45 protein-coding genes and 1 pseudogene (1 of these 46 cut by a window edge) are annotated in these 49,896 nt (G+C 64.9%); 26 read left to right on the top strand and 20 right to left on the bottom strand.

Annotation, left to right across the window (positions count from 1 at the left end; translation table 11 throughout):
* On the bottom strand, positions 1-99 hold the 5' portion of the coding sequence (locus IWX65_RS10975; protein WP_196882820.1) for an extracellular solute-binding protein. Its footprint begins 1,206 nt before the window's first position; the window shows 99 of its 1,305 coding nt (coding positions 1-99); its start codon is at positions 97-99; its stop codon lies off the left edge, out of view.
* Between the two features lie 163 nt (positions 100-262).
* Between IWX65_RS10975 and IWX65_RS10980 the strand changes: the two genes are divergently transcribed.
* The 3 genes from IWX65_RS10980 (at position 263) to IWX65_RS10990 (ending at position 3,502) form a co-directional block, all read left to right on the top strand.
* Positions 263-1,321, top strand: a complete 1,059-nt coding sequence (locus tag IWX65_RS10980) for a LacI family DNA-binding transcriptional regulator (protein WP_196882822.1) — start codon at positions 263-265, stop codon at positions 1,319-1,321.
* On the top strand, positions 1,321-2,226 hold the full coding sequence (locus tag IWX65_RS10985) for an aldose-1-epimerase (RefSeq protein WP_196882824.1): 906 nt from the start codon (positions 1,321-1,323) through the stop codon (positions 2,224-2,226). Before IWX65_RS10980 ends, IWX65_RS10985 begins: the two co-directional genes overlap by 1 nt.
* A gap of 124 nt (positions 2,227-2,350) precedes the next feature.
* On the top strand, positions 2,351-3,502 hold the full coding sequence (locus IWX65_RS10990; RefSeq protein ID WP_196882827.1) for an ROK family protein: 1,152 nt from the start codon (positions 2,351-2,353) through the stop codon (positions 3,500-3,502).
* 62 nt (positions 3,503-3,564) lie between these two features.
* Here the strand turns inward: IWX65_RS10990 and IWX65_RS10995 are convergent, their stop codons facing one another.
* Entirely contained in the window at positions 3,565-4,581 is a 1,017-nt protein-coding gene (locus IWX65_RS10995) for an adenosine deaminase (RefSeq protein ID WP_196882829.1), read from the bottom strand.
* 84 nt (positions 4,582-4,665) lie between these two features.
* Complete coding sequence (locus IWX65_RS11000) at positions 4,666-5,769, bottom strand: oxidoreductase (protein ID WP_196882831.1); 1,104 nt, start codon at positions 5,767-5,769, stop codon at positions 4,666-4,668.
* Between the two features lie 367 nt (positions 5,770-6,136).
* On the opposite strand from IWX65_RS11000, the gene IWX65_RS11005 reads away from it, so the two are divergent.
* From IWX65_RS11005 to egtD, 5 genes are read left to right on the top strand one after another with little or no spacing between them, the layout of a single operon-like run.
* Entirely contained in the window at positions 6,137-7,144 is a 1,008-nt protein-coding gene (locus IWX65_RS11005) for a glutamate-cysteine ligase family protein (RefSeq protein WP_334683817.1), read from the top strand.
* Complete coding sequence (locus IWX65_RS11010) at positions 7,135-7,425, top strand: hypothetical protein (protein ID WP_196882835.1); 291 nt, start codon at positions 7,135-7,137, stop codon at positions 7,423-7,425. Before IWX65_RS11005 ends, IWX65_RS11010 begins: the two co-directional genes overlap by 10 nt.
* The gene (egtB, locus tag IWX65_RS11015; RefSeq protein ID WP_196882837.1) at positions 7,422-8,753 is read left to right on the top strand and encodes an ergothioneine biosynthesis protein EgtB; all 1,332 of its coding nucleotides are present in this window, start codon (positions 7,422-7,424) and stop codon (positions 8,751-8,753) included. The genes IWX65_RS11010 and egtB overlap by 4 nt, the downstream gene beginning before the upstream one ends.
* Before the next feature lie 2 nt (positions 8,754-8,755).
* A complete protein-coding gene (egtC, locus tag IWX65_RS11020; protein ID WP_196882839.1) occupies positions 8,756-9,535 on the top strand; it encodes an ergothioneine biosynthesis protein EgtC in 780 nt (259 codons plus the stop codon).
* Entirely contained in the window at positions 9,532-10,518 is a 987-nt protein-coding gene (gene egtD / locus IWX65_RS11025; RefSeq protein WP_196882841.1) for an L-histidine N(alpha)-methyltransferase, read from the top strand. The genes egtC and egtD overlap by 4 nt, the downstream gene beginning before the upstream one ends.
* 151 nt (positions 10,519-10,669) lie before the next feature.
* On the opposite strand, the gene IWX65_RS11030 is transcribed toward egtD, so the two are convergent.
* Both IWX65_RS11030 and clpB read right to left on the bottom strand, forming a co-directional pair.
* Positions 10,670-10,909, bottom strand: a complete 240-nt coding sequence (locus tag IWX65_RS11030; RefSeq protein ID WP_026532710.1) for a DUF3073 domain-containing protein — start codon at positions 10,907-10,909, stop codon at positions 10,670-10,672.
* Positions 10,910-11,049: 140 nt separating this feature from the next.
* The gene (clpB, locus tag IWX65_RS11035; RefSeq protein WP_196882843.1) at positions 11,050-13,650 is read right to left on the bottom strand and encodes an ATP-dependent chaperone ClpB; all 2,601 of its coding nucleotides are present in this window, start codon (positions 13,648-13,650) and stop codon (positions 11,050-11,052) included.
* A gap of 310 nt (positions 13,651-13,960) precedes the next feature.
* Between clpB and betT the strand changes: the two genes are divergently transcribed.
* From betT to IWX65_RS11075, 8 genes are all read left to right on the top strand, one after another.
* On the top strand, positions 13,961-16,075 hold the full coding sequence (gene betT, locus IWX65_RS11040) for a choline BCCT transporter BetT (RefSeq protein ID WP_196882845.1): 2,115 nt from the start codon (positions 13,961-13,963) through the stop codon (positions 16,073-16,075).
* Positions 16,072-17,565, top strand: a complete 1,494-nt coding sequence (locus tag IWX65_RS11045; RefSeq protein WP_196882847.1) for an aldehyde dehydrogenase family protein — start codon at positions 16,072-16,074, stop codon at positions 17,563-17,565. The genes betT and IWX65_RS11045 overlap by 4 nt, the downstream gene beginning before the upstream one ends.
* Positions 17,562-19,187 carry a GMC family oxidoreductase gene (locus IWX65_RS11050; RefSeq protein ID WP_196882848.1) on the top strand — a complete coding sequence of 542 codons (1,626 nt, stop codon included), beginning with the start codon at positions 17,562-17,564 and terminating at the stop codon, positions 19,185-19,187. The genes IWX65_RS11045 and IWX65_RS11050 overlap by 4 nt, the downstream gene beginning before the upstream one ends.
* Positions 19,188-19,262: 75 nt before the next feature.
* A complete protein-coding gene (locus tag IWX65_RS11055; protein WP_196882849.1) occupies positions 19,263-21,206 on the top strand; it encodes a penicillin-binding transpeptidase domain-containing protein in 1,944 nt (647 codons plus the stop codon).
* 135 nt (positions 21,207-21,341) lie between these two features.
* Positions 21,342-22,862 (top strand): flotillin family protein, encoded by a 1,521-nt coding sequence (locus tag IWX65_RS11060; RefSeq protein ID WP_334683814.1) that lies wholly within the window; start codon positions 21,342-21,344, stop codon positions 22,860-22,862.
* Positions 22,863-23,088: 226 nt separating this feature from the next.
* Positions 23,089-23,382, top strand: a complete 294-nt coding sequence (locus tag IWX65_RS11065; RefSeq protein ID WP_196882850.1) for a hypothetical protein — start codon at positions 23,089-23,091, stop codon at positions 23,380-23,382.
* Between the two features lie 166 nt (positions 23,383-23,548).
* Positions 23,549-23,878: an ArsR/SmtB family transcription factor gene (locus IWX65_RS11070; protein WP_196882851.1), complete on the top strand. Its 330-nt coding sequence runs from the start codon at positions 23,549-23,551 to the stop codon at positions 23,876-23,878.
* On the top strand, positions 23,878-24,585 hold the full coding sequence (locus tag IWX65_RS11075) for a cation transporter (protein WP_196882852.1): 708 nt from the start codon (positions 23,878-23,880) through the stop codon (positions 24,583-24,585). The genes IWX65_RS11070 and IWX65_RS11075 overlap by 1 nt, the downstream gene beginning before the upstream one ends.
* 295 nt (positions 24,586-24,880) lie before the next feature.
* On the opposite strand, the gene IWX65_RS11080 is transcribed toward IWX65_RS11075, so the two are convergent.
* The 3 genes from IWX65_RS11080 to IWX65_RS11090 form a co-directional block, all read right to left on the bottom strand.
* Positions 24,881-25,282, bottom strand: a complete 402-nt coding sequence (locus IWX65_RS11080) for a YccF domain-containing protein (RefSeq protein WP_196882853.1) — start codon at positions 25,280-25,282, stop codon at positions 24,881-24,883.
* A 101-nt stretch (positions 25,283-25,383) separates the two neighbouring features.
* Positions 25,384-27,060 (bottom strand): DEAD/DEAH box helicase, encoded by a 1,677-nt coding sequence (locus IWX65_RS11085; protein ID WP_196882855.1) that lies wholly within the window; start codon positions 27,058-27,060, stop codon positions 25,384-25,386.
* A gap of 220 nt (positions 27,061-27,280) precedes the next feature.
* Positions 27,281-28,273: an MsnO8 family LLM class oxidoreductase gene (locus tag IWX65_RS11090; RefSeq protein ID WP_196882857.1), complete on the bottom strand. Its 993-nt coding sequence runs from the start codon at positions 28,271-28,273 to the stop codon at positions 27,281-27,283.
* A gap of 35 nt (positions 28,274-28,308) precedes the next feature.
* On the opposite strand from IWX65_RS11090, the gene IWX65_RS11095 reads away from it, so the two are divergent.
* A complete protein-coding gene (locus IWX65_RS11095; protein ID WP_196882904.1) occupies positions 28,309-29,214 on the top strand; it encodes an aldo/keto reductase in 906 nt (301 codons plus the stop codon).
* 53 nt (positions 29,215-29,267) lie between these two features.
* Here the strand turns inward: IWX65_RS11095 and ftsW are convergent, their stop codons facing one another.
* From ftsW to IWX65_RS11110, 3 genes are all read right to left on the bottom strand, one after another.
* Positions 29,268-30,419, bottom strand: a complete 1,152-nt coding sequence (gene ftsW, locus IWX65_RS11100; protein WP_196882859.1) for a putative lipid II flippase FtsW — start codon at positions 30,417-30,419, stop codon at positions 29,268-29,270.
* Between the two features lie 56 nt (positions 30,420-30,475).
* Positions 30,476-30,679 carry a helix-turn-helix domain-containing protein gene (locus IWX65_RS11105; protein WP_196882861.1) on the bottom strand — a complete coding sequence of 68 codons (204 nt, stop codon included), beginning with the start codon at positions 30,677-30,679 and terminating at the stop codon, positions 30,476-30,478.
* Between the two features lie 223 nt (positions 30,680-30,902).
* On the bottom strand, positions 30,903-31,760 hold the full coding sequence (locus IWX65_RS11110) for an SRPBCC family protein (protein WP_196882863.1): 858 nt from the start codon (positions 31,758-31,760) through the stop codon (positions 30,903-30,905).
* Positions 31,761-32,202: 442 nt separating this feature from the next.
* Between IWX65_RS11110 and IWX65_RS11115 the strand changes: the two are divergent.
* Positions 32,203-33,463: pseudogene (locus IWX65_RS11115) on the top strand (glutamate dehydrogenase).
* A 71-nt stretch (positions 33,464-33,534) separates the two neighbouring features.
* Positions 33,535-33,705: a hypothetical protein gene (locus tag IWX65_RS11120; protein ID WP_196882865.1), complete on the top strand. Its 171-nt coding sequence runs from the start codon at positions 33,535-33,537 to the stop codon at positions 33,703-33,705.
* Between the two features lie 24 nt (positions 33,706-33,729).
* Here IWX65_RS11120 and IWX65_RS11125 read toward each other — a convergent pair whose 3' ends face one another.
* The gene (locus tag IWX65_RS11125; protein WP_196882867.1) at positions 33,730-34,938 is read right to left on the bottom strand and encodes an MFS transporter; all 1,209 of its coding nucleotides are present in this window, start codon (positions 34,936-34,938) and stop codon (positions 33,730-33,732) included.
* 163 nt (positions 34,939-35,101) lie between these two features.
* Here IWX65_RS11125 and IWX65_RS11130 point away from each other — a divergent pair, with 163 nt between their 5' ends.
* The 3 genes from IWX65_RS11130 (at position 35,102) to IWX65_RS11140 (ending at position 37,512) form a co-directional block, all read left to right on the top strand.
* The gene (locus tag IWX65_RS11130) at positions 35,102-35,257 is read left to right on the top strand and encodes a hypothetical protein (RefSeq protein ID WP_196882869.1); all 156 of its coding nucleotides are present in this window, start codon (positions 35,102-35,104) and stop codon (positions 35,255-35,257) included.
* A gap of 82 nt (positions 35,258-35,339) precedes the next feature.
* Positions 35,340-36,260: a tRNA (guanosine(46)-N7)-methyltransferase TrmB gene (gene trmB / locus IWX65_RS11135; protein WP_196882871.1), complete on the top strand. Its 921-nt coding sequence runs from the start codon at positions 35,340-35,342 to the stop codon at positions 36,258-36,260.
* 19 nt (positions 36,261-36,279) lie between these two features.
* The gene (locus tag IWX65_RS11140; RefSeq protein ID WP_196882873.1) at positions 36,280-37,512 is read left to right on the top strand and encodes an MFS transporter; all 1,233 of its coding nucleotides are present in this window, start codon (positions 36,280-36,282) and stop codon (positions 37,510-37,512) included.
* A 19-nt stretch (positions 37,513-37,531) separates the two neighbouring features.
* On the opposite strand, the gene IWX65_RS11145 is transcribed toward IWX65_RS11140, so the two are convergent.
* On the bottom strand, positions 37,532-38,218 hold the full coding sequence (locus IWX65_RS11145; RefSeq protein ID WP_196882875.1) for an SDR family NAD(P)-dependent oxidoreductase: 687 nt from the start codon (positions 38,216-38,218) through the stop codon (positions 37,532-37,534).
* 133 nt (positions 38,219-38,351) lie between these two features.
* Between IWX65_RS11145 and IWX65_RS11150 the strand changes: the two genes are divergently transcribed.
* The 4 genes from IWX65_RS11150 to IWX65_RS11165 are packed head-to-tail and all read left to right on the top strand — an operon-like array spanning position 38,352 to position 41,325.
* Positions 38,352-39,125: a YsnF/AvaK domain-containing protein gene (locus tag IWX65_RS11150; RefSeq protein ID WP_196882877.1), complete on the top strand. Its 774-nt coding sequence runs from the start codon at positions 38,352-38,354 to the stop codon at positions 39,123-39,125.
* Entirely contained in the window at positions 39,109-39,918 is an 810-nt protein-coding gene (locus tag IWX65_RS11155; RefSeq protein WP_196882878.1) for a DUF2382 domain-containing protein, read from the top strand. Before IWX65_RS11150 ends, IWX65_RS11155 begins: the two co-directional genes overlap by 17 nt.
* Positions 39,919-39,965: 47 nt before the next feature.
* Entirely contained in the window at positions 39,966-40,703 is a 738-nt protein-coding gene (locus IWX65_RS11160) for a YsnF/AvaK domain-containing protein (protein WP_196882879.1), read from the top strand.
* A gap of 55 nt (positions 40,704-40,758) precedes the next feature.
* Positions 40,759-41,325: a DUF5655 domain-containing protein gene (locus IWX65_RS11165; RefSeq protein WP_196882880.1), complete on the top strand. Its 567-nt coding sequence runs from the start codon at positions 40,759-40,761 to the stop codon at positions 41,323-41,325.
* On the opposite strand, the gene IWX65_RS11170 is transcribed toward IWX65_RS11165, so the two are convergent.
* The 7 genes from IWX65_RS11170 to IWX65_RS11200 form a co-directional block, all read right to left on the bottom strand.
* Positions 41,300-41,998 (bottom strand): PspA/IM30 family protein, encoded by a 699-nt coding sequence (locus tag IWX65_RS11170; RefSeq protein WP_196882881.1) that lies wholly within the window; start codon positions 41,996-41,998, stop codon positions 41,300-41,302. The genes IWX65_RS11165 and IWX65_RS11170 overlap by 26 nt on opposite strands.
* A 9-nt stretch (positions 41,999-42,007) precedes the next feature.
* Positions 42,008-42,571 carry a hypothetical protein gene (locus tag IWX65_RS11175; protein WP_196882882.1) on the bottom strand — a complete coding sequence of 188 codons (564 nt, stop codon included), beginning with the start codon at positions 42,569-42,571 and terminating at the stop codon, positions 42,008-42,010.
* A 113-nt stretch (positions 42,572-42,684) separates the two neighbouring features.
* On the bottom strand, positions 42,685-43,125 hold the full coding sequence (locus IWX65_RS11180) for a heat shock protein transcriptional repressor HspR (protein WP_196882883.1): 441 nt from the start codon (positions 43,123-43,125) through the stop codon (positions 42,685-42,687).
* A gap of 79 nt (positions 43,126-43,204) precedes the next feature.
* Complete coding sequence (locus IWX65_RS11185; RefSeq protein ID WP_196882885.1) at positions 43,205-44,200, bottom strand: DnaJ C-terminal domain-containing protein; 996 nt, start codon at positions 44,198-44,200, stop codon at positions 43,205-43,207.
* 158 nt (positions 44,201-44,358) lie between these two features.
* Positions 44,359-45,066 carry a nucleotide exchange factor GrpE gene (locus tag IWX65_RS11190; RefSeq protein WP_196882887.1) on the bottom strand — a complete coding sequence of 236 codons (708 nt, stop codon included), beginning with the start codon at positions 45,064-45,066 and terminating at the stop codon, positions 44,359-44,361.
* Positions 45,067-45,068: 2 nt separating this feature from the next.
* On the bottom strand, positions 45,069-46,943 hold the full coding sequence (dnaK, locus tag IWX65_RS11195) for a molecular chaperone DnaK (protein WP_196882889.1): 1,875 nt from the start codon (positions 46,941-46,943) through the stop codon (positions 45,069-45,071).
* Between the two features lie 206 nt (positions 46,944-47,149).
* Positions 47,150-47,806 carry a TetR/AcrR family transcriptional regulator gene (locus IWX65_RS11200; protein WP_196882891.1) on the bottom strand — a complete coding sequence of 219 codons (657 nt, stop codon included), beginning with the start codon at positions 47,804-47,806 and terminating at the stop codon, positions 47,150-47,152.
* Positions 47,807-49,896 lie beyond the last annotated feature (2,090 nt).

Genomic DNA, 49,896 nt, shown 5'->3' on the forward strand with positions numbered 1-49,896 from the left:
GCTGCCCCCGCCGCCGCCGCCGCAACCCGTGAGTGTAAGCCCCAGCAGCAGGACGGAGCCGCCGGCGACGCCCCGCGAGATCCATGTTCGGTTGTTCATCATTGAACGCCTTTCGAAAGTTTCGATAATAGTATCGAAAGTTATGTGATGGCGTCAGTGTATGTAGGGAATGCGTCCGAGCGCAAGGTCGAAGGTGTCAGCCGTCACAGAGTGTCTTCCAGCACCCATTAGCACCCGCTGGTGCCGGAGGTAAGCTGAACCCATGTCGATCCCGGCGGATGAACCGCGCGTCACCCTGGCACAGCTCGCTACGGCTGCCAGCGTTTCCCTCTCCACCGTTTCCAAAGTCCTGAACGGGCGCACCGATGTTGCACCGAAAACCCGAGCGAAAGTTGAGGAGCTGCTCGAGGAACACGGCTACCGGCGGCGCCAGGTCTCGGCCACCAGGGCGGGCCTCGTGGAACTGGTCTTCCACGAGCTCGAAAGCGCCTGGGCCCTGGAGCTGATCCGCGGCGTCGAGAATGTCGCGCGTGAGCATGGAATGAGCGTCGTCCTCACGGAGACGGGCTCGCGACACGCCCCCGGACTCGAGTGGATCGAGGGAGTCATGGCGCGAAGGCCGGCCGGCGTCGTCCTGGTGTTCTCCGATCTTTCGCGGGACTTCCGCCAGAAGCTCGATGCCCGGGCCATCCCCTTCGTCATCATCGACCCCGCCGGTGACCCCGCGCCCGATGTGCCGTCGGTCGGTTCCGCCAATTGGGCCGGGGGCATGATGGCCACGCGCCACCTGATCGAGCTGGGGCACACGCGCATCGCCGCCATCAGCGGCCCCGCGGACATGATGTGCTCCTTGGCGCGCATCGACGGGTACCGGTCCGCCATGAACATGGCCTCGCTGCCCATCGACCCGGAGCTCATCCGCTACGGAAACTTCCACGTCGACGGCGGCCGCGACCACGCCTTCTCCCTGCTGCGCGGCCCCCGGCCCCCGACCGCCATCTTCGCCGGGAGCGACCTCCAGGCCCTGGGCGTACTCGACGCCGCCCGCCAGATCGGGATTCCCGTACCGGAGAAACTGTCCATCGTGGGGTACGACGACCTGCAGCTCGCCCAGTGGTCGAGCCCTGCGCTGACAACGGTCCACCAGCCGCTGATCCAGATGGCGGAGGAGGCAACCCGCATGGTTCTCCGCCTGCGGGAGGGAGAGCGCCCCAACAACCTGAAGCTCGACCTCGCCACGAGCCTCGTCGTACGGCAGAGCACCGCGCCGCCCCCTGCACCGGCTGATGCACCGCCCCGCAGCCTGCAGGAACAGCGCTGATGCGCGGCCCCAATGGGCGGCTCCTCCAGCTGGAAGCAGGCGCCTACCGTGCCGGCATCGCCACCGTAGGTGCCGGCCTCCAGAGCCTGACCTACAACGGCTTGGACATCGTCCTGCCGTTCGACATGGTTGAGATTCCGCCGGCCTACGCCGGGAAGACCCTTGCCCCGTGGCCCAACCGCGTCGCCGGCGGCGCCTACCGATTCGACGGCGCGGAGCATCAGCTCCCGGTGAACGAGACAGCGACTGGAAGCGCCCTCCACGGACTCGCACTCTGGAACGACTGGGCGATCCTCACTGCCGGGGACACCACCGTGGTCCTCGGTCATACCCTGCACGGCCAACCCGGTTACCCGTTCCAGCTGGAATTGGAGGCGACGTTCGACCTTCAGGCGGACACCGGACTCACCTACTCCCTGACAGCGCTCAATGCCGGATGCAGCGCAGCGCCCTACGGCGCATCCTCCCACCCCTTCCTCACGGCCGGGCCGGGAAGCATCGACGAGAGCACTCTGCAGTTTGCTCCTGCCTCGATTCTCCTCGTCGACGAAAAGGCCGTTCCCGTGGCCCTCGAACCGGTCGCCGGCACCCGCTGGGACTATGCGACGGCGCGGACGATCGGCAGCGACACCATCGACCATGCGTTCACCGGCTTCCCTGCCGGCCCCTGGCAGGTCACCCTCGAAAACCCCGGTGCCGGACTCTCGACCACCCTGCGCTCGACGACGGACTGCGCCCCCTGGGTGCAGGTGTATTCCGGGGAGCTGCGCGGCCGGCTCGGATTGGCCGTCGAACCGATGAGCTGCCCGCCCAACGCCTTCAATACGCTGCAGGACCTCGTCATCCTGCAACCAGGGGAACAACACTTGCTGCGTTATTTCCTGTCAGCGAGCTTCCTCGCCTGAGGTAGGACCGGAGGCGAGGAACATGGAACCGCGCTTCGGCCCGGCCTCCACTGACTAGGATGAGAAGGATCCGGGCCGCTACGGCTTCGGGTACCCTCGAGGAGACAACGGGACGGTGCGGTCTATGCCGGGTGCAACGAACGGCACCGAGAATCTTCGTACCCAGAATCTGTCCCAGATCCTCAAGATGGTGCACCAGCACGGCCCCCTGCCGCGCTCCGAACTGACCCGCCGCAGCGGCTTCAACCGGTCGACGGTCGGCGCCCTCGTCGCGGCGCTCAGCGACCGGGGCCTAGTGTATGAAACGGATCCCCCCGTCGCCGGGCGGGTGGGGCGCCCCAGCCCGATCGTGACCGCAAACGAGAAGGTCGCGGCCCTGTCGATCAATCCCGATATCGATGCCATGACCATCGGCCTGGTCGGGCTCGGCGGACATGTCCACCGCCGCATCCGACTGGAAGCCGCTGAAGTACCGAGCCTCGCCGAGGCCGTTCGCATGAGCGAATCCATCCGCGCGGAGCTGCAGCCGGACATCGAGACCATGGACCGCCTGCTCGGCATCGGAATCGCCCTGCCCGGCCTGGTGAATGTCGCGGCCGGCAGGGTACTGCTCGCTCCGCACCTCGGCTGGCGGGACGCCGACCTGACCGGCCCCTTCTCGGGTGCACTCGGCCTTCCTGCGAGGGCAGCCAACGACGCCGCCCTCGGATCCCTTGCGGAAAGCATTTTCGGCGCAGCCCTCGGGGTGGAGAACGTCCTCTATCTCAACGGCAGCGCCAGCGGCATCGGCGGCGGAGTGATCGCTGGTGGCGCGCAACTGCGGGGCGGGCTGGGCTATGCGGGTGAACTGGGCCATACCCTCGTGCAGACCGGAGGCGCGGGGTGCCACTGCGGACGGCAGGGCTGCCTCGACGCCGAGGTGCGGCTGGAACGGCTTCTCCGGGCCGGCGGACTGGATCGCGGCGGTACCGACCGCCTGGAGAACCTTCTGGCGGAACCCTCCTCCGACGCCCTCCGCATCGAGGTCCGGCGCCAGCTCGCCCTGCTGGCCGTGGCTCTCACGAACTTCGTGAACATCTTCGACCCCGAGGTGATCGTGCTTGGGGGTTTCCTCGGTTCGATCTTTGCCTACGACGACGACTGGCTCATCGGTACCGTCAACGACAGGGCACTCGTCGGCGGAGTCACCATCAGGCGGGCAGCCCTGGGTCCGGAGCTGCTCCTCGTCGGCGCCGCCGAGCTGGTCTTCGAACCACTGCTCTTGAACCCCGCCTGATGGAATCAGCCGGAGATCGGCCGCCGGCATGGCAGGAACAGTTGCCGCTCGCCGTCGGGCTCCTACGCCGACGCCCCACTCGCTCCGCGGGGCTGGGCGTCGAGCCAGGCAGCGATGGCCGCGAGGAGTTCCCGTCGTCGTGCATCGTCGAGGAAAGCGGACCGGACGGCATTGGACGCCAGCACGGCCAGTTGCCCGGCATCGAACCCGAACGTCTCCCGGACCTGGGCCACGTTCTCATCGAGATAGCCGCCGAAGTACGCCGGATCATCGGAATGGACGGAAACGTTCAGACCGCGCTCCAGCATGCGGGGCAGTGGGTGGTCCGCGAGGGTGTCGACGGCTCGCAGGCGCACGTTGGAAAGCGGGCACACGGTGAGCGGCACCTGCTCGTCGACCAGCCGCTGCACCAGCTCCTCGTCCTCCATGCAGCGGATCCCGTGATCGATCCGATCAACCTGTAGCAGGTCCAGCGCCTGCCGGATGTAGTCGGGAGGCCCTTCCTCGCCGGCATGGGCGATGCACTTCAGGTTTGCCCGCCGCGCCCGCTCGTACAGCGCCACGAAGTTGCGGGGCGGGTTTCCGGCCTCCGCTGAGTCGAGGCCGATCCCGATGATCGGCGCCTTCATCGCCAGCAGCTCCTCCAGCACGGTGAGCGCACCCTCGACGGGCTGGTCACGCAGGAACGCCGCGATCAGCCCCGTGCTGATCCCGAACTCCTCCTCGCTGTTCGCCAACGCCGAGGAAACACCGTCGACGCACGCCTTCAACGGCACGCCGCGGACCGTGTGCGCCTGGGGGTCCATCATGATCTCCGCGTGGCGTACGCCGGCCGCCGCGGCGCGTGACAGGTATGCGCGAGTCATGTCAGCGAAGTCCTGCTCCGTCTGCAGCACCGCCATATTGCTGTAGTAGAGGTCCAGGAAAGACTGCAGGTCCTGGAACTCGTACTGAGCGCGCAGGTCCGCGAGCGTGGCGTAGGGCAGCTCCATATTGTTCCGCGCGGCGAGTTCGAAGATCAACTCCGGTTCCAGCGTGCCCTCGATATGGAGGTGGAGTTCTACCTGGGGAAGCTGCATTCTGTGTCTCTCATCCGGCGGATACAGGGCTACTGCAATCTACTATGATGCCGGAACGCGCGCCGCGTCCCGGCCGGTGCAGCATCAGGCCGGCAGCTCCAGCTCCCAGTCCTTGACATCCGCTACCGGGGCGAAGAGGTTTCCGTCGAGCTCGTCCAGCGCCAGGTCGTTGCGCACCCGGTGCGGCCAATTCCGGGTGGCCAGGGCCGCCTTGCCAAGTGCGACGACGTCGGCCGCGCCTGTTTCCAGCAGTGACACGGCCGTTCCCGGCTCGTCCAGGCTGCCGTTGGCAATCACGGTCACTCCGGAATGCTGCTTGGCGAGGAGGGCCAGGGACTCTGCGCCGTCGTCGAACGCCGGTGCGGCGGCCCGGTATTCAGTGGTGTGGATGAAGTCGATGCCCGTGGCGCCCAGCGTGGCGAAAATGGTTTTCGCTTCCTCGGCGCCGCCGCTCCAACGATGGTGGTTGTCGCTGACCTTGGCCTGCGAGATGCGGATTCCCACCGTCAGGCCCGGCCCGACGGCCTCCCGCACTGCGCGGCAGATCTCAGCGGCGAACCGGATCCTGTTCTCTGGCGAACCACCGTAGGCGTCGGTTCTCTCGTTCAGGTAATCGGTGAGGAACTGGTCGAGCAGGTAGCCGTTCGCGCCGTGGATCTCGACGCCGTCGAATCCGGCCTGCTTGGCGTGCAGAGCGGCCGTCACGAAGCCCTGGCGAACCTCGTCCATCTGTTCCGCGGTGATTTCCGACGGCACGGGATACGGGCCCTCTCCACGGTAGAACGCCAGCTGCTCGCCCTTCGGTGCAATTGCGGATGGCCCCACCGAGGAGTCCACGAACCGATTGCCCTGCGACTGCGACCCGGCGTGCATCAGCTGAGCGAAGATCCGGGCCCCAGCTGAATGGGCCGCCTCGACAACTTTCACCCAGGACTGTGCCTGTTCCTCCGTGGCGATGCCCGGCTGAAACAGGTATCCCTGGCTGAACGCCATGTCGGGATAGATTCCCTCGGTGATGAGCAGTCCGAACCCTCCCCGTGCAAAAGCTTCATAGTAGGAGGCCATTCTCTTCGTGGCGTGCCCGTCCTCGGTTGCGCTGACGCGCGTCATCGGAGCCAGCGCAACGCGGTTGGCCAGTTCCGTGGATCCAAGACGCATCGGGGAGAACAGTGGGTCGGAATTCGGCATGGGAATCTCCTTCTGGATTTTTTGCCGGGGGAGGGCGAGATCGGCCCGTTTCCCTCCAGAACGGTTGGGCGCAGGCGTCTATTCCTCCATGCACCGGCTCTGGTCGGCGGGCCTGCCCGGATTGCACGAGCGCCTCCTACGAAGCCCGGGGCTTCGTGAGAGGGATCCGAGGTCGGCCCCGAACCAATCCTCGTCTTCGGGCAATTCCGCTGTCTATTCCCCCGCACTAGCATCGATCACCACTTCTGTAACGACGAATGCAAGTGGTATGCCCTGCCGGGACGGGGTTCCGGGGAGCCGTGCAACCTCATATCGTTGTGCCTGTTGATTTGATTGCATCACAAAGAAGGGATGGCTCGTGTCATTGATGTCAGGTGTGAAGCAGGAAACACGGCCGTTGTCGGAGGCCGAAGCGGAGATCTATGTCGCGTCGGTGTGTTTCAAGACCGGCCCTCCTGGAGCCGTAGGCGTGGAGATCGAACGGATTGTGCACGACACAACGAACCCCCGGCGGCCCGTGCCGGTAGCTGAAGTGCAGGCCGTTGCTGGTCAGGTGACCGATCTTCCCAGCGGCGGGGTCATCACCTTCGAGCCGGGGGGACAGCTTGAACTGAGTTCGGCCTGCGGAGTTGATCTTCCCTCGGTCATGAAAGCTGCACGATCCGATCTGGCGGTCCTCGACGGGTTTTTCCAGGATGCAGGACTCTCCTTCAGCAACGTGGCTCTGGATTCATCCCGCCCTCCGGTTCGGACGCTGAATCATTCCCGGTACGCGGCCATGGAAACCCATTTTGATCGCTCAGGTTCTGCCGGCCGGACCATGATGTGCTCCACGGCATCCCTGCAGGTGTGCCTGGATGCCGGTCTTTCCGGAAACGGCACAGGCAGCGCGGTGCAGCGCTGGCAACGCCTTCACCGGCTCGCGCCGGTGCTCGTTGCGCTTTTCGCCAACTCCCCTTTCCGCCATGGGTCGCCCAGCGGCTGGCAGAGTACCCGGCAGGCCGTGTGGTTGGCCATCGATCCGTCCCGCACGTCACCTGTTCCGTATTCCGACGATCCGCCCATCGCCTGGGCCAGTTATGCCCTCGACGCGTTCGTGCTGTGCATCCCGGCGTCGCACGGTTCATGGGAAGCGCCCCGCGGTCTGACCATGCGGGGATGGTTGCGCGGGCACGGTCCACGGCCGGTCACACGTGCGGATCTCGACTACCACCTCAGCACGCTCTTTCCCTTCATCCGCCCCGGGGATTCCTCGAGATTCGGGTCATTGACGCGCAAGCCGGTTCCGACTGGGAAGCCGCCGCAGCGATCACGACGGCTCTGGTGGATGACGAACGGGCAGCCGACACGGCCGCGGACGCCTGCATGTCCCTGACCGCACTGCCCGATCCGATGACCGCCGCGGCACGGGACGGCCTCGCTGATCCTGTCCTCGCCGCAGCAGGGCGGGTCTGCGCGGAAGCAGCGCTGAATGCCATGGAACGGTTGAACGCCGACGCCGACACGAGGTTCTGTGTGGAATCATTTTTCGAGAACTACGCAGCGCGCGGCCGTTCCCCTGCGGACCAGCGAATCGACGAGTGGAGCCGCACGGGACGGTTCTCGGGGTTGGCAGAGCGAAAGGACATAACCTCACGACGAATCCGGTTTCCGTGAATGCCGGCACTGGGGACGCGTTGCGTGCCTTCATAGCCGAGGGTCTGGAGCGCGCACGCCGTCGCACCCACGTCCTTACCGCGTGTGATGAGGAGGAGCTGCTCAAGCAGCATTCACCGCTGATGTCTCCCCTGGTGTGGGACTTGGCGCATGTCGGCAGCCAGGAGGAACTTTGGCTGGTCCGCGACGTCGGCGGGATGGAACCGCTCCGCCCCGAGATCGACAAACTCTATGACGCTTTCGAGCATTCGCGCAGCAGCCGCCCGTCGCTGCCGTTGCTGGCGCCGGCAGAATCCCGGGGATATCTCGCCGAGGTCCGCTCGAAGTCGCTGGACATCCTGGACCGGGTTCCCCTTGAGGGTTCACCGCTGCTCGAGGGCGGATTCGCGTTCGGCATGATGATCCAGCACGAACAGCAGCACGCCGAGACCATGCTGGCGACCCATCAGCTCCGTGCCGGGGAACCGGTGCTCCACGCCGTGGATCCGGACCCCGGGGTACTGGCGGGCAAGGCTACAGTGCTTCCGCCGGAGGTGCGTATTCCTGCGGGGTCCTTCACCATGGGCACTTCCGTGGAGCCCTGGGCACTGGATAATGAGCGGCCTGCCCATGAGGTGCACGTCCCCGGTTACTGGATCGACACGGTTCCCGTCAGCAACGGCGCCTACCTCGATTTCATGGACGACGGCGGGTACGCGAACCCGCACTGGTGGACCGCTGAGGGCTGGAGCCATCGGAATGATGACAAGCTGAGCGCTCCCAAGTATTGGACGCGGGACGGCCACCAGTGGTGGCGGGCCCGTTTCGGCGTCCTCGAACCGGTCCCCCTCGATGAACCGGTACAGCACGTGTCCTTCTTCGAGGCCGAGGCCTACGCCCGCTGGGCCGGGCGGCGCCTGCCCACGGAGCCGGAGTGGGAAAAGGCGGCCCGGCACGATCCGGTCAGCGGCCGCTCCCGGCGCTACCCGTGGGGTGACGAGGACCCGACGTCCGGCCACGCGAACCTGGGAGGAAAAGCATTGCGCCCCTCCCCGGTCGGGTCCTACCCCGCAGGGGCATCGGCACTGGGAGTGCATCAGCTGATCGGGGATGTGTGGGAGTGGACCTCCAGCGACTTCGGTCCCTACCCGGGTTTTCGGGTATTTCCCTACCGTGAGTACAGCGAAGCTTTCTTCGGCGGAGGCTATAAGGTGCTGCGCGGTGGTTCCTGGGGGGCCGACGGCGCTGCAAGCCGGGGAACGTTCCGGAACTGGGACTTCCCCATCCGGCGTCAAATCTTCACGGGTTTCCGTACAGCCCGGGATGACGCTCCGAGCAGGGGGGAATAGGAATGTGCCGTCACCTGGCTTTCCTTGGATCTCCGACACCGCTTGCCGCGCTGCTGGTGGCGCCCGAACACGGTCTGCTCCGGCAGTCCTGGGCGCCGCGGCGCCAACGCAACGGCACGATGAACGCCGACGGGTTCGGCGTCGGCTGGTATGCCGCGGAGGATCCCATCCCGGCGCGCTACCGGCGCGCCGTACCCATGTGGACGGACCAGTCCTTCGCTGACCTGGCGCGGGTCACCACCAGTTCAGCGGTGCTCGCCGCCGTGCGGTCTGCTACCCCCGGTACGACGCCGGACGAAGCGGCCGCTGCCCCCTACACCTCCGGGAAGTGGCTTTTCAGCCACAACGGGCGGATCGACAACTGGCCGCAGTCGGCGGAGGCACTTGCTGCAACGCTGCCGCCGGCACGGCTCCTCGCACTCGAAGCGAGGGTGGATTCGGCTCTGCTGTGGGCGCTGGTCCTTGAACAGCTTGAATCCCGGGAACACTCGGGCACGGGCTCCGCTGGGAACGCGCTGGCGCGCGTGGTGGCCGACGCCTCGGCCTTCAGCACCGGGCGATACAACTTCCTCCTGACCGACGGAACCACCATTGCTGCCACAGCTGCCGGTGATACCCTTTTCTGGCGCTCAGACAACAGGGGCACCGTCGTTGCCAGCGAACCCTCCGACGACGACGTCGGCTGGCATGAGGTTCCAGATCAGTCCCTGCTGATAGCCACGCCGCACGGCGTCGACATAAGCCCGATAACCCCAGCAGAGATGGAGCCAGCGCTTCGATGAACCCCTCCCAGACGGCACTTGAGATCGTCCATCACCTGCCACCGCACTACCTCGAGCGCACCCTGCGGGAGGACGTGCGGAAGGGACTGACCAAACCGGCGAAAACCCTGCCGCCCAAGTGGTTCTATGACGGGAGGGGCAGCGAACTGTTCGAGCAGATTACGCAGCTTCCGGAGTACTTCCCGACCCGCGCCGAGCGGCAGATCCTCGAGGACTCTGCAGGGGAGATCGCGGCGGCCGGCCCGGCGGAAATGCTCATCGAGCTCGGGTCCGGTTCGTCAAGGAAGACACCCCTGCTGCTCGACGCCCTGAAGGGTGCCGGGCCGCTCCAAAGCTATGTCGCTGTGGACGTCAGCGACAGCGCCCTGACCGACGCCAACAGCGAGTTGTCCCTGAGGTATCCCGATCTCACCCTGCAGGCAGTGGCCGCCGATTTCGAATCGCAGCTGCAGCTGCTCCCGAGGGACGGACGCCGGATGGTGGCGTTCCTGGGCGGCACCATCGGGAACCTCGAGCCGGATGCCCGCGCGCGGTTCCTCCTGCAGGTGAGGGAACTCCTGGGGCAGGAGGGCGGATCATTGCTGATCGGCACCGGGCTGGTGCAGCCGCCCGAAGTTCTCATCCCCGCCTACGACGACGCGAGCGGCGTGACTGCCGACTTCAACCGCAATGTGCTGCGAGTCCTCAACGCGGAGCTGCGAGCGGATTTCGACGTCGAGGCATTCGAGCATGTGGCGGTGTGGAACGAGGCCGAGGAGTGGATCGAGATGAGGCTCCGGGCCACGCGCGCCATGCGGGTGCGTCTGCCCGGCGCCGGACTCGAGATCAGTTTCGACCGGGGCGAGGACCTGCGGACCGAGGTGTCTGCAAAGTTCCGCCCCGAGGGGATCGCCGCGGAGCTCGAGGCCGCCCGCCTCACCATCGTCGGGCAGTGGACGGATGCCGAAGAACGCTATGCGATGACCCTGGCCGAACCCTCCTGAGCCGTTCCGCAATACCTTCCCCGATCGAGTGCGCAGGACACCGCAAAACCGGACCCACACCGGTACCTGCTGCGCACTGAGTGGGGCCTGCCACAAAAAGTGGTGCACCCGACTCGGATGCACCACTTTTGAAAATACCTATACGGCTCGCTCAGCCTGTCCGGCGTGAACCGCCGTCCTCGCCGTCATCGCCGTACTCCTCGACGTATTTGTCCGCATACTCCGAATAGTCGGGTTCCACCGGCTCGGGAGCCTCAGTACGTCGATTGGAGGCACGACCGCTCGGGCCTGTGAGCTCGCGCTGCAGTGCCGTGTAGTCAGTCGCCGGGCTGAAATACTTCATGTCCCGGGCCTGCTTGGTAGCTTTTGCCTTTTGACGGCCGCGCCCCATGGCGTGACCCCCTTTTTGCGTCGATCCGGAGGTGGTCGCTGGGGCACAAGGCCCAAGGCTACAGCGAGGCCCCGGAGTATTTGGTCAGTATGTCGTGACTCTAGGTTACATGCTTTCACGGGCGCCGGTGCGCGGCTTACTCAGCCCGTGGCGACGGTCACCGTCAGCCCCTCGCCGTCGCCCTCGTCAGTGGCCCGGTCCACCCTTACGGTGTCGCCGTCGTCGATCCTGCCGGCAAGAATGCCGCGGGCCAACCGGTCCCCGATCTCCCGCTGGACGAGGCGCCGCAGCGGCCGGGCTCCGTAGGCGGGATCGAATCCCGTCATGGCCAGCCACTCACTGGCAGCGGGAGTGACCTCCAGTTGGAGCCTGCGGTCCTTGAGCCTCGAGGCCAACGCGTCGACCTGGAGGTCGACGATCCGCGAGAGGTCATCGAGGCTGAGCGGATCGAACACGATGACGTCGTCGAGGCGGTTGAGGAACTCGGGCCGGAAGCTCGCGTTCACCGTGGCCAGGACTGCGTTCCGTTTGGCGGCGTCATCGAGCACCGGGTCGACGAGGAACTGCGAGCCGAGATTCGAGGTGAGCACGAGGATCACGTTCCGGAAGTCCACGGTGCGTCCCTGGCCGTCGGTCAGCCGGCCGTCGTCGAGCACCTGCAGGAGGACGTCGAAGACCTCCGGATGCGCCTTCTCGACCTCATCGAGGAGCACCACGCTGTAGGGCCGGCGCCGCACCGATTCGGTCAGCTGGCCGCCCTCCTCGTACCCGACATACCCGGGGGGCGCACCCACGAGACGCGCGACCGAGTGCTTCTCGGAGTATTCGGACATGTCGAGGCGGATCATGGCGCGCTCGTCGTCGAACAGGAAGTCCGCGAGCGCCTTGGCCAGCTCGGTCTTGCCCACACCCGTGGGGCCCAGGAACAGGAAGGAGCCCGTCGGCCGGTCCGGGTCCGAGACGCCGGCCCGTGCGCGCCGCACCGCGTCGGACACCGAAGCAACCGCCCTCCGCTGGCCGATGAGGCGCGAACCGATGGTGTCCTCCATCTGGAGCAGCTTCTGACTTTCGCCCTGGAGCATGCGGCCGGCCGGGATACCGGTCCACGCCGAGATCACCTCGGCGATGTCCCCTGCGCTCACCTCGTCGGCGACCAGAAGTTCGGGTGCGCCGTCGCCCTGCTCCTCCGCCTGAGCGGCGTCGAGTTCACGCTGGACCTGGGGGATCTCGCCGTAAAGAATCCGGGACGCCGTCTCGAGGTCGCCGTCGCGCTGGGCGCGGTCGGCCTGCGACCGCAGGTCATCGAGGGAAGCCTTGAGGTCGCCGACCCGGTTGAGCCCGGCCTTCTCGGCCTCCCACCGCGCATTGAGAGCGCTGAGCTGTTCGCTCTTGTCTGCCATGTCAGCGCGGAGCGTCTCAAGGCGCTCCATCGACGCCTGGTCCTTTTCACCCGACAGGGCGAGCTCCTCCATCCGAAGCCGCTCGAGCGAACGCCTCAACTCGTCGATCTCCTCCGGCGCCGAGTCGATCTCCATGCGCAGCCGTGACGCCGCCTCGTCCACCAGGTCGATCGCCTTGTCGGGAAGCTGGCGGCCCGAGATATACCGGTGCGAGAGCGTGGCCGCCGCGACGAGGGCGGCGTCGGAAATCGAGACCTTGTGGTGCGCCTCGTACCGTTCCTTGAGTCCGCGGAGAATCCCGATGGTGTCCACCACCGAGGGCTCCCCCACGTACACCTGCTGGAAGCGCCGCTCCAGCGCGGGATCCTTCTCCACCCTCTCGCGGTACTCGTCGAGCGTGGTGGCACCGATCAGCCGCAGCTCACCCCGGGCGAGCATCGGCTTGAGCATGTTGCCGGCATCCATCGATCCCTCGGAGGCACCGGCGCCCACCACCGTGTGCAACTCGTCGATGAACGTCACCACCTGCCCGTTCGCGGAACGGATCTCCTCGAGGACGGCCTTCAGCCGCTCCTCGAACTCCCCGCGGTACTTGGCTCCCGCGACCATCGAGCCGAGGTCGAGGCTGATGAGGGTCTTGCCGCGGAGAGACTCCGGGACGTCACCGGCCACCATGCGCTGTGCCAGCCCCTCGACGACGGCGGTCTTCCCGACGCCCGGTTCACCGATCAGTACGGGGTTGTTCTTCGTGCGGCGGCTCAGGACCTGGACCACGCGGCGGATCTCGGCGTCCCGGCCGATGACGGGGTCCAGCTTGCCCGAGCGGGCGATCTCCGTGAGGTCCACGCCGAACTTCTGCAGCGCCTGGAACGTGTTCTCGGGATCGGGGGAGGTGACACGCCGGTCGCCCCGCACTCCGGGAAGTGCAGCCGCGAGGGCATCGCGCGATATTCCCGCCCCACGAAGGATGGTTCCCGCGGGCCCGGGGTCCGCGGCGAGGCCCAGCAGCAGGTGCTCGGTCGAGACGAACTGGTCGCCCAGCGACTCGGCTTCCTGCTGCGCCGCCGTCACCACCTGCAGCGCCCCGCGGGAGAACTGCGGCTGCGCCACGGAACTGCCCGACGACGCCGGCAGTGCCTTGATGGCCGAACTCGCCTGGACACTGATGTCGTCAGGGCCCGCACCGGCTGCCTTGAGGAGCGCCACGGCCACGCCGTCACGCTGGTCCATCAGGGCCTTCAGGAAGTGCGGGGTATCCACCTGCGGATTGCCCGCGGTGGAAGCGTTCATTGCCGCAGCCGAGAGTGCTTCCTGGCTCTTCGTCGTGAATTTGGTGTCCACAGGGGCGTCCTTTCCGGATATCCGTCCAACTACCTTGAGTCTAGTCGACTCAACTCTGGCGCGCAGCAGTTCTACCGTCGCTTCACCCAGCGCGAAGCTTCGATAACATTCGTCGGTAATAGGCCAGTGTGAGATGGATCACGCATTTCGCGGCGTTCGATATCGAACCGGTAGCGTGGAAAGTCCCTTCGGGCCAGATTCCTGCGCCGAATCCACGCGAATTCATTACGTGGAACTTCTGCTGCAAAGTCCTGCCGTGCTGCACCGTTGGGGGTTGTTCAGCGTGGCTTCAATCAACTCGAGGGAAGACATGAGTTCATCAACGAAAGCACCGCCGGGCACCGAGAGCAGCCCTGAAAAGACCGAGGTCAACAAGACGGTCTTCATCGGTTCCGCGGCCGGCATCCTCGCCATCACCCTATGGGCCATCGTGTCACCCGAGAGTGCCGCGGCCGTGATCGGCGCGATGGTCGGGTGGGTGTCCACCAATCTGGGCTGGTACTACTTCCTCATCGTCACCGTGGTGGTGATCTTCGTCCTGGTCGTGGCGCTGACCAGGGTCGGCAAGACCAAGCTCGGTCCCGACCACTCCAAACCGCAGTTCAGTATGTTCACCTGGGCGTCGATGCTCTTCGCGGCGGGCATCGGCATCGACCTGATGTTCTTCTCGGTATCGGAACCCATCACCCAGTACCTCGCTCCGCCCCAGGGTGAGGGGGAAACCACCGAGGCGGCCCGCCAGGCGATGGTCCTCACACTCTTCCACTACGGCATCACCGGCTGGGCGCTGTACGCACTGATGGGCCTTGCCCTCGGCTACTTCGCCTACCGCCAGAACCTTCCCCTCAGCATCCGCAGCGCGCTCTACCCCATCTTCGGCAGGAAAGTCGACGGCGGCCTCGGTGATGCCGTGGACATCGCGGCCCTCCTCGGAACCATCTTCGGCATTGCGACCTCCCTCGGCATCGGCGTGGTCCAGCTCAACTACGGCCTCACGTTCATGTTCGGGCTGCCCGAAAACCTTGCCGTGCAGACCGGCCTCATCGTCGTGGCCGTGGTCATGGCCACCGCATCGGTGGTCTCCGGCGTGGAGAAGGGCATCCGGCGGCTCGCGGAGCTCAACGTCATCCTCGCCCTCGGCCTGATGCTGTTCGTCCTGATCAGCGGCAAGACGAGTTTTCTGCTGGACGGCATCATCCAGAACACCGGTGACGTCCTCAGCCGTTTCCCGGGCATGACGCTCGATACCTTCGCCTATGACCGTCCCGATGCCTGGCTCAGCGGCTGGACCCTGTTCTTCTGGGCCTGGTGGATTGCCTGGGCACCGTTCGTCGGACTGTTCCTGGCACGGATCTCCCGCGGACGGACCATCCGCCAGTTCGTCCTCGGCACCATGATCGTTCCCTTCGCCTTCATCCTGCTCTGGATCTCCGTCTTCGGGAACAGTGCCCTCGACCTCGTCATGGGTGGCAACGCGGACTTCGGGGAGACCGCGATGAACCAACCGGAGCGTGCGTTCTACGGGCTGCTGGAGCAGTACCCTGCCGCTCCGCTGCTGGCAGCAGTCGCAACATTCACCGGCCTGCTGTTCTACGTCACTTCGGCCGATTCCGGCGCACTCGTGATGTCCAACTTCACGTCCCGCCTGAAGGACGCCGACTCCGACGGCCCCAAGTGGCTCCGCATCTTCTGGGCGGTGGCCACCGGCCTCCTGACCCTGGCCATGCTGACGGTCGGCGGCGTTCCGACCCTGCAGAATGCGACCATCATCATGGGACTTCCCCTGTCGGTCCTGTTGCTGTTCATCATGCTGGGGCTCTACAAGGCCCTCCGCGTGGAGAATTCGCTGATCGACAGCTACCGGGCCAGCCTGCCCGGCATCATCTCCGGGCGCGCGGCCGAAGGCCGGGGCGGGCGGAACTGGCGGCAGCGCCTCACCCGCGCCATGTCCTATCCCGGGCCTACCCAGGCCAACCACTTCATCGACACCGTGGCGCAGCCCGCGCTGCAGGAAGTCCGTGACGAACTCGTGGCACAGAGAGCCGACGTGGTCCTCACCAGCGGAACCGTGGAGGCGTGCGGCATCCGTCACCTCGACCTGCAGGTGAGCCTTGGCGATGAGCGGCCCTTCAAATACCAGATCTATCCCGTGCAGTACGACACGCCGTCCTTCGCAACCAATAACGCGGCGGTGGATGCGAAGTACTACCGGATGGAGGTCTTTTCCCTCGAGGGCAGCCACAGCTACGACGTCACGGGCTACACCACCGAGCAGGTCATCACCGACGTGCTGGACCACTACGAGACACACCTCGAGTTCCTGCACCTCAACCGCGCCCTTCCCGGCAATACGGCCCTCGGCGAGGACCAGAGCGCCAAGGACAACTGGGCGTCAGACTTTCCACACCAGGAGGAAACCAAGTGAGTACAGCCACACTGTTCATCGGCGGCGCATGGGTGCCGGCATCCGACGGCGGCACCCGCGCCATCCGTTGCCCGGCCGACGGTGAATTCGTCGGCGACGTGTCCGAGGGCACCAGGGAAGACGCGGAGCTTGCCATCGCGGCAGCCCGGAAGTCCTTCGACTCCGGCGAGTGGGCTTCAGTGCCCGCACCTCAGCGCGGCGACTTCCTCCTCCGGGTGGCAGCCGAACTGCGCGTCCGTAAGGACGAGTTCGCCCGGGCCGAGACCCTGGACACCGGCAAGCGCCTGGTCGAGAGCGAAATCGACATGGACGACATCGCCGACTGCTTCGCCTACTTCGGCAAGCTGGCCGGGCAGGACGCCGGACGCATGGTCGATGCCGGCAACAACAGCGTGGTGAGCCGGATCGCCTACGAACCCGTGGGGGTGTGCGGGCTCATCTCCCCTTGGAACTACCCCCTGCTGCAGTCCGCCTGGAAGATCGCACCGGCCCTCGGCGCGGGGTGCTCCTTCATCCTGAAGCCCAGCGAACTGACCCCGCACACGTCCATCCTGATGATGGACCTCCTCGACTCCCTGGGCCTTCCCAAGGGCGTCGCCAACCTCGTGCTGGGTGCCGGCGCCGTCGTCGGCGCTCCCCTGTCAGAGCACCCCGACGTCGACATGGTGTCCTTCACGGGCGGCCTGGAGACCGGCAAGCGGATTGCTGCCGCAGCGTCGGGCACCATCAAGAAAGTGGCCCTGGAACTGGGCGGCAAGAACCCGAACATCGTGTTCGCCGATGCCGATTTCGACGCCGCCCTCGACAACGCCCTCAATGCCGCCTTCGTCCACTCAGGCCAGGTGTGCTCCGCCGGAGCCCGGCTCCTCGTCGAGGAACCCATCGCCGAGCGATTCGTCGACGAGCTGGTCCGGCGCACCCGGGAGATCCGTCTCGGCGGGCCGTTCGACGAAAAGGCCGAAACGGGACCGCTCATCTCGGCCGCCCACCGCGACAAGGTGACCGCCTACGTCCAGAAGGGCCTCGAGGAGGGTGCGCGGCTGCGCTGCGGTGGAACCTGGGGCGAGGGGGAACTCGAGAAGGGCTTCTATTACACGCCCACCGTGCTGGACCAGGTGACGCGCGGGTCGTCGGTACTCGTCGATGAAGCCTTCGGGCCGGTGGTGACCGTGGAGACCTTCAACGGCGAGGACGAGGCGGTGGAGCTCGGCAACGACACGCTGTACGGTCTCGCAGGAGCAGTCTGGTCGCAGGATGCCGGCAAGGGCCAGCGCGTCGCTGCGCGCCTGAGACACGGCACCATCTGGATCAACGACTTCCACCCGTACCTCCCGCAGGCGGAATGGGGCGGTTTCGGCCATTCCGGCATGGGTCGCGAACTAGGGCCTACCGGATTCGCTGAATACCAGGAAGCCAAGCACATCTACCACAACATCGATCCCGCGGTCACCGGCTGGTTCGAGGCGCGCGTCCAGGAGGAATCGGCATGAGTGGGCTGCAGGAATCGGAATTCGACTACATCGTCGTCGGTGGAGGCTCGGCAGGAGCCGCGGTCGCGGCGCGCCTCAGCGAGGACCCAGAGGTGGAGGTCGCACTCGTCGAGGCGGGCCCCGACGACCGCGGCTCCGACGTCATCCTCCGGCTGGATCGCTGGATGGAGCTGCTGGAATCGGGGTACGACTGGGATTACCCCATCGAACCGCAGGAGAACGGCAACTCCTTCATGCGCCATGCCCGGGCGAAGGTTCTGGGCGGCTGCTCGAGCCACAATTCGTGTATCGCCTTCTGGGCTCCCCGCGAGGACATCGACCAGTGGGAGCGCGAATTCGGGGCGACCGGGTGGAACTCCGACACCGCCTATGCGCTGTACCAGCGGCTGGAGACCAATGAGGACGCCGGCCCTGACGCACGCCACCACGGCGACAGTGGGCCCGTGCACCTCATGAACATCCCAGCGCATGACCCGTCAGGCCGCGCCCTCCTCGAAGCCTGCGCGCAGGCCGGCATCCCCAATGCCAAATTCAACACCGGCGAAACCATCATCAATGGGGCGGGCCTGTTCCAGGTCAACCGGCAGGCGGACGGCACCCGGGCGTCGTCGTCGGTGTCCTACATCCACCCGATCCTGGACCGCCCCAACTTCACGCTGCTGACCGACCTGCGGGCGCGGAACCTGCGGATCGACGCCGACCACCGGTGTACCGGTGTCGACGTCGTCGATGGTGCCTTCGGGCGGACCCGCGCGCTGACGGCACGCCTGGAAGTGATCGTCTCGGCCGGAGCGATCGATTCGCCGAAGCTGCTGATGCTCTCCGGGATCGGTCCGGCAGAACACCTCACCGAGCGCGGCGTCGAAGTGCGGGTGGACTCCCCCGGTGTGGGCGAGCATCTGCAGGACCACCCCGAAGGCGTGATCCAGTGGGAGTCCAAGAAACCGATGACGGAGACCTCCACCCAGTGGTGGGAGATCGGGATCTTCACCACCACCGAGGAGGGGCTGGACCGCCCCGACCTGATGTTCCATTACGGCTCGGTGCCGTTCGACATGCACACCCTCCGGCAGGGCTATCCGACCACGGACAACGGTTTCTGCCTCACCCCCAACGTCACCCACGCACGGTCACGCGGAAGCGTGAAGCTCCGGAGCCGGGACTTCCGCGACAAGCCCATGGTGGATCCGCGGTACTTCACCGATCCCCACGACATGCGCGTGATGATCGCCGGGATCCGGAAGGCCCGCGAGATCGTGGCCCAGCCCGCCATGGCGGAATGGGCGGGCGAGGAACTGTACCCGGGGAAGGACATCCAGACCGACGAGCAGCTCCAGGACTACATCCGGCGGACCCACAACACGGTGTACCACCCGGCGGGCACCGTGCGCATGGGCTCGCCGGACGACCCGATGTCGCCACTTGATCCGCAGCTGCGTGTCAAAGGGATCCGCGGACTCCGCGTCGCGGACGCCTCGGTGATGCCCGAGCTCACCACCGTCAACCCGAACATCACCACCATGATGATCGGCGAGCGGTGCGCCGACCTCGTCAAGGCGGACCGCGCCGCCGCTCGCCGAACCAGCGCCATCAGCTCTGCGGGAAGTTCAGCGGCGGGCTGACCGGTTCGGCTTCGCCTGCAACATCCGCGAACCGGCATGCGGAGCAGAAGGTTCCCCATCGGCCATAATGGCCAGATGGGGAATCTTTACCGCTTCAACGCCGTCCTGACCACTGCCGTTCTCGCCGTCACTCTCTCGGCCTGCACCGACAGCGGACCCTCGGCCGAGGATGCCGCCCAGGAACTCGCCGCCGGGCTCGCAGAGCTCGATGTCTCCGACTCCGCCTTCACCACGGTGGAAGCCCAGGATGTCACCACCGACCTTGGCGCGATCACCGAAGCGCTGGCCCCCCTCGCCCCGGAGGTCACCGTGGCATCGGTGGAGTCCACGGGCGACGACGCCGCCTCGGCCCAGCTGGACTACACCTGGGATGTCGATGCCTCCGATACCGACTGGACATACTCGACGACGGCGAACCTCACCCGTGCGGAGGACGAGTGGCAGGCGATCTGGGACCCCTCACTCTTCGTGCCGGAGATGAGGGTTGACGAGCGCCTCGAGAAAACCGAGATCCAGCCGGAGCGGGCCGGAATCACCAGTGCCGACGGTGAAGTCATCGTGACGGAACGGCCCGTGGTCCGGGTGGGTATCGACAAGATGCAGATTTTGGAGGCGGAGCAGCCGGCAGCGGCCTCCGCCCTCGCGGAACTCCTGGACATCGACCCCGCCGCGTACACCGAACAGGTTGCCGCCGCGGGCTCCGAAGCCTTCGTGGAGGCCATCGTGCTCCGCGATGACGCCTCCCGCACCGTCACCGACGAGCAGATCGGGGCCATTCCCGGAGCCATTGTGCAGGCCGACACCCTTGCGCTGGCACCCACCCGCACCTTCGCACGGGAACTCCTGGGATCCGTGGGTCAACCGAGCGCCGAACTCATCGAGCAGTCAGGCGGGACCCTTGCCGCTGGAGACATCACCGGATTGTCGGGCCTTCAACTGCAGCACGACGACCAGCTCTCGGGAACGCCCGGCCTCGAAATCACCTCAGTGTCCAGCGATGGAGCTGGGCCCCGGCAGCTCTTCGAGAAGGCGCCGGTGGCCGGCACCCCGCTCGCCATCACGCTGGATACCGCAATGCAGGCGTTGGCCGAGCAGGTCCTGGCGGAGGAACCGTCGGCGTCGTCGATCGTGGCTGTCCGTCCCAGCTCGGGTGAAATCCTCACGGTGGCCAACGGCCCGGGCAGTAACGGCCTGCAGACCGCGCTCCTCGGACAGTACCCGCCGGGATCCACCTTCAAGGTCGCCACGAGCCTGGCGCTGCTCCGCGAGGGCTTCACCCCCGACACCCCGACGGAGTGTCCCGCCGAGCTCGACGTCGAGGGCCGCACCTTCAAGAATGCCAGCACGTATCCGGCGCAATTCGTGGGAACGATCCCGCTGCTCCAGACCTTTGCGCAGTCCTGCAACACCGGCTTCATCTCGAACCGCGACATCGTGTCCCAGCCGGAACTCGCCGCGGCAGCGGCCGACCTCGGCGTCGGCGTCGAATCGACCATCGGGCTCCCTGCCTTCTTCGGTTCGGTACCCGAGGAGGCAGAGGGCACCGCGCACGCCGCCGCTCTGATCGGCCAGGGAGAGGTGCTGGTCTCACCGCTCGCTCTGGCCACCATGACCGCCAGCGTCGGCAACGGCGCGCGGATCACCCCGACGCTACTGGCACAGGGGCAGGACGCCGGACAGCCGCCGTCGTCGCCCTCGTCCCCCTCGGGCACCGCGGACCAGGGCGACGCCACGGCTCCCAGCGCACTCACGCCTGAGGAAGCCGAGACGCTCCGGACCCTGATGCGCGCCGTCGTCACCGAGGGAGGCGCACAGCTCCTCGGCGACGTCCCAGGGGACCCCGTCCTTGCCAAAACCGGGACGGCCGAGTTCGGCAGCGAGGACCCACCACGCACTCACGCCTGGATCGTCGCGCTGCAGGGCGACCTCGCGGTGGCCGTCTTCGTCGAGGAGGGAGAACTGGGTTCGACCTCCGGCGGACCGCTGATGGAAGCCTTCCTGCGAGGGCTCGTGCCCTAGGATTTGCCAGCAGAAGCTGCCAGCAGCTCAACACCGGGAGACTTGGGGGTTCCACCACGGCGTGACATCGACAGGCCTGCATCCGCACGCGGATGTTGTTTCGTTCATCCCGGTAAGCCCGTAGAAAGGGTTGTAGTGGATTTTTCCTTCGTACCGTTCGTCATAGGTGCAATCGTTCTTCTCATTCTCCTCGTCGTCATCGCGATTCTCGCGAAGATGGCCCTCCATATCGCCAGTCCCGACCAGGCCCTCATCATCTCGTCGCGTGACAGCAAGGGTCAGCCGGATCCTGACAGCCAGCGCGTGGTTTTTGGTCGCGTATTCATCAACCCGTTCTCGCAGCGGGCCTATCCACTGTCCCTCGCGTCCCGGCAGGTCTCACTGAAGATCGAGGGCATCTCCCTCAACGGCATCAAGCTGCATCTCACCGGAGTGGCACAGGTGAAGGTCGGGGGCGACGCCGACTCCGTACGCAAGGCCGCACAGCGATTCCTCAATCAGCAGGACGCCATCGACCACTACACGCAGGAGACGCTGTCCGGTTCACTGCGCTCGATCGTGGGTACCCTGACGGTCGAGTCGATCATCCGCGACCGCGCCACCTTCGCCAAGAGCGTCAAGGAGGAAGCCGAGCACTCCATGCACAACCAGGGCCTGGAGATCGACACCTTCCAGATCCAGTCCGTCGATGACGATTCGGGCTACCTGAAGAACCTCGGCCGACCTGAAGCGGCGCTCGCCGAGCGGAACGCGAAGATCGCCGAAGCCCGCTCGGTCCAGGAATCCGAGCAGGCTCGCGCAATCTCCGACGAGCAGGTTGCGCTCGCCCAGCAGCAACTGATCATCCGAAGGGCCGAACTGAAGGAGGAGGCCGACGCCCGTCAGGCACGGGCCGACGCCTCAGGTCCGCTGGCCCAGGCCGAGCAGAACGAGCAGGTCATCATCCGTGAGCAGCAGGTCGCCCAGCGGCGCGCCGAGTTGCGCGAACGGGAGCTCGACACCGAGGTCCGCAAGCCGGCCGATGCTGAGAAGTACCGGCTGATCCAGCAGGCCGACGCGAAGCTCGAGGAACGACGGCGAGCCTCCGAGGCCACCGAGATCGAAGCACGGGTTGAGCTTGCCAAGCGGAAGCTGAGTGCCGAGGGTGACCGGGTGGGGGCTGAGGCCGACGCCGCGGCGAACACGGCACGCGGTAACGCGGAAGCTGCCATCAATGAGGCCAAGGGCCGCGCTGACGCAGCCGTCATCAGTTCGCGCGGTAGCGCCGAGGCCGGTTCAACCGAGGCCAAAGGCAAGGCGGAGGCCGCCGGTATCGCAGCCCAGGCCGAGGCCTACCAGAAGTTCAACCAGGCCGCGATCCTCAGCAAGGTCCTTGAGGTGCTTCCCGCGATGGCCCGCGAGGTCGCGGCACCCATGTCCGCGATCAAGAACATGACGGTGGTCTCGAACGACGGCGCCAGCCAGTTGAGCAAGAACGTCTCGAGCGGCGTGCATCAGACCACACAGATGATCAAGGACACCACCGGCCTCGACATCATTGCGTTGTTGGGCGACGCCCTTCGGAATGCTGATCCCACCCGGCGCGGCGCGACGCCCGGTTCATCCACCGCGGCAGCCCCGCATGGCGGTAGTCCCGCTGCGGGAGCGGATTCCTGACCCGCTGAAGGTCGGGCAAGGCCCGCTTTTCGGGGCACTTACCCGGCCCGCCGATCAGAACTGACGCAGGCGCCCGGCCGGACGATTCCGGCCGGGCGTTCTGCATGCCGAGCATCTTGATGAAAAACAGAGCTTCCCTGCAAGCGGCACTTGAGGGCGGAAGCCCATCCTTGGAACAGAGGTCACGCTAGCGACCCGCCATGGCCCCTTTCCCAGGGAAGTGAACATGCAGCACGAACAAACCCTTGGCGCCCTGACCTTCGCCGGCCTGAGTGTTGACGAAGTGTGGCTTCACTACCTGAACATGGGCGGCGGAATCGGAGAGACTGAGGTCGATGCCTATCTGCACGGAATGGTGGCTCTTCCCATGGACGAGCGGAACTGCGTGTCACAGGCTGTGAACGAACTCATCGACGACATCCTGGACGTCACCCCCCGTACCCTGTACCGCGCGCCGTACAGTTCCGACCATTCCAGCAACAAAGCGATCACGGACTTCTCTGAGCCGGCAATCTCCTGACGTGCCGGAGCAGCTCATTTCCTGAGGCTGCATCAGTGTCTTTCCCGCCAGCGGAGAAACCTTCGGCAGCCGGGTGGGCCGAGCATCGGTGCCGACAGGACATGACGATCAGCTGTGGTCGTCATGCAGCTCGTTGTCGATTCAAGGAAATCTGTACAATTGACAGGTGGAGACCCTTACGCATTCATCGGTACTGTCCAGGTTCGGTCATGCCCTTTCCGATCCGACCCGGTCCAGGGTTCTGCTCTCGCTCCGGGACGCTCCGGCCTACCCCAGCGATTTGGCCGACATGCTGGGAGTGAGCCGCCAGAAACTATCCAACCACCTGGCCTGCTTACGCGGGTGCGGACTGGTGGTGGCCGTTCCGGAGGGGCGCCGGACCCGATATGAACTGGCGGATCCGAAATTGTGCAGCGCGCTCACCGAACTGCTGGCCGTGGTGCTGATCACCGACCCGGAGCATTGTGCCGACAGTGCCAGGAAAGGGTGTTGCTGATGAGCCTGCTGAAACCCTCCACTATCAACCGTCCCGATGCGGCCCGCCGGGCAGTACTCTCACGTCGTATCCGCCTCCTCGTTGCAGCGACGATCACCTACAACATCATCGAGGCTGTGGTGGCTATCACCGCTGGAACAGTGGCGTCCTCGAGCGCACTGATCGCGTTCGGCCTCGACTCGATAATTGAGGTGACTTCCGCGGTGGCCGTGGCGTGGCAGTTCGCCGGGCGGAACCCTGAAGCGCGGGAGAAGACTGCCCTGCGGTTCATCGCGTTCTCCTTTTTTGGTTTGGCCGCGTTCGTTGGTATCGATGCGATCCGAGCGTTGATAGCCGGTGGAGAGGCCGAGCACTCGACGGTGGGCATTGTCCTGGCCTCCGTCAGCCTGGTCATCATGCCTGTGCTCTCAATAACCCAGCGCCGTGCCGGCAGTGAATTGGGATCACGTTCAGCGGTGGCCGATTCGAAACAGACCCTGCTGTGCTCCTACCTCTCCGGGGTACTGCTGCTTGGGCTCCTGCTGAACAGTCTTCTCGGATGGCCGTGGGCCGACCCGATCGCTGCACTGGTCATCGCCGGCTGGGCCATCAAGGAAGGCCGGGAAGCCTGGAAGGGCGACGCCTGCTGCGCGAGCCCACTGGACGACGCCGATACCAACGAAGGATGGGAAGCGGCGGCAGAGCCCGGTTGCACCTGCTGCCACTGACGAATTCCTCAACGACGACGGTGCACAACGAGCGAGCCTTCCATGCCTTCACAGCACCGCAGCATGGCCATGCCCAACAAAACTGCCCTCGCCTTCCTGCTCCTCCCGGCGCTTGCAACGGCCACACTCCCCGCAAGCCAGGACGATCGGACTCCCTGTTGCGGCCCTATTGAATTTCTGCCGCCAGCCCAGGCGGCCTGGACCTGATCGGCTAGAACCGCGAGCGTTCAGGGATCAGCTTCCCCCGGGCGGCTCCTGCGGCCAGGGCGGGCGTCGTGCTCATCTGGAGAAGGAGTTACCGGTAATACGAAAGGCGCATGCTGCCGGAGGGCACAATTTCCTTGCCAAGCGGCATCAGGGACACCGGGATGAGCTTGAGGTTGGCTATTCCCAGGGGGATCCCGATGATGCTGACGAACATGGGAATGGCAGTGACAATGTGCCCGATGGCGATCCAGATTCCCGCCACCAGGACCCAGATGACGTTCCCCAGCGTCGAGAACAGATACGTCTTGCCTCCGCGGTCCACCACGCTTCGCCCGAAGGGCCACAGCGCGTAGGCGCCGATGCGGAAGGAAGCAATTCCGAAGGGGATGGTGACGATCAGCAAGCAGCAGAGGATTCCCGCCACGAAATAGCCGAGGGCCAGCCAGATTCCGCCGAACAGCAGCCAGATGACATTCAGGAGAGCGTTCATGCCCTTCATTCTTCCCCAGAAAGCAGCGGCCTGCCGGGTATAACGAAAAAGCGCCCCTCCCCCGAAGGGAAGGAGCGCTTGTCCAGCGGTACTGGTTCCGGCTAGCGCGTGCGGCGGTCGTTCGACGCCGGTGCTGTTGCACGGCGTGACCCGCTGGGACGCCGTGCAGCATCCGAACGGCCGGCCGAAGGCGCACCGTGGGCGCGCTGCCCGCCTGCTGCCTGGCCACTGCCTGCTGTTGCCGGACGCCTCGGGGCGACATCACCGGCGCGCTGGCCCGTCGCCGGCCTGCGGGTGCGGGCTGCGCCGTTCTCGGACGAGGTCCCTGACTCCGACGGACGACGACGGCTGGCACCGGCTCCTCCGTTTGCATCCGACCCGAACCTCGGTGCCTGGGGCTGGTCCTTGCGACGCTCGGAGCGGTTGCCCGAGGGCGCTTCCGCAGCCACGCGGCCACGACCGCCGCGGCCTCCACGACCGCCCGGCGCCGGCGCTGCGGCACCACGACGCGCACGCTTGCGCTCGGCGTTGGCCCCGGTGGAGGTACCGTCTCCGCGCTGGGTTTCACGCTGTGCGAGCAGCGCCGCACGAGTGCGCGGATCGATCTTCTCGGCGACGTCACCGATGAGCTTGCCCACCAGTGGTGAAGTCGCCTTCACGTTTTCGAACGCCACGTCGACGCCCGCAGCACGCATCAGCTTCTGCACTTCGGATTTCTGCTCGGGAAGGGTGATCGTCACGACGGTTCCGGAGGATCCGGCGCGCGCCGTACGTCCTGAGCGGTGCAGGTATGCCTTGTGCTCCGTGGGCGGGTCGACGTGGACCACGAGCTCGACGTCGTCCACGTGGACACCGCGGGCCGCGACGTCCGTAGCCACCAGTACGCGCACATCCCCGCTGGAGAATTCGGCGAGGTTCCGGTCGCGGGCATTCTGCGACAGGTTTCCGTGGAGGTCGACGGCGGGGATGCCGGCGTCGGTCAGGGTCTTGGCCAGCTTCCGGGCGTGGTGCTTGGTACGCATGAACAGCAGGCGGCGGCCGGTTCCCGATGCCAGCTGGACGATCAGCTGCTTTTTCTGCGTCTGGTCACCGATGAGCAGAACGTGGTGCTCCATGGTAGTCACTGCAGCCTGGGGGTCATCCACGGAGTGGGTCACCGGCTTGGTCAGGTAGCGGTTCACGAGCTTGTCCACGCCGTTGTCCAGCGTCGCGGAGAACAGCAGCCGCTGCCCTTCGGCGGGAGTGGTGTCCATGAGCTTCTTGACCACGGGAAGGAAACCGAGGTCGGCCATGTGGTCCGCTTCGTCCAGCACCGTGATCTCGACCGATTCGAGTGAAATCAGCTTCTGGCGCATGAGGTCCTCGAGGCGACCGGGGCAGGCGATGACGATATCGACGCCTGCGCGAAGTGCCTTCTCCTGGCGCTGCTGGGACACGCCGCCGTAGATGACGGTGGTATTGAGCCCGAGCACATTGGCAAGGGGCTCGATCGTGTTGTTGATCTGCGTAGCCAGTTCGCGGGTGGGAGCGAGCACCAGGGCCAGCGGTCGGCCCGGCTTGCGGCGGTAGGCCGCTTCCTGCTCGGACAGCCGGGCAACCATGGGCAGCGCGAACGCCAGGGTTTTTCCTGAACCCGTGCGGCCACGGCCCAGGACGTCGCGTCCGGCGAGGGTATCGGGCAGGCTCTTGACCTGGATGGGAAATGGTTCGGTGATTCCCTGGGCAGAGAGGTTTTCGACCAGCGCTTTGGGCACACCGAGGGCAGCAAAAGTAGTCATGTAGTTAGCACGAACTTTCTTCTCATCTTCCCCGGCGCCGGTTGGCACAGGGGTTCGCCGAAGAAAAGTCAGACAGTGTCCACCGCGCTCCGTCCGGAGCATTTGCGGGACAAAAGAAAGCGTTCATCGACGCATGCCGTGCGTCAGGCAACCGATGGAATCCGGCACGTGCGCAGGCAAGTCTCTCTATTCTAGCATTCCCCGACGCCCGTCCTGCCCGCTACTGGAACAGGTCAGTGAGAAGCTCGTCCGATTCAGCCTGAGCTTCTCCGTCGAAGGCTCCGCCGCTGACCAGCACTTCATCAGCCCTGGTGTCCGACAGCAGCTGCGCCAGCCTTCTGTCGACCTCCGGAACAGTGCCGTAGATCGAAGTGGCAAGAAAGTCGTCCATCAGCTTTTTCTCCCGGGCCGGAACTGCAGCGTAGGCCGCAGCCCCCATCGGTTCCAGGGGAGGAAACTCACCCCTCGTCCGGGAGACGGCCAGAGCACGGGCTTCGGGCAGGAGCTGCTCCCGTGCGGCGTCAGAGGCGCGTGCGACGGCGACGTTCACCGAGACCATCACAAATGGCTCATCCCGCCACGCCGATGGCCGGAACTGCGCGCGATATTGCGCGATCGCCGGAATTTCCCCGTCGGAGCTCCTTCGGAAGAGCGCCGGTCCGCCCAGGACGACGCCGAGCCCGGCTCTCGCAGCAATTCCGACTCCTGCGCCGGTGGCGAGAACGAAAACCGGCGTCCTGGAGGAATCCTGCGGGCGTGCAGTGATGGCTGCCGAACCCGAGAGGTAGGCGAGCAGTTCGATCACATCGGCTTCGAACCGGTTCGGCCCCTCCTTACCACTGCGAAGCGCGTCCCGGACGGCGGGAGTGAACCCCACCGAGCGTCCCACGCCCAGGTCGATGCGTCCGGGATGAAGCGCCGCGAGGGTGGCCACCTGCTCGGCGACCACCAGCGGCGGATGATTCGGCAGCATGATTCCTCCCGAACCCACCCGGATCGTCCCGGTCCGGGCCGCGATCGCCGCCATCAGGACGGCGGGTGCGGAGCCTGCGATCCCTGGCACTCCATGATGTTCCGCCACCCAGAAGCGGTGGTAACCCAGGGCCTCGGCCCGCCCTGCCCGCTCCACTACCCCGCCCAGCGCTTCCGCTTCGGAAATTCCTGCCCGGGAGTTGGCACGATCGAGGATTGAGAACCTGACGGAGAAAGGCATACTCCCTCAAACCTCGGAGGAAGGAAAGGAATTCCATCGGTGGGACGGGAAGCGGCCGGGACGATTCCGGGGCAGTCGCCACGATCCACCGGGCGTGTGAGCTCGGCGTCACCTTCTTCGACACGGCCGAGATGTACGGACCGTATGCCAACGAGGAACTCCTCGGCCGGGCTTTCGTCGGCAGACGCAACGACGTCGTGATCGCTACGAAGTTCGGCACCATCAGGCACACGGCGGATGATGCGATGGGACTTGATGGCAGTGCCGAGAACGTGCGCTTAGCTGTGGAGGGCTCCCTTCGGCGGTTGCGCACCGACTACATCGATCTTTACTACCAGCACCGCATGGATCCGGAGGTTCCCGTGGAGGAGACCATGGGCGCACTCAGCGAACTGGTGCAGGAAGGGAAGATTCGGCATATCGGTCTTTCGGAAGCCGCCCCCGCCACGATTCGGCGGGCGCATGCCGTTCATCCAGTGACAGCGCTGCAAACCGAATACTCGCTGTGGTCCCGGGATCCTGAGCGGGAAATCCTTCCGCTCGTACGCGAGCTGGGCATCGGTTTCGTGCCCTACTCCCCCCTGGGCCGGGGGTTCCTCATCGGAACCATCCGATCGGTTGACCAGCTTGACGAGTCGGAGTTCCGCCGCAACAACCCCCGCTTCGCCGGCGAGAACCTGCAGGCGAACATCCGGATCGTGGAGCAGGTCGACGCTGTCGCCGGTCAGCTGGGCGCAAAGCCGGGACAGGTGGCATTGGCCTGGCTCCTGGCCCAGGGGAACGACATTGCGCCGATCCCCGGAACCAAACAGATCCGGTACCTCGAGGAGAATGTCGCCGCCGATTCACTCGAACTCAGTAGTGAGCAACTCGCAGCACTCGATAGTGTCGCGGCTCCGGTGGGAGACCGGTACGCGGACATGTCGCCCCTCGACCGCTGAAGCCCGTACCGGGCTACCGCCATGGACCACGGTCCGCACTGTTGCACGGGTTGTCAGTTGGTCGCCATGCGCTCTGAATGCCGGGAGCATGAGAGAAGGACCCCTGTCAGCGCCAGAAGCGAGATCATCGATGATCCGCCGTAGGAGATGAACGGCAGCGGCACTCCCACCACCGGAACCAGTCCGGTGACGACGCTGATATTGAGGACGGCCTGTCCCAGAATCCAGACAAGGGCTCCGCCGCAGATCAGGGTCACATGCAGTTCGCCGGACCGCGTGGCGACACGGTAGATCGCGAAAGCAAGCGTGGCGAACAGAATGAGCATTACGGCGGCCCCGACGAACCCGAGCTCCTCGCCCAGGACAGCGAAGATGAAGTCGTTGTGAGCCTCCGGTATCCAGTGGACCTTCTGCCTGCTCTGGCCCATTCCGACGCCGAACATGCCGCCTCCGGCAAGGCCGTACGTTGCCTGGACTCCCTGATACCCGAGCCCTTCCGCTGTTCCGGCACTGGAAGGGTCCAGCCACGCAGAAATGCGGCTCGTCCGGTTGGAGCTGGAGACCACGGCAGCGAATGCCGCCAGCGCGAACACCGCGAGACCGGCCCCGAATACTTTCAGGCTGGCTCCTGCGAAGAAGAACAGCCCGGCGATGATGAGCACGAGGATCGCTGCCGTCCCCAGGTCCTTCCCGGCCAGCACCAGCGCAACGGCGGCCAACGACACCGGGAGGACCGGGAAGAGGAATGGCCTGAGATTCCGGGAAGACTGCGTTCGCCGCGCAAGGACGTTGGCTCCCCAGATGATGATGCTCAGTTTGAGAAACTCTGACGGCTGTACGGTGATCGGTCCGATTCCGATCCAGTTCCTGTTTCCGTTGACTTCAATCCCCAGTGGCGTGAAGACCAGCAACGTCAGCACAAAGGATCCGATGAGGATCAACCCGGCGTACCTTCTGAACAGGCGCACGGGCAGGCGTGAGAAGACCACCAGGACGGCGAGTCCGATCCCGACCCATAAGCCCTGCTTGTAGAAGGTCCCGTAAGGGGACTTTCCCTGGGCTGCAAGCTCGAAAGAGGACGCCGAGAGAACCATCATCAGCCCGATGGCGACCAACGCCAGCGTGGTTGTCAGAAGGAGGGCACGGGCGTCGCTATGGGATGCGGGCCCCTTGTTCCCGAGATGCCGAACGGCTCTGAACAACACCCGGGCCGACTGCACCCGTGGCGGAGAGGGTGCTCGGGTCGGCCTCGTGGTTGTTGTCACCCGGCGGACCGCTGCCCGGGGTTGACGGAGTCAAGGTATTGCTTCACAGCCGCTTCCGGCACCCGGTATGAGCGACCGAAACGGATGCCGCTGATCGCACCTGACTGCACGAGCCGGTACACCGTCATCCTCGATACCCGCATCGTTGCGGCCACCTCGGAGACGGTATAGAAGGGCCCTGCCATCATGTCCTCGCCCATAGCACACCACTTTCACAAGCTCATAGGTCACATCTGTGACTTCTCAACTCTGTTCGACGGCAACGGGCGCAACAAGAGTAGTCAATACCTGTCTCGGCCGTGCAGTTCGAGTAGTGATCGATTCGCTCACAGGGCAGAAAGGGAGGAACCCACGACTCCGACGAGTCGTGGGTTCCTCCCCGCGTTCCGCAGCTACCAACGCGGAGCCTGAGGCTCCTGTTGGTTATAGCAGGGGCTTATTCCCACGTTCTGCGGCGCTTCTCGTATCGCTCTCCGCGGTTCCGTCCGAATCACCGTCAAGATCGGTCAGGCCGTTGGTCTGATCGAAAGGGTGGACCACGTCCCTGTCGGTTCCATCGCTGATCGGGCGGTCCGTAAGCGAGTCCGCACCTCCGAGGGTTTGGGCAGGCAACGGCGTACCGGTCTGCGGTGTTGCGACGGGCGAGACAGTTTCGGGGACGACCGTCGCCGTGGGGTGATCGTCCTTCTTCGCTGCTGCGGCCACACCTACGGCAGCCGCAGCGGCAGCAAGCCCGACACCAGCAGCGACCTTCCCCGAGACGCCCGCCTTGCCCTTATCGCCACGCGAGCCCGCAGCGTCCTCGACGCCCGGCGTCCCGACCGCGGCGCCTCCGATCGACCCGCGCCACGCACCGGAGGCGTAGCCTTCTTCCTCGATGAATTCCTTGAAGCGGTTCAGGTCACCCTCGGCCTGGTTCTCCACTACGTTAAGTTTGTCGCCGATCTTTTCCACCAAGCCCTCGGGCTCATACTCAAGGGTGAGGTGCACCGATGTCTGGCCGCCCCCCAAGTCTTCGAAAGTCACCGATCCAGCATTTGTCGCGCCCTCGGTAGCGGCCCAAGCCACCTTGCGGTCCACGATCTGCTCAAGAATCTTTGCCTCCCACTGCCGGCGAACGCCGGCAAGCTCGGCGACCCACTCGAGACGGTCATCGCTCAGTTGCGTTACGCTTTTCACCCCGCCCATGAAGTGGGGGAATTCCTCGAACTGGGTCCATTGGTTGTAGACAGTACTTACCGGCACATTCACCAGGATGCGCTTTTCGACTTTCGTGCTCATAGTGTCTCCTTCAACTAGAACGAGCGATGACGAAAACGGTTTCCTATTCGTCAGTATGCTTACTATACCGCTCACGTCTCCGTGTGGCCATGGCAGGAATGATGGTCCCCGGCGAATTCCCGCCACACGAAAACTTCGATGACGGAGCTTGTCCGTGTATTCGAAGGCATCGGGCCACGCCGTCGCTTCTTCGCCGGGAACGGCCGGATGCGGCAGGAGACTCGCCGGTGCATCACATCGGTGAGATGCCTCGGCTGCGGTAAAAGCCATTTACGGTACACGGTGGTCCACCGTTGCAATACCCGTTCGGAACCGAGGGATCGTCGAAAATCAATCCCCGGAAATTCACGGTCCACGGCGCTGAATACTTTGACAACGACGAGCCGCTTCGACAGCCTGAGTCGGAGATCCGGAACGCACATTGACTGAGATAAGGAGTTTCTTGGACCCGGCCCTGTTTTTAATTCGTGACCAGGTGTTTCTACGCAACCCGGGCGAGACCGAGTTCCACCAGGCTGTGGTCGAGGTCTTCGATTCGCTGGGGCCGGTACTGAGAAAACATCCCGAATTCGTCGACGCCGCCGTGCTGGAGCGGATCTGCGAACCGGAGAGGCAGATCATTTTCCGGGTCCCGTGGGTGGACAACTCGGGGACTGTCCGGATCAACCGTGGCTTCCGCGTCGAATTCAATTCCGCCCTCGGGCCCTATAAGGGCGGGTTGCGCTTCCATCCCTCGGTGTACCTGGGAATCGTGAAGTTCCTCGGTTTCGAACAGACTTTCAAGAACGCGCTGACCGGCATGCCGATCGGCGGAGCCAAAGGTGGTTCGGCCTTCGACCCCCGGGGCAAGTCCGACGCCGAGGTGATGCGGTTCTGCCAGTCCTTCATGACCGAGCTCTATCGCCATATCGGCGAGTACACTGATGTGCCGGCTGGCGATATAGGAGTCGGCGGAAGGGAAATCGGCTACCTGTTCGGCCAGTACAAACGAATCACCAATCGGTATGAGTCCGGCGTGCTCACCGGCAAGGGTGTCAGCTGGGGCGGGTCGCTTGTCCGCCCCGAAGCGACGGGATACGGGACAGTACTGTTCGCCAGGGAGATGCTGCGGGCCAGGGGCCTGGATTTCGAGGGCCAGCGGGTGATTGTGTCCGGTTCCGGGAACGTCGCTGTTCACGCCATTGCCAAGGCACAGCACTTCGGCGAAGGAAAACGAGCGCGGCAGGATATCGGAGTATGCGGAGAGGAGAGGTTCCGGCGCCCATTTCGTTGCCGACGGATCGATCTGGGATGCAGGAGCGACGGTCGCGCTGCCCTGCGCAACCCAGAACGAACTGGATGAACCAGCCGCCAGTGCCGTCATCACCTCCGGTGTGCTTGCGGTGGCCGAGGGTGCGAACATGCCGTGCACGCCGTCAGCCGTCGAGGCCCTCCAGCAGGCCGGCGTCCTTTTCGGTCCGGGCAAGGCAGCCAACGCGGGCGGAGTTGCGACGTCAGCCCTGGAAATGCAGCAGAACGCGAGCCGTGATTCCTGGGCCTTCGAACACACCGAGCAGCGCCTGACGGAGATCATGGTCGGTATTCACGACCGGTGCGCAGCGACCGCTGAGGAATACGGCGTGCCGGGCAACTATGTAGCCGGTGCGAATATCAGCGGTTTCGTCAAGGTGGCAGACGCCATGCTCGCGCTGGGCGTCGTGTAGTCCGGATGGCTGCTTCCATTGGAGCCTAGAATTATCGGTGAACGATCAAATCAACAGGGAAGGAAAGTCCAATGAATATGCCGGACAAATCCAGGGACGATGAGCAGGGCGAGGGAACGGGGCCCGAGGGCACAATCCCTGATTCGGAGGACGGCATCGGCGTGACGTCGACCGACGAACCGTCCACCTTCGAGCCTGAGGAGGACGAACCGACAGACGACGGCTCCCGACACGGCGCGTAGGACGGAAGCCGGCGGGGTGGGAGCCTAGGGCCGGACGTCCTGGATCAGCCGGTTGCGGCCCGAAAGCACGGCAGTGAAGCACAGCAGGACCATGCTGCCCGCGGTTGCGACGAGGGGCAGGGTCCACCCGCCGCTCCAGTCCCGGAGCGCGCCGAAGACCACCGGGCCGGCCGCTCCCAGCGCGTACCCTATCGACTGGGCCATGCCCGAAAGCGCCGCCGCCTGGGAATGGTGGCTGGTGCGGAGGCTGAACAGCGACAGTGCGATGACGATCAGGCTCCCGCAGCCAAGTGCGCCTGCGACCACCCACAGCATCGTCAGCCCTGGCGCAAAAGCCAGGCCTCCATAGGTGATGAGGGCCAAGATGCTGGCAGTCAACGCGATCATGCGCTGGTCCGCGAACCTGTGGAGCAATGCTCCGGTGGCGAGGCTGGCACCGACGCTCACGAGCAGGAAGATCGACAAGTGCGTCCCGGCCGCGGCCTCGGATACTCCCTGGTCCTGCTCGATAGTGGGGAGCCAGGCCATGAGAACATAGAACGCCACGGATTGCAGTCCCATGAAGAAGGTGACCTGCCATCCGAGCACCGATTTCCAGGGGGACAGATACGGCCCTCGGTGCGGTTCGGGTACCTGCTGTCGTTTGCCGTGCCGCAACAGGTTCGGCAGGAGGGCGGCTACCGCGACCAGGGCGAGCCCGGCCCAGATGCCAAGGGCAACCCTCCACCCCGCCTGCGGCATTTGGGCGATGGGCACCACAAGTGCCGCACCCAAAGCTGCCGCCGCCGCCTGGGTTGCCGTGTAGCTTCCGGTCACCTGACTGACCCGTCCGGGGAAGTCCCGCTTCACCAGGGAGGGCACCAGGACGTTGAGGAAGGCGATAGCGATCCCGATGAGGCCCGTTCCTGCCCAGATGAGCCCCGCCAGAGGAACCGAGCGAAGGACGATTCCCGTCGCGAGCAACAGCAGGGAGGCCCACAGGGCTCGGTCGAGGCCGAGCCGGGAAGCGAACACAGGAGCGACCGGTGAGAAGACGGCAAAGGCGATCAACGGCAATCCGGTGAGGAGCCCGGCCCCGGCGCTGGACAGTCCCAGATCACTGCTGATGTCGTTCAGCAGGGGGCCGACACTGACGAAGGAGACCCGCAGGTTCACGGCAATCAGCATTACGCCGACAAATGCGAGGCCCACGCGGGCGCTGCGTCCGGCATTCACCTCAGTAGCAGCAGGCATTTCCATCCTCTTCACGGCGGACATAGGGGGCTTTCGAGGGGATGTCGCGCCCCCTGTCCTCCCCCGGTATCGGCACGAGCAATGGAATCCGTTGCGTGCACGCAATCACCGAGCCTACAGTGGGGCCGAAATGGTTTCAGCGAAACTCCCGGAGGGAAACACCATGGACAAGAAGGATGAAGGCCAGGAACCGGTGGCACGCCACCACAATGAGGCACCGGCCGAGGGTGACCGGACGGCCGACCCATCAGACACCGGAGTGCACGCCCAGGATCCCGCGGAGGGCCCTGATACCGGGGACACAGTGCCCGACGAGTGAGAATTCTCCGCGCCAGGTGTCAGGAGGATTACCTCCGGTTCCGGTCGCGGCAGGATGCGGGTGCGCGGTAGCCTAGGGAGCGATGAACGTAGATCAGGACGTCCCGACCGCAACACCAGCAGAAACCGTTCCAGGCACTGCCGCCATGGGCGAGCAACCGTTTCGCAGCCGGCCCGTATCCTTCGTCCGACGGGGTTCGCGGCTTCAGGGCCGACGCCGGGAAGCGTGGGAGGAACTGGCCGACGAATACCTGATCAGCATTCCACGGATCACCACCGACACATCGGTGGCACCGGGATTCACCCTCGACGTCGACGCCATCTTCGGGCGGCATGCTCCCCTCGTGGTGGAGGTGGGTTCCGGCCTGGGTGAAGCGATCACCCACCTGGCCGAGCGTGAACCCGACAAGAACTTCCTGGCCCTCGAGGTATACCGCCCGGGGCTCGCCCAGACCATGCTCCGGATCGACCAAAGGGGACTGACCAATGTCCGGGTGGCCCAGGTCAACGCCGCCGAAGCCCTGGAGGCGATGCTGCCGGCGTCGTCGGTCAGTGAGTTGTGGGTCTATTTTCCGGACCCCTGGCATAAGGCCCGGCACCTGAAACGACGCCTGATCCAGCAGTCCTTCGTCGATCTTGCGGCCCGCGTCCTTGCCCCGGGATCGCTGTTCCGGCTTGCCACGGACTGGTCGAGCTACGGCGTGCAGATGCGCAACGTACTCAATGCCTCCCCGCACTTCGAGAACCTGCACGACGGCGAGCGCACCGGCGCGCTGAGCCCGCTCACCCAGGTCTGGGAAAGCGGTGTCGAACTCGTGGTCGGCGGGGCCCCGATCCGCGAAGGCAAGGACCCGGTCAGCACCGGGAACACCGGAGTCAATGAAGGCACCGACACCCTTGGAGGGTGGGCTCCCCGCTTCGAGGGCCGTCCCCTGACGAGTTTCGAGAACAAGGCCCTCGAGGCGGGGCGGATGGTCTTCGACCTCACGTACCGCCGCCTCTGAATCCGCGCTGTCGGTTCACATGAGCTGTTTCGACGCGGGCAGCCCCTGGCCGGGACATGCCAAGGGTAGCGTCGGTTACCGGCGGGTGCTCCTGGCCCTCTTTTTCGCGGGAGTTGCCACTTTCGCCCAGCTCTACTCAGTGCAGGCAGTACTTCCCGGGCTTGCCCGGAGCTTCGCCGTCTCTCCAGCCGACGCAGCGCTCACCGTGTCCGCCGCCACGCTGGGGCTGGCGCTCGCCGTCATCCCGTGGTCCTGGGTGGCGGATCGTGCGGGCCGCAAGCGGACCATGGCGTGGGCGATCAGCACCGCCGTCGGGCTGGGCCTCCTCGTCTCCACGGCGCCGACGTACGAGGTGCTGCTGCTGATCCGCTTCGCCGAGGGCGCGGCGCTCGGCGGCATACCCGCCGTTGCCCTCGTCTATCTGCATGAGGAAATCCAGAAACTCCACGTTGCGGTGGCTGCGGGAACGTACGTGGCAGGGACCACCATCGGCGGGCTGACGGGGCGGATCGTCGCCGGGCCGGTTGCTGAAGCAAGTGACTGGCGGATAGGGGTGCTCAGCGTGAGTGCCGTCGCGGCTCTCTCGGCAGCGGCGTTCCTCTGGCTTGCCCCGCGTCCACGCGGTTTCGAAGCGTTCGTCCCCGGTGCAGGCCCACCGCTCTGGCAACGTGTGGTGCTGAATCTGCGCTCGGTGCGCCTTTTCGCCCTGTATGCGCAGGGCTTCCTGCTCATGGGAGGTTTTGTGGCGGTGTACAACTATCTTGGATTTCGGCTCGAGCGGCCGCCGTTCCTGCTGCCGGAATCCCTCGCGAGCCTGATGTTCCTTTCCTATCTCGCCGGGACGGCGACGTCCCGGATCGCCGGGGGCCTCACCATTCGGTACGGCAGGTTGCCTGTGCTCCTTGCCGGCATTCCGGTCATGCTCGTCGGCCTGGCCGTGACCCTGGCGGAATCGATTCCGTGGGTTCTGGTGGGCCTGCTGATCTTCACCGGCGGATTCTTCATTGTCCATTCCATTGCGGCGGGCTGGACGCCAGGGCTCGCCACGCTGGGACGTGGCCAGGCCTCAAGTCTCTACAACTTCTCCTACTACGCCGGCTCGAGCCTGCTCGGCTGGACGGGTGGCCTGTTCTTCGTGCGTTTCGGCTGGCTCGGCGTCGCGGGCTTCGCCGCGGGCCTGGCCGTCCTCGCGGGAATCATCGCGGCAGGGGCGCTGCGTTCAGCGCCGGGGGCACAGCCCGCACCCCGGTAGGCTCCCAGTTCATGTGGGGTCAGTTGAACGACGATGACGGCAGGTCCTTTTCCCCGTCGACGATCGCCTGCACTATGCGGTCCGCCACAGCACCCGGGTCCTTGCCCTGCGGCAGCCGGGGCGCGTCGCCGGCGATCGGCCGCGCAGCCAGCCCCGTCTCGGTGTGCGGAGGCCGGACATCGATCACCCGCACGCCCTGGCGCCTGAGTTCGAAGGTCAGCGCCCTGCCGTAAGCGCTGAGTCCTGCCTTCGTCGCCGAATACGCGGCCATCCCCGCAGTCGGACTCTCAGCAACCACTGCACTCACCTGCACCACCACAGAATCCCTTACCAGCTGTGGACCTACTTCGCGCATGAGCCGCATGTATCCAAGGAGGTTCACGAGCATCAGCTCATCGAGGGTATCGTCCTCCACAGCAACTGCCGGTCCGAAGGCGACGACTCCCGCGGCGAACACCAGTCCGTTCAGTTCCTTGCCATAGACGGCCGCCGCGATCTCCATCGGCGAGCCCGCCTTTCCGAGATCTGCGGTGACTGTCCCCTCCACGGCGCTGCCGAGTTCGCCCGCCAGGGCCTGCAGTTTCGCTGCTGATCTTCCCGAGAGCGTCAATCGAGCTCCCCGCGCTGCCAGCCTTCGTGAAAGTTCGGCCCCGAGAACCCCAGTGGCGCCGACGACCAGGAAATGGGAACCGCTGAGCTCAGTCATACGGCGACTTTACCAATGCGGTTCCGGGGACTCCGGAAGATTCCTCACTAATTGCTAAGCCTGCTTGCTATTATGGGAAGTGGCGATGGCATCGATGTGGCAGCTGAGGGTTGTACTGACGGAAGGGAACAGCATGGTTACACGGAAACAGGAAGGGTCCGCGGTTGGGGACTTCCGCGGATTCGACCGGGCAACCGATGTCCCTGCTCCGGCAGCAGGGATTTCCGGCCATGTGAACAAGAAGGCACCCAAGGGCAGCGGCCGCGCAGCGGCTCTTCCCGAAGCCGATGTTCCTTCCACAACTACCGGGCCCACCGGCAGGAAAGGGCGCAAGCGCAAGAAGATGGCCGGTACGACAGCCACTGGTGGAAAAAGCACCGGCGCTGGAGACCTCGCCGCCGGGACAGTGGGCCGCAGTGATCCCGACCAGCCCGCCGGTCAGGTGATCGTGCGGTCCGAGGAGCAGGTCCGCGTAATCACTCAGACCAAGCAACTCGGAAGGGTGCGTCTCTCCAAAACCGTCGTCATCGAGAATGTTCCGCGGACGATCACCGTTCGCCGTGAGGAGATCCGGATCGAGCATGTGCCGGACACCGATGCCGCATCCGCCGTCGGACCGGGCGCGAGCCCCGCGGTCCGTGCGGGTTCCGGCGCCGCTCCGGGCGTGGAGATCAGCAGTTCAGAACTGGAAAACGGCGGCTATTCGATCGTGCTCTCCGAGGAGCGCCCCGTCGTCCGGATGGAGACCGTCGCCGTGAAGCGGATCCGGCTCAGCAAGGACATGATCCTCACCGAGGAATCGCTCACCGCCGACGTCCGCAAGGAAGTTGTCGACACCGGCACCATCGCCGGTTCCGCCCCCGAGAAAATGCCAGCTGCAAGGAGCACCGATGATTACGCAGGATGATGTCAATACCCTCCTCAGGGGCCGTGGCAAGGTTTTCGCCAGCGACGGCGACAAGCTCGGTCCCATCGGCCAGATCTACGTCGATGACGACACCGACCGGGCAAGCTGGGTGACGGTCAATACCGGGTTGTTCGGAACCTCGGAAACTTTCATTCCGCTCGAAGGCGCCGAAATCGACGGGAAGGATCTCCGGGTCACCTATCCGAAGGACAGGGTGAGGGACGCCCCGAAGGTGGACCGCGACGGTCACCTCAGCCCCGAGGAGGAGCACCTCCTCTACCGCCACTACGGGCTGATGCGGAACACCGGCTCGAACGACACGGTGGGTACGCCCTTGTCCGGAACCGAAGCATCGGTAGCAACCTCCTCCGATTCAGCAGAAGCCCCTGCACTGACGCTTTCCGAGGAGCGGCTGCGAATCGGCACCGAACGGCGCGAGGCGGGGCGTGTCCGTCTGCGGAAATATGTCGTCACTGAAACGGCCACGCGAACTGTTCCGGTATCCCGTGAGGAGGTGCGCATCAAGCGTGCGCCCATTTCCAACGCCAACCGCAAGAAAGCGCCCCGAAATGTGGAACTCCGTGAAGAGGTGTACGAGATCACCCTTCATGAGCAACGCGCGGTCGTCGGGAAGGAAACTGTCGCGGTCGAACGGGTGCGGCTGACCAAGGACACGGTCACCCACACAGAAACGGTGAACGAAGTGGTCCGCAAGGAACGCCTGGAGACGGACGGGGTCACCGGGATCGACGGGGCCGGTGGATTCGACGACGACGCCACTCCCCTCCGCTGAGCATCGACCGCACCTTCCAATCCCAGACCCAGCTCGAGGAGATACCCATGATTACCTATGAACAAATAGCCGATCTGATCAATGCGGATGGTCAGGTCCGAACGGAGGACGGGGACCTCGGTTCCATCGAACGGATCTTCGTCGATGATGCAACCGGCCAGCCGTCCTGGATCCTCGTCGGAACAGGCGCTCCCGGCAATGCAACAGCACTTGTCCCGCTCTCCGGAGCCGCCGTGGACGGCCGGGAGCTTCGTGTCCCTTACGAAAAGGCGCTGGTGGAAGGCTCACCGAGAATGTCGGACGTCGAAAGCCTGAGCACCGATCAGGAGGAACAGCTCCTCCGCCACTATGGTTTGAAGATGCCTGCGGCGGTACAAAATGCCCAGGCCGGGTCCGGGGCATCCGGTCCGGGAATGACCCGCTCGGAAGAGCGGCTGAGGGTGGGCACCGAAACCAGGGAGAGCGGCAAGGTCCGCATTCACAAATACATCGTGACAGAGACCGTCACCCAGACCATCCCCGTGCGTCGTGAGGAGATTCGGATCGAGCACCTACCGGTGGGAGATGCCGGCGAAGCGATCGCGGCCGCGCCAGGCGTGGAGAGGATCGGCACCCCCTTCGATGAAGGAGAGTACGAGATCGTCCTCTACGAGGAGCGGGCCGTTATCGAGCTCGAAACCGTCCCTGTTGAACGGATCACCCTGACCAAGGAGACCATCACCGAGGCGGAGACGGTCAGCGGCGAGGTCCGCAAGGAGGTCATAGAAGCCACCGAGCTCACCTGAGGTGCCCCACGGGTTGACCGGACTCTGCAGGCCACACCCCTACTACAGTGGGTGAATGAGCGAGATCAAGACCTGGCGGAGCATGGTCGACTCGAGCGCGGAGCGTTTGAGTCGAACCACGGGACGCAGTGCGCCGGTGTGGGCAGGCGAGGCTCGAAACGCCGGCATCACCACGAGGGAGTCCCTGTCGTTATGGCTGAATGATCAGGGCATCACCGGCTACAACCTCATGAGCATCGACTGGGAGATGTTCGGGTATCCGGAATTCTTCCAAAAATCCGCCGAAGAGCTGTTCGAAGCCCAGTACGCGGATCGGCTCGCACTACGGCCCATCGCCGACCGGTTGCTGTTATGGGCGCAGTCCGCCGAACACGTGGAGATCCAGATGCGCAAGACCTACGTCTCGCTGCAGACTCCGCGCCGCAAGTTCGCCCAGGTGGCACCGACGAACAAGACGACCGTCGATGTCTTCGTGCGGGTGGACCTGGCGGACGTTGCAGCGCTCGAACCAGTGCGCAACGCCGGTGACCCTTTCGCCTGGCGCCTGCGCCTGCGGGAACCGGCCGAGGTCGACGACGCCGTCCTGGACGCGCTTACTACTGCCCGGGAGGATAGCCTGTAGCCCGCGACTTCTTCAACCGTTCGAGTTCCTGCTGCGTGTCAGCTTCGGCTTCGAGTTCCTCGAACGCCTGTTCCATGCGTGGCGACGACGGGTCCGTCCAGGCCAGCTCCTCCCGCGCCTCGGCCTGGGCGCGCAGCCGGCGCACCTCCCGCTCGGCCTCCCTGCGGGCGGCTTCGGCACCGAACGACGCCCTGGACGAGGCGCTGATCGACTTCTGCACCCCGAGGGCCGCCTCTGCAGCAGTCCGCCGCGCCAGCATGCTCTGATATTCGAGGGAACTGTCGAAGATCCGGCGCTCAAGGCGCTCCAGATCACCCTGCAACTGCCGGCTTTGCAGGTCAGCCTCCGAGAACTGCTGCGCCAGCAGGTCATAACGCTTACGGGCACCTATACCTTCACGGATAGCGTTGCGCGCGGTTTCGTCGTCGCCCCGTTGAACCGCCGCAGCCGCCTGCTCATCGAGGTACTGGGTGTATGCCCCGGCCTCGGAGGCCGCTATCTCGATGCGCCGGCGGTGGGCTGCGACGTCGGCCGCCGCACGTCTCGCCTGGTCAAGCATGCCCTGCTGCTGGTCTTGCGCGTGCCGGGCGTTGACCTGCGGATCCTCTTTTGATGCCTGCGCGGCGGCACGATTGGCCTGGACGATGCGGGTGATCCGACGCTTGATCGACACTGTGCTGTCCTACCAAGCCTGCCGGGACCCGTAGGAACTCCGCCAGGACTGCATGGCGCTGATCTCCGCGGTCAGTCGGGAACTGGCCTGTTCGAGTTGCAGCTGATCGACGGACCGGCTGGACTGGAGCAGGCACCTGCGGAGGTCCGCCGAGAGCTCATCGAGGGCGCGGGCCTGCTGCGCGAGGTCCGCCGTCCATTCACCCTTGAGCGCGCGGTTGGGCTCCCGGTCGGCAATCCGGAGCTGATTCTCCAGCGAGAGCATTGCACGATCGAGGTCCTGGGCTGCCTGCGGTAGATGGCCAACCGGCCACTCGTGCCGGGTGGCTTCCTCGATCGCACCCCGGGTCGCCCTGCTGGAGCGGCGCATCTCGCCGATCAGTCTCGCGGGTTCCCGAACGGCCTTGTCCGGCGCAAATGACTTCGCTGCGAGTACGCTGTCTCCTGCTGCTCGCTGAAGGATGCGGGAGCGTTTGACCTTTCGGACGACCACCCATCCGGCAACGGCGGTGCCTACTCCTGTCGCCGTCAGAATACCTACGCCCAGGGCAAGAATCTCGATGAACGAGTCCATTACACCAACATCTTCCGGGAGGGTTGTGGATGGTTGAGCATGCCTCTAGTCTGCCCTGAGCTTGCGTGATTATCCAGATCGGCCCCGGGCCGATGGCCGGCGCGACCGGCTTGTCACAGGATCCGTTTGGCGCCGCTGGATTGGGGATCCGGCCGCCACACCATGAGGGCCTGGCTTCGTGGACGCGGCCGCTTGCCCCTCGCCAGGGTGACGACGTCGCCGGCGAGCCCCGCCGCGAACACCCGGCTCGCGTCCGGTTGGCTGCGGCGGAGCGCTAGCTCCGCGCCCAGTTCCTGCACTCGGGACTGCAGCGCAGCCACTTGGTTCTCGAGCTCGAGGATCCGCCGGATACCTTCCAGCGAGACACCCTCCTGGGACAGGCGCTGAATTTCCCGAAGCGTTCCCACATCCTTCGGCGAGTACCGGCGGGCCCGCCCGGGCGCCCTGCTCGGGATGACGAGGCCAAGCCGGTCGTACTGGCGCAGGGTCTGCGGGTGCATATCGGCGAGTTCGGCTGCCACGGAAATCACATAGATGGGGATCGCTGAATCCATACCGGGAACCTCCTTCCGATGTGCTGGCTACACGTCTTTCGTATTGCGTGGCGCTATGGCCGCGGACTGGCTCCGCCGGCTACAGTCGGGCTTTTTCTGCCAGGGTTCCGCGCGGGTCGGCATCGGCGGTGGCTTTCGCAAACGCTTCGACCGCGGCCGCGGCTTCCTTCGACAGGTTCTGGGGAACAACGACGTCGATCGTCACCAACAGATCCCCTGCGGCCTTGGCGGTCGACACGCCGCGGCCCTTCAACCTCAGGGTACGTCCGGAGGGCGTTCCTGCGGGCACCTTCATCTTCACCAGGTCACCCGACAGTGTGGGCACCTCGATCTGCGCGCCCAGGGCGGCCTCGGGGAAGGTGACGGGCACATGTACGCGGATATTGTCGCCGTCGCGCTGGAAGAAGGGGTGGTCCTTGATGTGGACAGTGACCATGAGGTCCCCCGTGCCGGCAGGACCTGTCTGGCCTTTGCCGCGCACGCGCACTTTCTGGCCCTCCTTGATCCCGGCGGGAATGCGCACATCGATCTGCTCACCTGATGGCTCACGCAGGCCGACGGTAGTTCCCCGAATGGCACCGGCGAAGGAGATGGTGGTGCTCGCCGTGCGGTCGGCGCCCTTGCGCGCCGGAGGCTGGAAACCTCCGGAGAATCCGCCTGCGCCCCCGCCGCCGAAGAGGTCGGCGAATTCAGGCGGCAGGTTGCTGTAACCATTGGAGCCGCGCGCCCCGCTGCGGGTGCGGGGACCGGCACCCTGCCCGAAGAGATTGCCGAAGACGTCCTCGAACCCGCCGGCCTGACCCCCGCCGCCTGCTCCTCCAGCAGAGAACCTCGCTCCCCCGCCCATGGCGCGGATGGCGTCGTACTGCTGCCGCTCTTCGGCGTCGGAAAGGACCGAGTAGGCCTCGGACACATCCTTGAACATCCGTTCGGAGCCGGCGTCGCCCTGATTCTGGTCAGGGTGGTGCTTACGTGCGAGCTTCCGGTATGCCTTTTTGATGTCGACATCGGATGCGTCTTTGGAGACACCGAGGATCTTGTAGAAATCCTTGTCGACCCAATCCTGACTAGCCAATTGGTGTCTCCTTTCGTCGTTCGTCTAATACATGGGTGAGCAAGCAGCGCAGCCGGGACAGTTCCCGGGGAAGACGGCCTTGATATTCGAAGGGCCGCCAGGCCCGCAGAAATTTTGTTGCCGCCGTTCGGGGACTGTCCCGGCGATCATGGCGCTGATTACTCCGGCACTGCGACGATCACTTGGGCGGCCCGGAGGACCCGCTCCCCCTTGCGGTACCCCGCGCGGAGAATCTGGTTCACGCTGTCCGTCGTAACATCCGCGCTGGGCTGCTGCATCAGTGCCTCGTGGATGTTCGGGTCGAAGGCCACACCGGTTTCGTCGATGCGCGTCAGCTCGTACGCCTTGAGGACGTTCTCGAGCTTGGCCGCGATCGCCGCGAACGGGCCCTCGGCTAGGTCACCGTGCTGGCGCGCGGCGTCGATGTCATCGAGCACGGGCATGACTGAGTTGAGGACACCGATCACTGCCTGGTCCCTCGCCACATCCCGGTCACGCTCGACCCGGCGGCGATAGTTGACGTACTCGGCCTGCAGCCGGAGCAGGTCGTCGCGAAGCTCGGCGACGACGTCGACCGCGGGATTGGACTCACCGTCGACGCTTGCCTCGTTGAGGATCGCTTCGGCCTGGGCGAGGGCGTCACCGTCCGCCTCATCCCGCGTGGTGGAGGATTCGGCGTCCAGCACCTCGCCATCCAGCGCGTCAGGACCAGCCACCGGCTCCCCGGTCACCGGGGTTTCCGGTGCCGGGTCCCCGGCGTCCTTCTGCTGCCCACGGACCTTGCCCGTTTCAGGGTCAATCTTGCGGTTGTCGCTAAAACTTACCGGTTCCGACTGATGTTCTTCTTCGTTTCCGTGGTGCGGCATGATTACTTCTTTTCGCTGGTGTCTTCGTCTACAACCTCGGCGTCAACAATATCCTCGTCGGCGCCGGTGGAAGCGGACTCGTCATTTGCAGTTCCGTCCGAGCCTGGCTGGCCGGCTTCCTGCTGGGCCTGGGCGTAGATCGCTTCGCCCAACTTCGACTGCGAAGACTGCAACTTCTCGAACGCGGTTTTTACTTCGTCGTCGTTGTCCTGCGTCTCGAGCGCCTTCTTGAGAGCGTCGACGTCGGTCTGGACCTCGGTCCTGACCTCCTCGGGCAGCTTGTCCGAGTTGTCGGCAATCAGCTTGTCCACGGAGTAGGCGAGCTGCTCGGCGCCGTTGCGCGTGTCTGCTGCTTCACGGCGCGTCTTGTCCTCGGCGGCGTGCTCCTCAGCCTCGCGGACCATGCGGTCGATGTCTTCTTTCGAGAGGGAGGATCCACCGGTGATGGTCATGGACTGCTCGGTGCCCGTGCCCTTGTCCTTCGCCGAGACGTGGACGATACCGTTGGCGTCGATGTCGAAGGTGACCTCGACCTGGGGGACGCCGCGGGGGGCCGGTGCGATACCCGTCAGTTCGAAGGTGCCGAGCGGCTTGTTGTCACGGGTGAACTCGCGCTCGCCCTGGAAGACCTGGATGGCGACGGACGGCTGGTTGTCATCCGCCGTCGTGAAGGTCTCGCTCCGCTTGGTGGGGATGGCGGTGTTGCGCTCGATGAGCTTGGTCATCATGCCACCCTTGGTCTCGATGCCGAGGGACAGCGGGGTGACGTCGATCAACAGGACGTCCTTGCGCTCACCCTTCAGCACGCCGGCCTGGAGGGCGGCACCGACGGCGACAACCTCATCGGGGTTGACGCCCTTGTTGGGCTCCTTGCCGCCGGCAAGTTCCTTGACGAGCTCGCTCACTGCGGGCATGCGGGTGGAGCCACCCACGAGGACGATGTGGTCGATGTCGGCGACCTTGATACCGGCCTCGGCGATGACGTCCTTGAACGGCTTCTTGGTGCGGTCGAGCAGATCCTTGGTGAGGTCCTGGAACTTGGCACGCGACAGGTGCTCGTCGAGGTGGACCGGGCCGTCCGCTGTGACCGAAAGGTACTGCAGCGAGATGTTGGTGGAGGTGGCCGAGGACAGTTCCTTCTTCGCCTGCTCGGCTGCTTCCTTGAGACGCTGAAGGGCAATCTTGTCCTTCGACAGGTCTGCGCCCTTCGCCTTTGCCTGCGCCAGCAGGTAGTCGACCACGCGCTGGTCCCAGTCGTCGCCGCCGAGGCGGTTGTCACCGGACGTGGAGCGGACCTGGATGGTGGAGAATGCGTCTTCGTCCTTGCCGACTTCGAGCAGGGAGACGTCGAACGTTCCGCCACCGAGGTCGAAGACGAGGATGAGCTCGTCCTCCTTGCCCTTGTCGAGGCCATAGGCGAGTGCGGCAGCGGTGGGCTCGTTGACGATGCGCAGGACCTTGAGGCCCGCGATCTCACCGGCCTCCTTCGTGGCCTGGCGCTCGGCGTCGTTGAAGTATGCGGGAACGGTGATGACGGCGTCGGTGACTTTTTCGCCGAGGTAGCTTTCGGCGTCCGTTTTCAGCTTCTGGAGCGTACGTGCGGAAATCTCCTGCGCGGTGTACTTCTTGTCATCGACCTTGACGCTCCAGTCAGTGCCCATGTGGCGCTTGACGGAGGCGATGGTGCGGTCGATGTTGTTGACGGCCTGGCGCTTGGCGATCTCGCCGACCAGCACCTCGCCCGATTTGGAGAAGGCGACGATCGACGGCGTGGTGCGGGCGCCCTCGGCGTTCGCAATGACGGTGGGCTCGCCGCCCTCGAGGACCGAGACGACCGAGTTGGTGGTTCCGAGGTCAATGCCTACTGCACGTGACATGCAATTTTCCTTTCGAAAGCCCGAATGGGAGGAGCACTCAAGTTCCATCCAATCGATGGGCGCGTAGATTGAGCGTTCTGCACTCAACTATACCGGAGTGGCATCTGCCGTTCAAATCGGATTGAGCCTAGTGCGCTCAAGTTTGTCCAACCCGCCGGATCATGTTCACCGGGCCGCAGTCAGGAAGGCCGGCAGTACGGCCGCGATCACCAGCCCCCGGAGCAATCCATTGGTGGATTCCCTGGGTCTGGGGTGTTCGTCGTATCGTCATTTTTTTGGTGGTAATCGATAAGCCAGACAGCCATTTGCCGAGCACGGTTCGCTGCCACGCGGTCACCCTCGGCGGCTGACACGATCGACCCCTTCATGAGAAGCTGCCAGGAGTGGGCGAATTCCACCGGGTCATTCAAGTCAGCTTCCTCGGCGAGGGTGCGCACATGGACTCGGATCTTGGCCAAATAGTCGATACTCGCCCGGCCGAGCGTGTGTGTGGAACCCATTTCCAGTAGCACATTGATGAAGGAACATCCTTCGAAATCCCGGTGCTGGAACCACTCATCCAAGACATCGAAGATGGCCAAGAGTCTCTCGACGGGGGCGCTCTCGCGCCGTCTGACCTCGGCGATCACGTCACGGCTGGTCCAGATTTCGTCCCGCCGTTCTAAAAAGCTCAAGGCCAGATCGTCCTTGGACGCGAAATGCCGGTAGAAGGTCGCTTTGGCCACTGGGGCCCGAGCAACTAGTTCATCTATGCCGACATCCTGGATTCCACGGCGGGAGAAAAGATCATAGGCCGCGGTAAGTATCCGCTCGCGGGCAGTGTCGGCGGAAGTGGGCACCAATGCGTTCTTCGCCACGGTCATAGTCACCACACCCTATCCTCCGATTCCATACTGGCCGGTTCCGCGCGCTTCGTTGCTGTCCGAATTCAATTCGGGACGCCTACGTCCTTCGGGCAATGGTGGGCGGTCTGCTGTTCAGTGGAATTTGCTGCGATTGTTCAGTTGCTTGCTGGGAAGGCGCTCACGACGCTGTTTCTGCCCCAGGGGTCCTCGGTGTAGCAGCTGATGAGCCGATTCGGAACGATGTTTCAGATTTCACTCGCCTTGTGGGAGTCCTTGTCGTGAGTGGTGACGGAGTCGACCACGTAATTCATGCTGCCGGTTGCGGTAGTGAGGACAACGGTGTCACCGATGTCAGTTTCTGTACTGCACCTGTTGAAGGGTGCGTCCCGGCCTTCCCAGCTGTGGCCGGCCAAGTGGGTTGTGTTGGCCGATCCTGTCCCTGGTGTGCCATAAGGAGTCAACCAGTAGCCATCATCGGTGAAGGGCGGAACGGTTGACTGGCCCGCAATGTCAGTGACAGTCGGCGTCAACGGCAGTATTGAGATGTCAATGTTGGCAGCTTCGATGACTAGACCCGCGGTAGGAAACCTGACGTACGCGCCATGGTTCATACCTTTCGACAGCGAAGGAGTTGTGAAGGGAGGACTCCAATTGCTCGGACTGTAGCCGTGTGCAATGCCAGCGGCGGACCCCTGGCATTGCACACGGTGGCCGGCAGCGTTTCAGTGATTGCCGCCGACCCTACTACCGGCTACCGGCCGATACGGCCCTTACGGACCATAAAAGCTCCGGTCTCGACAAGAGTTCCGGAGGCATGCCCAGGGGACCGAGGGGAGCCTGCCATAACTGAACCGCTTCGAAACTCGATCACGGTAGCGACACTGGCAGCAGTCTGGACATTCATCCCTACATTCGTTCCCACGGTTGCTGCGCCTGATCCGCTCACAACCTCAACCGGAGGCACAACCGGAGGAACCACCGGCGGCACTACCGGTGGCACTACCGGCGGCACTACCGGCGGCACTACCGGCGGCACTACCGGTGGCACTACTACCGGAGGAACTACTACCGGAGGAACTACTACCGGAGGAACAACCGGCGGCACTACTACCGGAGGAACAACCGGCGGCACTACTACCGGAGGAACTACTACCGGAGGAACAACCGGCGGCACTACTACCGGAGGAACAACCGGCGGCACTACTACCGGAGGAACAACCGGCGGCACTACTACCGGAGGAACAACCGGCGAAACCACCGGAGGCACTACCGGCGGCACTACCGGCGGCACTACTACCGGAGGCACAACCGGAGGCACCGATATAAGAATTGTTTCTATTGAGCTCGCACAGGTGACGGTGCCGCCACCGCCGTTTCCGGAGCCGTTGCACTGGTTGATGGTGACGGGAAGAGCAGTTGAGACACTATTCAGTCCGACGGTGCATCGAACGCGCATCGTGCCTCCCCCACCGTTGCCGGAGCCGTTGCACTGGGTCACGGTGGCGTTTGTGGTGGAGCCGCCGGGAAGACAGAGGACTGTGGGCTCGGTGCCGCCGCCGTCGCCGGAGGTGTTGCATTGGTTGACGGAACCCGGCATTGCTGTTGCGGTCCCGGTGATGCTGTTGACCACGGTAACGCTGCACTCGACCACGCCACCGCCGCCGTTGCCCGAGCCGTTGCATTGATCTACTACGGTGACCAAATCGTTCGAGGGGGTCGTGGTGGTAGTGCATGTCAGGGCAGTGTTGGCGGCGCCCTGACATGCTTCGACGGTCACAACGGAGCTGCCGACACCGGTATCGAGATTGAGGGTGTTGGCAATGGTGACGGTGCATGTGATGCCCTGCCCACCGACGTTAGCGATTCCATTGCATTGGTTCACCGCAGAAGCGGCAGAAGCGGCCGAGACTGAGCCCAGTGTGCCTCCCGCGAAAATGAATGACACGGCCAGTACAAATGCTGATAAAAGTGCGAAGTAATTGTGCCCGGGAAGCAGGTGCTTTCCCGTCGAAGCGGAAGATGTCAAGGCTGGTGAGACAGGTTAGTTCAGGCTGTCTGTATGAGGGCTTCCTGTGAGGGCTGGTTGATCCACGCGGCGGTAGGCAGTT

Origin of the sequence: Arthrobacter sp. CAN_A214 (assembly GCF_015751955.1) — a bacterium.
Lineage (GTDB): Bacteria > Actinomycetota > Actinomycetes > Actinomycetales > Micrococcaceae > Arthrobacter_D.

Excerpts from the sequence above, each read along its gene's own strand:
- IWX65_RS10980 (WP_196882822.1), top strand. The coding sequence starts at position 263 with ATGTCGATCCCGGCGGATGAACCGCGCGTCACCCTGGCACAGCTCGCT.
- IWX65_RS10985 (WP_196882824.1), top strand. The coding sequence starts at position 1,321 with ATGCGCGGCCCCAATGGGCGGCTCCTCCAGCTGGAAGCAGGCGCCTAC.
- IWX65_RS10990 (WP_196882827.1), top strand. The coding sequence starts at position 2,351 with ATGCCGGGTGCAACGAACGGCACCGAGAATCTTCGTACCCAGAATCTG.
- IWX65_RS10995 (WP_196882829.1), bottom strand. The coding sequence starts at position 4,581 with ATGCAGCTTCCCCAGGTAGAACTCCACCTCCATATCGAGGGCACGCTG.
- IWX65_RS11000 (WP_196882831.1), bottom strand. The coding sequence starts at position 5,769 with ATGCCGAATTCCGACCCACTGTTCTCCCCGATGCGTCTTGGATCCACG.
- IWX65_RS11005 (WP_334683817.1), top strand. The coding sequence starts at position 6,137 with ATGTCAGGTGTGAAGCAGGAAACACGGCCGTTGTCGGAGGCCGAAGCG.
- IWX65_RS11010 (WP_196882835.1), top strand. The coding sequence starts at position 7,135 with ATGTCCCTGACCGCACTGCCCGATCCGATGACCGCCGCGGCACGGGAC.
- egtC (WP_196882839.1), top strand. The coding sequence starts at position 8,756 with ATGTGCCGTCACCTGGCTTTCCTTGGATCTCCGACACCGCTTGCCGCG.
- egtD (WP_196882841.1), top strand. The coding sequence starts at position 9,532 with ATGAACCCCTCCCAGACGGCACTTGAGATCGTCCATCACCTGCCACCG.
- IWX65_RS11030 (WP_026532710.1), bottom strand. The coding sequence starts at position 10,909 with ATGGGGCGCGGCCGTCAAAAGGCAAAAGCTACCAAGCAGGCCCGGGAC.
- betT (WP_196882845.1), top strand. The coding sequence starts at position 13,961 with ATGAGTTCATCAACGAAAGCACCGCCGGGCACCGAGAGCAGCCCTGAA.
- IWX65_RS11050 (WP_196882848.1), top strand. The coding sequence starts at position 17,562 with ATGAGTGGGCTGCAGGAATCGGAATTCGACTACATCGTCGTCGGTGGA.
- IWX65_RS11055 (WP_196882849.1), top strand. The coding sequence starts at position 19,263 with ATGGGGAATCTTTACCGCTTCAACGCCGTCCTGACCACTGCCGTTCTC.
- IWX65_RS11065 (WP_196882850.1), top strand. The coding sequence starts at position 23,089 with ATGCAGCACGAACAAACCCTTGGCGCCCTGACCTTCGCCGGCCTGAGT.
- IWX65_RS11075 (WP_196882852.1), top strand. The coding sequence starts at position 23,878 with ATGAGCCTGCTGAAACCCTCCACTATCAACCGTCCCGATGCGGCCCGC.
- IWX65_RS11080 (WP_196882853.1), bottom strand. The coding sequence starts at position 25,282 with ATGAACGCTCTCCTGAATGTCATCTGGCTGCTGTTCGGCGGAATCTGG.
- IWX65_RS11085 (WP_196882855.1), bottom strand. The coding sequence starts at position 27,060 with ATGACTACTTTTGCTGCCCTCGGTGTGCCCAAAGCGCTGGTCGAAAAC.
- IWX65_RS11090 (WP_196882857.1), bottom strand. The coding sequence starts at position 28,273 with ATGCCTTTCTCCGTCAGGTTCTCAATCCTCGATCGTGCCAACTCCCGG.
- IWX65_RS11105 (WP_196882861.1), bottom strand. The coding sequence starts at position 30,679 with ATGGGCGAGGACATGATGGCAGGGCCCTTCTATACCGTCTCCGAGGTG.
- IWX65_RS11110 (WP_196882863.1), bottom strand. The coding sequence starts at position 31,760 with ATGAGCACGAAAGTCGAAAAGCGCATCCTGGTGAATGTGCCGGTAAGT.
- IWX65_RS11120 (WP_196882865.1), top strand. The coding sequence starts at position 33,535 with ATGAATATGCCGGACAAATCCAGGGACGATGAGCAGGGCGAGGGAACG.
- IWX65_RS11125 (WP_196882867.1), bottom strand. The coding sequence starts at position 34,938 with ATGCCTGCTGCTACTGAGGTGAATGCCGGACGCAGCGCCCGCGTGGGC.
- IWX65_RS11130 (WP_196882869.1), top strand. The coding sequence starts at position 35,102 with ATGGACAAGAAGGATGAAGGCCAGGAACCGGTGGCACGCCACCACAAT.
- trmB (WP_196882871.1), top strand. The coding sequence starts at position 35,340 with ATGAACGTAGATCAGGACGTCCCGACCGCAACACCAGCAGAAACCGTT.
- IWX65_RS11140 (WP_196882873.1), top strand. The coding sequence starts at position 36,280 with ATGAGCTGTTTCGACGCGGGCAGCCCCTGGCCGGGACATGCCAAGGGT.
- IWX65_RS11145 (WP_196882875.1), bottom strand. The coding sequence starts at position 38,218 with ATGACTGAGCTCAGCGGTTCCCATTTCCTGGTCGTCGGCGCCACTGGG.
- IWX65_RS11150 (WP_196882877.1), top strand. The coding sequence starts at position 38,352 with ATGGTTACACGGAAACAGGAAGGGTCCGCGGTTGGGGACTTCCGCGGA.
- IWX65_RS11155 (WP_196882878.1), top strand. The coding sequence starts at position 39,109 with ATGATTACGCAGGATGATGTCAATACCCTCCTCAGGGGCCGTGGCAAG.
- IWX65_RS11160 (WP_196882879.1), top strand. The coding sequence starts at position 39,966 with ATGATTACCTATGAACAAATAGCCGATCTGATCAATGCGGATGGTCAG.
- IWX65_RS11165 (WP_196882880.1), top strand. The coding sequence starts at position 40,759 with ATGAGCGAGATCAAGACCTGGCGGAGCATGGTCGACTCGAGCGCGGAG.
- IWX65_RS11175 (WP_196882882.1), bottom strand. The coding sequence starts at position 42,571 with ATGGACTCGTTCATCGAGATTCTTGCCCTGGGCGTAGGTATTCTGACG.
- IWX65_RS11180 (WP_196882883.1), bottom strand. The coding sequence starts at position 43,125 with ATGGATTCAGCGATCCCCATCTATGTGATTTCCGTGGCAGCCGAACTC.
- IWX65_RS11190 (WP_196882887.1), bottom strand. The coding sequence starts at position 45,066 with ATGCCGCACCACGGAAACGAAGAAGAACATCAGTCGGAACCGGTAAGT.
- dnaK (WP_196882889.1), bottom strand. The coding sequence starts at position 46,943 with ATGTCACGTGCAGTAGGCATTGACCTCGGAACCACCAACTCGGTCGTC.
- IWX65_RS11200 (WP_196882891.1), bottom strand. The coding sequence starts at position 47,806 with ATGACCGTGGCGAAGAACGCATTGGTGCCCACTTCCGCCGACACTGCC.